This window comes from Aeromicrobium sp. MLTX1, assembly GCF_046452335.1.
In the GTDB taxonomy this organism is placed as follows: domain Bacteria; phylum Actinomycetota; class Actinomycetes; order Propionibacteriales; family Nocardioidaceae; genus Aeromicrobium.
The window spans coordinates 787,122-844,475 of record NZ_JBKFDN010000002.1 but is presented as its reverse complement, the minus strand read 5'-3'; the positions used below and the strand labels follow the sequence as shown (position 1 = coordinate 844,475).

The following is a 57,354-nucleotide window of genomic DNA, read 5'->3' as shown; positions in this document are numbered from 1 at the left end:
GCCCGGCCGGCTCCGGCGCACGAGGTGCTGGCGTCACTCGCACCCTGAAGGACGCCGGTCCACCGCTGCAGGGCGGGAAGGGTTGACAGCTCACCGCTCCCGAAGAGGATCAGTCGACGGGGGTCAGCAGGCCGCTGTCGACGTCGTAGAGGAAGCCGCCGACCTCGACGGAGTCGGGGACGAGCGGGTGGCTGCGGACCTTGTGCACGTCGGCGCGGATGGTGGCCTGCTGGTCCTCGATGACGCCGATCGACATCCACGAGGCGTCGGTGCCGGTGAACTCCGCGACGCGGTCCTTGACCTGCTCCTCGGTGGAGGAGGCCATGGCGCAGCGCGTGTGCTCGATGACCAGGACGCGCTTGACCTGCAGCAGGCTCACGCCCAGCACGATCGCGACGAGGACCTGGTCGGTGACGCGGCCGCCGGGGTTGCGCAGGATCTTCGCGTCGCCCTCGTGGAGGCCGATCATCGCGAGGGGATCGATGCGCGAGTCCATGCAGGTCACCATGAGGACGCCGGCACGGGCGATGCCGTCGAAGCCTCCCTCGTGGTCCTGGGCGTAGAGCCGGTTCGCTTCCAGCAGGTCGTCGAAAGAGGTGGTCATGAGGAGAAACTAGCGCGCCGGCGCAGGAGCAGCAGGGCGAGGGCCGCCGCGACGAACGCCGCCACCGCGGCGCCGGTGAAGACGGCCTGCAACTGCGCGATCCCGGCGTCGCGCATCGCCCCGTTGTAGGCGCGGCATGCGGTGGCCGAGCCGTTGCAGAGCTCCTCGATCGGCGGGATCCGCTCCACGGCGGAGTGGAACGCCCGCAGGCCCAGCGTGGTCAGGGCGGAGATGCCGATCAGCATGCCCACCATCCGCGCGACGACGAGCAGCGCGCTCGCCAGGCCGTGGACGTCGTCGGCCGTGTGCTCGAGCAGGGCGGCGTTCACCGGCGCGATCGCGAGCCCGAAGCCGAGGCCGCACGCCGCGAGCACGATCGTCGACGCGAACGACTCGAGCGACTTCTGGTCCCACGTCGCCATGACGAGGAAGCAGCCTCCCGAGAGGGCGAGGGCCGCGCCGGTCAGCGGGCCCGCCGGCAGGTGCCGCAACAGCCAGCCACCGAGGACGGCGCCCACGGGCAGGGCGACGAGGAATCGCAGCAGCACGAGGGCGGCCTCGAGCTGGTCGTCGGGGGCGATCGTGAGGCGCGCGAAGAACGGGATGTCGACGAGCGCGGCGATCAGCGCGGAGCCGACGAAGAACGAGACGGCGATCGAGCCCCACGCGGGCGTCGCGGTGAGCGAGCCGCGGGGGATGAGCGGGTGCGACGCGTGCCGCCCCCGCCAGACGAAGAGACCCAGGGCGATCGCGGCGACCGGAAGCAGCACGATGGCGTCCTCGGACACGACGGCCTGCTCGGGCTCCGCGCTGGCGAACGTCAGGATGACGGCGCCGAGGGCCACCGTGAGCGCCGTGGCGCCGCACAGGTCGGTCTGGCGCGCCACCTCGCCCCACTCGCGCCACGCGAGCAGCGGACGGGCTGCGGTGGCCTGGCGCACCGCGAACGCCACCAGCAGGCCGTAGCCGACGAGTGCGAGCGGGGTGAGCCACCGCGAGTCGCCGACGACCGGCAGGAACGCCAGCCCGCTCGTGACGCCCGTCGTGAGCCGCTCGGGCTCGAGCATCACCAGCAGCAGGCAGCCGCCGGCCAGCAGGGCCAGCACCAGTCCGGGCACGTCCCAGCCGCGATCGCGCTCGGCCGGGCGGTGACGCAGCAGCGCCGCGCCGATGATGAGGCCGACCGCGGCATTCAGCCAGAAGATGTCGTGCCACGTGCCGAAGGCGAGGATCGCCGCGCCCCAGAGCGGGCCGACGACGCTGCCGAGCTCCTGGACGGCGCCGACGATGCCCAGCGGCAGCCCGCGTCGCTCGGCGGGCCACGTGTCGGCGATGAGCGCGAGGGTCGGCGGGATGAGACCGCCGCCGCCGATGCCTTGGATGAGGCGACCGAGGACGATCGTGGTGAGGTCGTAGCCCGCCGCCGTGACGACCGAGCCGATCGCGAAGATCACGAGGCAGCCGATCAGCACGGGCACCCGCCCGCGGAGGTCCGAGACCCGCCCGATGAGCGGCAGGACCGCCACGTAGCCCAGCAGGAAGCCCGAGATGATCGGCGCGGCCCGCTGGAGCTCGGCCACCGTGAGGCCGGCGGCCGTCATCATGTCCGGCAGCGCCAGGACGACGACGTACGTGTCCGCGGCGGCGAAGCCGATGGCCACCGCCGCGAGCGCGAGCAGCCCGCGGGACGCGAGCTCCTTCATCGCCACCGGATCAGGGGGCCTCGATGCCGGCGGGCTCGTCGCGCGGTTCGAGCCGCAGCGTGTAGGTCACGTCCTCACCGCCGTAGAACGGGCCGGTGATCTTCGCGTCGTGCAGCTCGTCGTCGTCGGTGAGCCGGTAGGTGACGTCGAAGTCCTCGGTCTTGTCGGCCGTGGGGATGAGCTCGGCGATGCGCTCGCCGGGCAGGTCGCCCGTGATCTCGGTGAGGACGAGGTCGCCGTCGCGGGACTGGTCGCCGGCCTCGACGTCCTCGGTGGCCTTGAGCAGGCCGGCGAGTCCGGAGTCGGCGTCGGTGCCCACGAGGTCGGCCGGATCGGGCGCGCCGAGCGAGGCGGGGTCGAGCGGCGCCCAGACGGGCGAGAAGCCGGTCTTGGCGTACGTCTTGCCGTCGACCGAGATGACCTCGGCCGCGAGGGTGGCGCCACCGGCGACCACCTTCACGTCGCCCTGGAACGCGGGGGACTGGTCGCCGACGCCGTCCGCCGAGAGCAGTCCGCGCTGCCCGCTGGGCAGCTCCTTCGTGCTCAGGGAGATGTCGAACGACTCGGCCTCCGCGAGCGCCTGTGACGCGGCGTCGAGGCGCTCGGCAGGGTCGCCGGAGTCGGAGTCGTCGCCGGTGCAGGCGGTCAGCAGCAGGGCGCTGCTCAGGATCGTCGCGGTCAGCAGTCGAGGAAACACGTCGGTCAGTCTGACACGTCTCGCGCCCCCGGCAAGGAGGCCGCGGCCGATGAGACGCCCGTGATCGGCTGACCCACCGGAGTGCCCGAGGCGTCCCGCTTCTCCACCGGCTCGGGCAGGTCGACGGGTGAGCCGCTGGCGGCCGAGGCCACCGGGGTGCCGTCGCCGACCCACGCGAACACGAGGGCGTCCTCGCCGCTCAGCAGGCGCTGGCAGCGGACGCCGCCGGTGCCGCGGCCCTTGCCGGGGTAGATCGCGAACGGGCTCACCTTGGCCGAGCCGGCCTGGGTGCCGGGGAGGGCGTCGGAGCTGCCGGCCACCGTGACGACGTGGGCCGACTCGACGTCGGACACCGCGCCGAACGCGACCACGCGGGCGCCGGCACCGAGCTTGACGCCGGCCACGCCGCCGCCGCTGCGGCCCTGCGGGCGCACGAGGGAGGCGGGGAAGTGCAGCAGCTGGGCCTCGGAGGTGACGAACGCCAGCTCCTCCTCGCCCGTCGCCAGCGGCACCGCGCCGACGACCTGGTCGCCGTCCTCGAGCCGGATGAGCTCCCACGAGTCGCGGTTGGACAGGTGGTCGGGCTTGACCCGCTTGACGACGCCGTCGCGCGTGCCGAGCGCGAGCCCGGGCACGTCCTCGTCGAACGTCATCAGGGTGAGCGCCTCACCGTCGAGGCTCAGCAGCTCGCCCAGCGGGACGCCGCCCTGGAGGCGGGGGGAGTCGGCCGTGGGCGGCAGCGCCGGAAGGTCGACGACCTCGAGGCGGTGCACCGTGCCGGCCGACGTGACGACCCCGACCTGGCCGCGCGCGGTGGCGCGGACCGCGGCCACGACCGTGTCGTGCTTCGCGCGGCGGCCGTGGTCGCCCAGCGGCTCGGCGTCGGACGTGCGCGCCACGAGGCCGGTGGAGGACAGCAATACCCAGCACGGGTCGTCGGGAACCTCGAGCGACCCGCCCTTGGCGATCGGCGCGGGAACGCCCGCCGACTCCAGCAGCACGGTGCGTCGCGGCGTGCCGAACTGCTGGGCCATCTGGGCGAGCTCGTCGCCGACGACCGAGCGCAGCCTGCCCTCGTCGGCCAGGATCGCGTCGAGCTCCTCGATGAGGCGGCGCAGCTCGTCGGCCTCGCGCTCGAGCTCGAGCCGCGAGAACTTCGTCAGCCGGCCCAGCTGGAGGTCGAGGATGTAGTCGGCCTGGAGCTCGGACAGGTCGAAGACGGACATGAGGCGCTGGCGCGCCTCGCCGCGGTTCTCCGAGGACCGGATCAGCTGGATGACCTCGTCGATGTCGAGGATCGCGATCATCAGGCCGTCGACGAGGTGCAGCCGGTCGGCGGCCTTCGTGCGGCGGAACGTGGTGCGACGGCGGACGACGTCGATCCGGTGCTCGAGGTAGACCGTGAGCATCTCGCGCAGGCCGAGCGTGCGCGGCTGGCCGTCGACGAGCGCGACGGCGTTGATGCCGAAGGAGGTCTCCAAGGGCGTCTGGCGGTAGAGCTGCTCCAGGAGCGCCTCGGGGACGATGCCGTTCTTGATCTCGATCACCAGGCGCAGCCCATGGGTGCGGTCGGTGAGGTTCTTGAGGTCGGAGATGCCCTGGATCTTCTTGGCCTGGACGAGCTTCTTGATCGACTCGATGACCTTCTCGGGGCCGACGTTGTAGGGCAGCTCGGTGACGACGATGCCCATGCGGCGCGGCGTCACGTTCTCGATGCGGGTGGTGGCGCGCATCTTGAACGAGCCGTTGCCGGTGGCGTAGGCGTCGCGGATGCCGTCGAGGCCGACGATCTTGCCGCCCGTGGGCAGGTCGGGACCCGGCACGAACCGCATGAGGGCGTCGAGGTCGGCGTCGGGGTGGTCGATGAGGTGGCGCAGCGCCTGGACGACCTCGATGAGGTTGTGCGGGGCGATGTTCGTGGCCATGCCGACCGCGATGCCGGACGCGCCGTTGACCAGCAGCTGGGGGATCGCGGCCGGGAGCACGGTGGGCTCCTGCAGCCGACCGTCGTAGTTCGGCTTGAAGTCGACCGTGTCCTCGTCGAGCGACGCGGTCATCGCCTCGGCGGCGCGGTCCATCCGGATCTCGGTGTAGCGCATCGCGGCGGGCGGGTCGTCGGGCGAGCCGAAGTTGCCGTGGCCGTCCAGCAGCGGCAGCCGCAGCGCCCACGGCTGGACGAGGCGCACGAGCGCGTCGTAGATCGCGCTGTCGCCGTGCGGGTGCAGCTTGCCCATGACCTCGCCGACCGGGCGCGCGCTCTTCACGTGCGGACGGTCGTGGCGCAGGCCCATCTCGTCCATCGTGTAGAGGATGCGGCGCTGGACGGGCTTGAGGCCGTCGCGCGCGTCGGGCAGTGCCCGGGCGTAGATCACCGAGTAGGCGTACTCGAGGAAGCTGGAGCGCATCTCGTCGCCGACGTCGGTGTCGAGGATGTGCTCCTCGAAGTCCACGGTCTCGGTACTCGATCCAGTCACGCCGGCCATTCTCCCGCCCCGCCCCGCGCGGGGTGCGCCCGACCCGCCGCGTGCGGGGTAGGTTTGTGACCGTGAGTGGCAGCGAACCGGTCGAGACGAGCCTTTTGCCCCACCCGGTCCCCGCGTGGGAGGCCGACGTCCTGCTCAAGGACGGGCGCGTCGCTCAGATCCGCCCCATCGTCCCCGAGGACGCCCCGAAGTTCGTCGAGTTCTACGACCGCGTCTCGGCGGAGTCGAAGTACTTCCGCTTCTTCGCGCCGTACCCGCGCCTGTCCGACCGCGACGTGCAGCGGTTCACCACCGTCGACCACTACAAGCGCGTCGCGTTCGTGGTCACGCAGCAGGACGAGATCATCGCCGTCGGCCGCTACGACGCCGTCTCCGACGACGAGGCCGAGGTCGCGTTCCTCGTCGAGGACGCCCACCAGGGCCGCGGCATCGGCCAGCTGCTGCTGGAGCACCTCGCCCAGGCGGGCCGCGAGCGCGGGTTCACCGAGTTCACGGCCGAGGTCCTGCCCGAGAACGTGCGCATGCTCCAGGTCTTCCGGGAGATGGGCTACACCATCAGCGGCACGCTCGAGGACGGCGTGCAGCGCCTCACCTTCGAGATCAACCCCACCGACTCCGCGCTCGGCGTCATGCGCTCGCGCGAGCAGCGCGCCGAGGCCGCCTCGATCGCCCGCATCTTCGGCGCCCGCAGCGTCGCCGTCGTCGGCGCCAGCCGCCGCGCCGGATCGATCGGCCAGGCGATGGTCCGCAACCTCGTGCTGGGCGACTACGGGGGCACCGTCTACGCCGTGAACTCCCAGGCCGAGGCGGTCTCGGGCCTCACGGCCTACCCGACCGTGCGCGACATCCCCGGCGAGGTCGAGATCGCGATCGTCGCGGTGCCGGCCGAGCACGTCAACGACGTCGTCCTCGACTGCGCCGCCAAGGGCGTCCACGGCCTCGTGGTGATCTCGGCGGGCTTCGCCGAGGAGGGCCCCGAGGGCCGCGCCCGCCAGCAGGAGCTGCTGCACTCGTGCCGCATCCACGGCCTGCGCCTGATCGGCCCGAACTGCCTGGGCATCATCAACACCTCCGCCGACGTCCAGCTGAACGCCTCGCTGTCGGCCACGATGCCGCCGCCGGGTCGCGCGGGCTTCTTCTGCCAGTCCGGCGCGCTGGGCACGGCGATCCTCGAGACCGTCTCCGCGCGCGGACTGGGCCTGTCCACCTTCGTCTCGGCCGGCAACCGCGCCGACGTCTCGGGCAACGACCTCCTGCAGTACTGGCAGCAGGACGACAGCACCGACGTCGTGCTGCTGTACCTCGAGTCCATCGGCAACCCGCGCAAGTTCTCGCGCCTGGCCCGCCGCGTCTCGGAGGTCAAGCCGATCGTCGCGGTGAAGTCGGGCCGGTCCACCCAGGGCGTGCCCGTCGGCCACACGGTGCGCCGCAGCTCGGCGCCCCAGCAGGCCGTCGACGCGATGTTCCGCCAGGCCGGCGTGATCCAGGTCGACAACCTCGACGAGATGTTCGACGTCGCCCAGCTGCTGGCCCACCAGCCGCTGCCGCGTGGCAACCGCATCGCGGTGGTCGGCAACTCCGACGCCGTCGGCCTGATCGTCACCGACGCCGCGAAGTCGCAGGGCCTCCAGGTCGCCCCGCCCATCGCGCTGGGCGCCACCGCCGGGGCCGAGGAGTTCGAGGTCGCCATCGAGGCCGCGCTCGCGCGTCCCGACGTCGACGCGCTCGTCGTGGTCTACACGCCGCCCATCACCACCGACAGCGACGCCGTCGCCACGGTGCTGGCCGCGATCGGCGAGCAGTCCGACAAGCCGATCGTGTCCACCTTCCTGGCCAGCAAGGGCATTCCGGTGCTGCTGCGCGTCCCCGACCTCGAGGGCGGCTCCGCCGGCCGCGGCTCGGTGCCGTCGTACGCGGCGCCCGAGGCGGCCGTGAAGGCGCTGGCGCGCGCCACGAACTACGCCGAGTGGGCCTCGCGCGACCACGGCGAGTACCACGTCGCCGCCGAGCACCGCTCCGGCGACGCGAAGGCCCTCATCCGCGACGTGCTGACGATCGCCCCGCGCGGCGCCGTGCTGTCCACCGAGCAGGTCCACTACCTGCTGTCCTGCTACGGCATCGACCTGTGGACCTGGACCAACGTGCACAGCAAGGAGGAGGCGATCGCGGCCGGCGAGCAGCTCGGCTGGGACGTCGTCCTCAAGGCGGGCAGCGAGCACCTGCGCGCGCGTCCCGACCTCGCGCACGTGTGGCGCGGCATCCACGACGCCGAGGACATGGCCGAGGCCTGGGACGAGATGACCACGTGGAGCGGCATCCGCGCCGACACCACCTTCTTCGTCCAGCGCTCGGCGCCCGACGGCGTCCAGGTCGCGTTCCGCGCCACGGAGGATCGCCTCTTCGGCCCGCTCGTGTCGTTCGGCATCGCCGGCGCCCCCAGCGAGCTGCTGGAGGACCGCAGCTACGGCATCCCGCCGCTCACCGACGTGGACGCCCGCACGATGGTCAGCGGCATCCGCGCGGCGCCGCTGCTGTTCGGTCACCACGGCAGCGAGCCCGTCGACGTGGCGTCGCTCGAGGACATCGTGCTGCGCCTTGCAGCGCTCAAGGACGACCTGCCCGAGGTGGTGTCGCTCGACCTCGAGCCGGTGCTGGTCAATCCCGACGGCTACACGGCCCTCAGCGCCCGCGCGAAGGTCATCCCGTCGTCCGACAGCCGCGGCGACTGGTACGTCCGGCGGCTGAGCCAGCCCGATGCGGCGACGGATACGCTGGGTCGGTGACCCGAACCACGGACCGCACGAAGGACCTGTACGAGTCGATCTCCCGCAGTGGCTACTACCCGGAGATCGTGGCGGGCGCCCTCGAGGACGCCCTCGCCACCGAGCCCGTCGAGTCGTTCGTCGTGCACCACGAGCCCACGTTCGACCGTGAGGAGATCCGCCGGCACATGTCGGTGCTGGTCCTCACGCCCACGCGCCTGCTGCTGACGCACACCGACGAGCACCCCGGCGACACGCTGCTGCCGAAGCCCTACACGTCCACCTCGGTCGAGGCGGTGCCGCTGTCGCGCGTCTCCGGTGTCGTCGTCACCCGCATGGTCTCGGCCCAGACGCAGCAGCTGGAGGAGGCGCTCCTCACGATCGGCTGGGGCGCGGTGTCCCGCGTCGAGCTGGAGCCCGCCCGCTGTGACGACCCCGAGTGCGAGGCCGACCACGGCTACACCGGCTCGATCTCGGGCGACGACTTCTCGCTGCGGCTGAGCGCCGCGGCCGAGGGCGGCGCCGCCGTCGTCGGCCTGCTCGAGTTCGCCCGCGCGCTCACGGCCGCCACCACGGTCACCGAGGCTCGATGACCACGCCCCACGCCGGCATCCACGAGATCATGACCTCGGTGGGCGGCGCCCTCGGCGCGAGCGGCTTCACCGACGTCCTGGGACTCCCGCAGGCCAAGCGCTTCGTCGTCATGGTCGTCGACGGTCTCGGCCTCGACCTCCTGCGCGAGCACGCCGAGCTGGCCCCCTTCCTGTCGTCGTGCCTGAACATCGACGGCGTCCTCGCGGGCATCCCGTCGACCACGTCGGTCAGCCTCACGTCGCTCGGCACGGGCCTGCGCCCCGGCCAGCACGGCATGGCGGGCTACACGTGCCGCATCCCGGGCACCTCGCGCTTCCTCAACACGCTGCAGTGGGACGACCGGATCGATCCGGCCGAGTGGCAGCCGCACCCCACGGTCCTCAAGCAGCTGGCCGACGAGCGCATCGCCGTCACCGTGGTCAACGACGCGCGCTTCGAGCTGAGCGGCCTCACGCAGGTGAGCCAGCGTGGCGTGCCGTTCGTGGGCGTGCGCCACGCCTGGGACCGCCTCGCCGCCGTCGTCGAGGCCGTCGAGCGCGACGACCGCGCCCTCGTCTACGCCTACGAGTCGAGCGTCGACCACACGGGCCACGGGTCTGGCGTCGACTCCGAGGAGTGGCGCAAGGCGCTCGTCCAGGTGGACCGCGACGTCGCCGACCTGCGTGCGGCGCTGCCGCCCGACGTCGTGCTGCTCGTCACCGCCGACCACGGCATGGTCGACGTTCCCAAGGCCGACCGCTTCGACCTCGTCGACCACCACGAGCTGCGCGACGACGTCGTCCTGGTGGCGGGGGAGGCGCGGTTCCGCCACGTCCACACTCGCTCCGGGGCCGAGGCCACCGTCGCCGCCCGCTGGCGCGAGACGCTCGGCGACCGCGTCGAGGTGCGCCTGCGCGACGACGCGGAGGAGTGGTTCGGCCCGATCGACCCCGCCGTCCGCGGACGCTTCGGCGACGTCGTCGTGGCCGCACTCGACGACTTCGCGGTGTTCGCCTCGGACGCCTTCGCCGTCGAGCTGCTGCTGGGTGGCTTCCATGGCTCGATCACCGACCGCGAGCGTCGCATCCCGGTCCTCGTGGCGGGCTGACGCCGTGGCGGAACTGGTCTTCTACTCGGGCACGATGGACTCGGGCAAGAGCACCCTGGCGCTCCAGCTCGACCACAACCACCGGGCCCGCGGCCGCGTGGGCCGCATCTACTCGTCGCACGACCGCGCCGGCGAGGCCACGCTGTCGAGCCGACTGGGCCTGTCGACGTCCGCCGTCGAGGTCACCGAGGACCTGGACTTCTGGGACGACGTCGTGGGCCAGCTCACCGGCGGCGCCCGCATCGACTACCTCGTGTGCGACGAGGCGCAGTTCTACACGGCGCGCCAGGTGGAGCAGCTGGCCAAGGTGGCCGACGAGCTCGACCTCGACGTGTTCTGCTTCGGCATCCTCACCGACTTCCGCACGCGCCTGTTCAGCGGCTCGCAGCGGCTGATCGAGCTCGCCGATCGCGTCCTCACGCTCCAGGTCGAGGCGCTGTGCTGGTGTGGTCGCCGGGCCACCCACAACGCTCGCACGGAGGACGGCGAGATGGTCACCGAGGGCGAGGTCATCGTCGTGGGCGACGTCGAGGATCCCGACCGCCCGACCCCGCAGGTGGGGTACGAGGTGCTGTGCCGGCGCCACCACCGCAAGCGGATGACCGCGGCGCGCGCCAAGGCCGGGGCTCTCTCGCCCGACGTCCTGCCCTTCGACTGACTGGGCGGTGAGCCCTCAACCCTTCCTCAGACCTGGCGGTGGGTCGTCAACCCCATGAGGGTCGGATGGGGTTCGCCAGTCACCGGCGAGCGGGGGGAGGGGTTGACCACTCACCGCTCACCCGACGTGCGCGGTCCTCAGTCCGAGGAGCCGCCGAACATGATCTCGTCCCAGCTGGGGACGGAGCGGCGCGAGTGCTTCTTGCGCGGCTTGGGGGTGTCGGGCACGGCGATGCGCTCCTCGAGGGCCTGGTCCTCGAGGTCCTCGACGACCTCCTCGACCGGCTCCTCGAAGACGGCCTGCTCGAGCGCCCGGCGGTCGCGCGCCTCCTTGATGGAGCGCACGAGCGGGGCGTGGTCGGGCTCCTCTGCGACGGCGCCGCCGAAGCCCTCGGGTGCGTCGGTGACGAGGTCGGCCAGCGCCATGTCGTGCTGGTCCTGCGTGGCGAGGTCGCCGACCAGGCCGCGGGCGGCGTCGTCGTCGGCGATCACGTAGCGGCTCTTGGGGTCGTAGAGGAACGACGCGGCGCCGTCCTCGAGGTCGACCTGGACGGTCCAGCGGCCGTCCTCGCGGCGCCAGGCGTCCCACTGGACGTTCTCGGGCGTGATGCCGCGCTCGGCCAGGGCGGTGTCCGCCAGCTCGGCCAGGGCGACGGCGGGTCCGCCGACGTGCTTGCGGCGCACCGACGTGGCGCGCGCCGACTGGGCCATCCACTCGCGTTCGGCGATGACGGGCACGGCGAAGCCCTGCACCCGCTCGACCGTGATGCCGGCGGCCTCGGCGACCTCTTCGACCGACTCGCCACGGCGGATGCGGGTCTGGATGTCTCGGGGGGTGAGCGAACTCTCCATCGGAATCTCCATCTGTCCGGAACGACTCGACCCTACGGGAGTGCGGTCGACCAGCGTGGTGAGCCGTCGATCGATGCTGAGTCGGAAGCGTTCTCCGGTGGTCGCGTCACGGGCCACGAGGAATCGTCCGTCGTCGCTGAGTCCCACGGTCGCGAGTTCCCGCATGTTCGAGCCTCCCCGTGTCGCTTCTGCCACCGACTTCAAGGCTAGTGAACGGCCGCGACGATCCCGGGAGACGCGCCGTGTCCGGATGTCTTTTCCCGGACGTCGCCGATCACTCGGCGACGGCGTGGCGCTGGGGGAGCGGGCCCCGGAACGCGAACGCGACCGAGGTGGTCATCAGCGCCGCCACGATGGGCAGCGTGAAGCCCACGGAGGCCGACCACCGGTCGACCATGAGTCCCGCGATGGCGGCCCCCGCGGCGGTGCCCGCGGACATGCCGGTGGTGGTCCAGGTGAGCGCCTCGGTGAGGCGCGACGGCGGCACGCACAGCTCGACCAGGTGCACCGCCGTGATGAGCGTCGGCGAGAGCATGAGGCCGGCCAGCAGGAAGCCGATCGCGAGCAGCGCGATGTTGGGTGCGAAGGGCAGCGGAGCGAGGAAGACGAGCAGGCCGAGGGTCGACAGGCGCAGTCGTCGGACGGGGTCGGCCGGGGGCGCCAGCGCGCCGATCACGAGGCCCGCCGCGAGGCTGCCCGCGGACCAGATCGCCAGGACGAGTCCGGCTGCGCCGGGACGGCCCTGCTCCTCGGTGAACGCGACCACGAGGACCTCGGCGGCGCCGAAGAGCAGGCCGAGCCCGCACGCCGCCACGACGAGCGGACCGAGCAGGAACCACGGCAGCGGCTCGCGGGGACCCTCCGCCTGACGCCGGTGCGGCGGCTGGGTGGAGCGCTGGAGCGCCAGTCCCCAGGCGCCGACGAGGGCGGCGGCGCCGGCGACGGCGAGTCCGGACCAGTCGAGGACGCTCAGTGTGAGGACGGTGACGAGGACGGGACCGACGATGAAGACGACCTCGTCGAGCACCGCCTCCAGGGCGAACGCGGTCTGCAGGCGACTGCGGTCGGAGAGGTTGTGCGTCCACCGGGCGCGGACCATGTTGCCGGCCTGGGGCGCGCCGAGGCCGGCGATCACGGCGCCGATCGCGGCCACCCACAGCGACAGGTCGACCGTCGTGAGCAGGATCGCGATGCCCGAAGCGAACAGCGCACCGGCGGTGAGGAGCACGGGCGCCTGTCCCACGCGGTCGGCGAGCCGGCCCTGGACGGGCGCGCAGATCGCCGACGTGACGACGTAGACCGCCATCAGCAGTCCGGCGGGTCCGTAGTCGCCGGTGCGTCCCGAGACCAGCAGCACGATGCCGAGCCCCGTCATGGACAGGGGAAGGCGTCCGAGGGCGCCGGCCGAGGTGAAGGCGGGCGCGCCGGGCGTCGACAGGATCGAGCGGTACGCGGAGAGCATGACGGGACTCATCTTGGACCCAGGGGCCGACGAACCGGGGACCGGCTCGCCCGAAGCGAGCGCGGACGGCCCCCGTGGAAGACTGGCGGCATGGACGCACGCCCCTACGACGCCCTCCTGCTCGTCTCCTTCGGAGGCCCCGAGAAGCCCGAGGACGTGGTCCCGTTCCTGGAGAACGTGACCCGTGGCCGGGGCATCCCGAAGGAGCGCCTCGTCGAGGTCGGCGAGCACTACTTCGGCTTCGGCGGCAAGTCGCCCATCAACGACATCAACCGCGACCTGCTGGCCGCGCTGCGGGCCGACTTCGCCGAGCAGGGACTCGACCTGCCGGTCTACTGGGGCAACCGCAACTGGGACCCGTACCTGGCCGACGCGTTCGACCAGATGGAGGCCGACGGCGTCGAGCGCGTCGCGTGCTTCATGACGAGCGCCTACTCCTCGTACTCGAGCTGCCGCCAGTACCGCGAGAACCTCTTCGAGGTCTCCCACGACCGCCCGATCCGGGTCGACCGGCTGCGCCACCACTTCAACCACCCGGTGTTCGTCGAGCTGTTCACCGAGTACACGCGCCAGGCGCTGGCCGAGGTCGGTCCCGACGCGCGCGTCGTGTTCGTCACGCACTCGGTGCCCGACCAGATGAACGAGGCGAGCGGCGGTCCCGGCTGCGGCCTGTACGAGCGCCAGCACCTCTCGGTGGCCGGACTCGTCGCCGAGGCGCTCGACCTGCCGACCTGGTCGCTGGCCTACTGCTCGCGCTCGGGCCCGCCGAGCCAGCCCTGGCTCGAGCCGGACGTCAACGACCACCTGGAGGAGCTGGCCGGACAGGGGGTCACCTCTGTCGTGCTGGTGCCGATCGGCTTCGTCGCCGATCACATGGAGGTCGTGTACGACCTCGACACCGAGGCCAAGGCCACCGCCGAGAAGCTCGGCCTGCGCTTCGCCCGCGCCGCCAGCCCCAACGCCGATCCGCGCTACGCGGCGATGGTGCGCGAGCTGCTGCTCGAGCGGGCCGCGGCCGAGCGCGGCGAGTCGCCCGAGCGCCCGGCGCTCGGCGAGTTCGGGCCCAAGGCCGACACCTGCCCGGGCGACTGCTGCGTCAACCCGCGGTCGATGCGCCCGGTTCTGGCGTGACCGAGCTCCTCGACCTCGCTCGCCGGGTCGCGGCGGAGGCGGCCGAGCACGTCGCCGCCCAGCGTCCCGCCGGCCGGGTGGGCGTGGCGGGGACGAAGTCCAGTCCCACCGACCTCGTCACCCTGATCGACCGCTCGTGCGAGGAGCTCATCCGCGAGCGCATCCTCGCGGCGCGTCCCGACGACGCCTTCGTCGGGGAGGAGGGCCAGGACGTGCCCGGGACCTCGGACGTGGAGTGGGTCGTCGACCCGATCGACGGCACGGTCAACTTCGTCTACGGCATCCCGCGGTACGCGGTGGGGATCGGCGCGCGGGTCGGTGGCATCGACCACGTCGGCGTCGTCGTCAACATCGCCACGAACGAGGCCTACGAGGCGGTCGCGGGCGAGGGCGCCTGGCGGGTCGACGAGGCCGCGCCGCGCCGGCTGACCGGACCGCCCGTCCTGCCGCCGGCCGAGATGCTCGTGGCCACCGGCTTCAACTACGTGCCCGAGGTGCGCGAGCACCAGGCGAGGGCCGTCGGCGCGATGCTGCCCCACGTGCGCGACGTCCGCCGGATCGGCGCGGCCGCGCTCGACCTCACCGACCTCGCCGAGGGCCGCCTGGACGCCTTCGTCGAGCAGGGCCTCCAGCCGTGGGACCACGCCGCGGCGGGCCTGATCGCGCGCGAGGCAGGACTCGTCGTGACGGGCCTCGACGGGCCGCCGTCGGACCGCCTCGTGGTCGCGGCTCCCGCGGGCGGGATCGAGGAGTTCCTCGCGCTCGTCCGGCGCTGCGGCTTCTGAGCGGATCGGCGCTCTCCACGACTGGCGGAACGGCCGCTGCGGTGGGAATATCGGCGCCACCGGGCGGCTTGTGTCTTCCGGGTGCGCGCGGGTTGGAGCCATGTGGTTGAATCTGCGCGTTCCACAAGAACACGACAAGAGTTCCACGAGAACCAGCATGGAGAGTTGATGGCAACCGATTACGACGCGCCCCGCAAGACCGACGAGGAGCAGTCCGAGGACAGCATCGAGGAGCTGAAGGCGCGTCGCCACGAGAAGAACTCGGGCAAGGTCGACGAGGACGAGGTCGAGGCGGCAGAGTCGTTCGAGCTCCCCGGCGCCGACCTGTCGCACGAGGAGCTCGCGGTCAAGGTCGTCCCCAAGCAGTCCGACGAGTTCACCTGCATGTCCTGCTTCCTGGTGCACCACCGCAGTCAGCTGGCCACCGAGAAGAACGGCATGGCGATCTGCAAGGACTGCGCCGACTGAGGTCCGCGCCCCGACGAACGCACGACGTCCGGCGTCGCCGCTCACGCGGCGGGCCGGACGTCTTCGTGTGTCAGGGGCGGGGCGTCAGCGCTTCGCGTCCTTCGTGGACTTCATGCCCGGCGGCAGCCCGCCGGTGGACTTGAGCCAGTAGCTGGCCGCGCCGCGCCGGGCCACGGTGCGCACGATCTGCACGGTGGCGCCGCCGATCGCGGCCCACGCCACGGCCTCCTTCGTGCTGAGTTCGGGGCTGCGCGTGTTGCGCGGGGGCTGACGACCGGTGACCGCACGCCAGGCGAGGTTGGAGACGTACGGGGCGAGCGTGGCCGCGAGCAGACCGGAGCCGGTGTCGAGCGCCCGCCAGGCGCCCCGGCCGCGTCCCTTCGAGACCTTGGCCTCGGCGCTCGAGGTGGTCCCGGCGTCAGGCGTCGCCTTCGTCGCGCGCTTCCTGGCCATCGATGGTCCTTTCGTCCGTGGGGTCACCGGTGTCGGTGGGAGCACCAGTCTGGCCCACGGCGCGACTCAGCGCGTCGGGACGGCGCGTCGACACGAGCCAGTAGGGGGTGGGGTCGGCCGGATCGGCCACCTCCACGCGCACGCCGCGGTCGATCCACGGGCGGGTCAGCAGGAACGCGCGGTCGGTGCCGGCGCGGTCCAGGGCGGCCCGCCAGGACGCCGGGTCGAGGGCCTCGACGGTGCCGAGGTCGGGCGTCTCGAGGTGGGCGTCGCCCGCGCGCAGCCGGCCCGGCTCGGCCGTCACCAGCAGCGATCCGTAGCGCCACAGCCCTGCGCCGGCGACCAAGAGGGTGAGCAGGCCCACGCCGGCGGCGACGACGGGGCTGGTGGCGACGAGGAGCAGCCAGCCGACGCTCACGGAGGCGGCGACGACACCGCCCCACCACAGGCCGGGGGCGACGAGGCGCTCGCGGTGGCGCTCGGGGGTGTTCTGCACGTGTCCACTGTGCCCGACGCGGACCAGCGGCCCCGACGCGGTCCAGCGCGCCCGAGGCGGGCCCGCGGCAGTATCGTCGCCACCGTGACCGAGGTGCAGATCCGGCGACTCGACGCCGACGTCCCCCTTCCCGCGTACGCCCATCCCGCCGACGCCGGCGCCGACCTGGTCTCCACGGTCGACGTCGTCCTCGAGCCGGGGGAGCGGGCCCTGGTCCCCACCGGCATCGCGATCGCGCTGCCCGAGGGCTTCGCCGGCTTCATCCACCCGAGGTCGGGCCTCGCGCTGCGCCACGGTCTCTCGGTCGTGAACACGCCGGGAACGATCGACGCGGGTTACCGTGGGGAGGTCAAGGTGCTGCTGGTCAACCACGACCTGCGCGAGCCCGTCCACATCGCGCGGGGCGACCGGATCGCCCAGCTGGTGGTCCAGCGCGTCGAGCACGTGCGCTTCGTCGAGGTCGACGGGCTGGAGGACTCCGTACGTGGCGAGGGCGGGTACGGTTCCTCGGGTGGTCACGCCTCGATCGGGGCACCGACGGAAGGAAGTCACTGATGTTTGGTCGCAAGAACACCGGCGCGACCGAGTCCCCGGCCGCTGCCGCCGAGCCGGTCGAAGTCGCCGGCCCGCGGGCCGACGGACCCTTCGACGTCACCGAGCGCCCGATCGAGTCGCCCGACGAGTACGTCGACCTCGGCTCGCTGCTGATCCGGATGCGTCCGGACATCGAGGTCCAGCTGCCCACCGAGGACGACGTCGTCACGGCCGTCCTTGTCACCTCCGGCGGCTCCGCCGTCGAGCTGCGTCCGTTCGCCGGTGCCCGCAGCGGTGGCACGTGGGACGGCGTCCGCGCCGACCTGCGCGAGGAGGTCGACAAGCGTGGCGGCACGATCACCGAGATCGACGGCCCGTTCGGCCCCGAGATCCTGGCGCAGTTCCCCGCCACCACCGCCGACGGCACCGCGGGCGTGCAGCCCGCCCGGTTCATCGGCATCGAGGGCCCCCGCTGGGTCGTGCGCGCCACGATCCTGGGCGCCGCGGGCCTGGAGTCCACCGACGAGGGCGTGTTCGTCGAGGTGCTGCGCGACCTGCGCGTGCGCCGCGGCGAGGAGCCGCGGATGCTGCGCGAGTCCCTGCCGCTGGTGATCCCCGCCGACGCCCAGCGCGTCGAGGAGTAGTCCCGTGCCCGGTGTCGTGTCGAAGTGGCTCGACCGCTTCTCGGTCGAGAGCCAGGAGGACTCCGAGCTGCGCGGCCGCGCCACGGCCGCGGGCTGCGCCGCGATCAAGGACGCCCCGGAACGCGAGCGCGTGGACGTCCACGGCGTCCTGCACGACGTCACGCTGCGCCCGGTCGGCGACGTGACGGCGCTCGAGGCCTCGCTGTACGACGGCACCGGCACGATCACGCTGATCTGGCTGGGACGCCGTCGCATCGAGGGCATCGCCGCCGGCCGCTCGCTGACCGCCACGGGCCGCATCGGTCACCGCGGCTCCGAGCGCGTCATGTACAACCCCGCCTACCGATTGGACGCCTGAGATGTCCGAGCCCCGCGAGGCGAACGTCGCCACCGTGGAGCAGGTGGTCCGCCAGCGCCTCGCGGAGGCGTTCGGCGGTGCCCGCGGGATCGTCGAGGCCGCCGTGCCGACGATCACCTTCACGCTCTGCTATCTCGCGACCCGCGAGCTGAGGATGAGTCTCATCATCGCGTCGGCGCTGACCGCGGTGCTGCTGATCGTGCGCGTGGTGCAGCGCTCCAACCCGCAGTTCGTCATCAACGCCCTCGTCGGCATCGGCATCGCGGCGCTGTTCGCGTCGCGGTCGGGCGAGGCGCGCGACGTCTTCCTGCCGGGCATCATCTACAACGCCGGCTACGCCGTCGTGCTCGTCGCCACGGTCGTGATCGGCTGGCCGGCGATCGGCGTCATGATCGGCGCCCTCGTGGGCGACCTCACCGGCTGGCGCCGCGATCCCGGCATGCGCAGGCTCTGCAACCGCCTCACCCTGCTGTTCGCGCTGCCCTGCGTGCTGCGCGTGCTGGTGCAGTACCCGCTCTACCTGTCCGACCAGATCGGCTGGCTGGGCACCTCGAAGGTGATCATGGGCTGGCCACTGCAGATCGCCACGCTCGCCGCGATGGTGTGGCTGCTCAGTCGCAACAGCACGCCCGTCACCGAGCTCGAGGACGAGACCCCGACCCCGTAGGGCGCTCAGCCCCGGTGGTTGGCCAGCAGGGCCGACAGCTCGCCCTCGGCGGCGGACGGCGTGACGAACAGCAGCTCGTCGCCGGCCTCCACGGTGCGGTCGGGCTCGGGCAGCAGCGACTGCTGCTGGCGCAGGATCACCACGGGGTGCACGCCGTCGGGCCACGTGATGTCGCCGAGCCGGCGACCCACGTAGGCCGAGTCGGAGGGGACGGTCAGCTCGACGAGGTTCGTGTCGCTCTGGCGGAACGTGAACAGGCGGACGAGGTCGCCGACGGCCACGGCCTCCTCCACGAGCGCGGCCATGATGCGCGGCGTCGACACCGCGACGTCGACGCCCCAGGACTCGCCGTACAGCCACTCGTTGCTCGGGTTGTTCACGCGCGCGACGGTGCGCGGCACCGTGAACTCGGTCTTGGCCAGCAGCGACATCACGAGGTTCGCCTTGTCGTCACCGGTGGCGGCGATCGCGACGTCGCAGGTCTGCAGCTGCGCCTCCTCGAGCGTGGACATCTCGCAGGCGTCGGCCAGCAGCCACTGCGCGTCGGGCACGAGGTCGCTGCGGATGGAGGTGGGGGACTTGTCGATCAGCAGGACGCTGTGCCCGTGGTCGAGGAGCTCCTGGGCCACCGAGCGGCCGACGGCCCCGGCTCCGGCGATCGCGACGCGCATCAGTCCGACTCCTTCGGTCCGGCCTCGAGGGCGGCGAGCGCGGTGTCCGCCTCGTCCGACACGAGGAACATGCTGAGGTAGTCGCCCTCCTGGATCACGGTGTCGCCCGTGATCTGCTGCCCGGTGCCCAGCCGCGTGACGTACGCGACGCGCACGCCCGTGTGGGCCTCGAGGGAGGCGACGGTGTGACCCACCCACGCGAACGGCGCGTAGGCGTTGTCGAGCCGCAGCCGGCCCGACGGGTCGCGCCACGCGGGCTCGGACCCGGCCGGGAGCAGGCGCCGGAGCATCTGGTCGGCGGCCCAGGGCACCGTGGCCACGGTGGGGACGCCCAGCCGCTCGTAGACCTCGGCGCGGCGCGGGTCGTAGATGCGGGCCACCACGTTGCCGACGCGGAACACCTCGCGAGCCACGCGCGCCGCGATGATGTTGGAGTTGTCGCCGCTGGAGACCGCCGCGAAGGCGTCGGCGCGCTCGATGCCGGCGGCCACCAGGACCCCGCGGTCGAAGCCCATGCCGGTGACGGTGTCGCCGGCGAACGAGGGGCCGAGGCGCCGGAACGCGTCGGGATTGGAGTCGATGACGGAGGTCGAGTGCCCCCGCGACTCCAGGCTCCGGGCCAGGGACGCACCCACGCGTCCGCACCCCATGATCACGATGTGCACACCGGCGACGGTACACCGGCCCGAACGGGTCTAGCATCGACCGCGTGGGAATGACCGGTGCGCTGAAGCGCGCCCTCATCGGACGGAAGCTGCGCACCTCGCAAATGGGGGAGACCCTGTTGCCGAAGCGCGTCGCGCTGCCCGTCTTCGCGAGTGACGCGCTCTCGTCCGTGGCCTATGCGCCGGACGAGATCTTCCTGACCCTGTCGATGGGCGGGCTCACGGCCTACGCCTTCAACTGGCAGATCGGCCTGGCCGTGGTCGTGGTGATGCTCACGGTCGTGGCGTCGTACCGCCAGAACGTGCGCGCCTACCCCAGCGGAGGCGGCGACTACGAGGTCGCCACCGTGAACCTGGGCCGCAACGCGGGCCTCACGGTCGCGAGCGCCCTGATGGTCGACTACGTCCTGACCGTCGCGGTGTCGATCTCCTCGGGCGTGCAGAACGCCGCCGCCGCGCTGCCGTTCCTCAAGGGGCACGAGGCCACCGCCGCCGTCGGGCTCGTCGCCCTGCTGACGGCCATGAACCTGCGCGGCACGAAGGAGTCGGGCCGGGCGTTCGCCGTGCCGACCTACCTGTTCATGATCGCGATCGCGCTGATGGCGGGCTGGGGCTACGTCGAGTTCGCGATGGGCACCCTGCCCGAGGTGGAGAGCGCGCAGTACGACATCGCCGCCGAGGAGCCGTTCACCGGCGCGGTCAGCGGCATCGCGATGGCCTACCTGCTGGCGCGGGCCTTCTCGTCGGGCTGTGCCGCGCTGACCGGCGTCGAGGCGATCAGCAACGGCGTGCCGGCCTTCCGCAAGCCCAAGAGCCGCAATGCCGCCACCACCCTGCTGCTGCTCGGCACGATCTCGATCGCGATGCTGATGAGCATCATCGTGCTGGCCGACCTGATGAACCTGCGGTACGTCGAGGACCCGGCGCACCAGCTGCTGCTGAACGGCGAGCCCGTGGGGGAGGGCTACACCCAGGAGACCGTGATCGGCCAGCTGGCCGGGGCGCTCTTCCACGACGTGCCGCCGCTGTTCTACTTCGTCATCGCCTGCACCGGCGTCATCCTCGTGCTGGCCGCGAACACCGCGTTCAACGGGTTCCCGGTGCTCGGCTCGATCCTGGCCCGCGACGGCTTCCTGCCGCGCCAGCTGCACACCCGCGGCGACCGCCTCGCGTTCAGCAACGGCATCCTGCTGCTCGCCGCCGCGGCCGCCGTGCTGATCGTCGCGTTCGACGCCGAGGTCACGAAGCTCATCCAGCTCTACATCGTCGGCGTCTTCGTCTCTTTCACGCTGAGCCAGCTGGGCATGATCCGGCACTGGACCCGCCACCTGGCCACCGAGACCGACCCCGCCGAGCGGCGGCGGATGCAGCGCTCGCGCGGCGTCAATGCCTTCGGCCTGGCGATGACCGCGACGGTGCTCGTGATCGTCCTGCTGACGAAGTTCCTCGCCGGCGCGTGGATCGCCATCCTCGCGATGATCGCGGTGTTCGTCGTGATGCGGTCGATCGCGGCCCACTACGACCGGGTCGCCGTCGAGCTCGCCGTCGACGACGCCGACGTCGCACTGCCGGCTCGGGTCCACGGCATGGTCCTGATCAGCAAGCTGCACAAGCCCGCGATGCGCGCGATCGCGTATGCCCGCCTGGCCGGCGCCAGCTCGCTCGAGGCCGTCGTCGTCGACCTCGACCCCGACGAGACCGCCGAGCTCGCTCGCCGCTGGGACGAGCTGCGCGTCCCGATCCCGCTGCGCGTGCTCGACTCGCCCTACCGCGAGGTCGTGCGGCCGGTCATGCGGTACGTCAAGAACCGCCGGTCGCAGAACCCGCGCGACCTCATCACCGTCTACATCCCCGAGTACGTCGTCGGCCGCTGGTGGGAGCAGGCGCTCCACAACCAGACCGCCCTGCGCCTCAAGGCCCGCCTGCTGTTCGTGCCCGGCGTCCTCGTCGTCAGCGTGCCGTTCCAGCTGGCCTCGGCCAAGCGCGTGGCCACCGGCGACTCGCGTCCCACCGCCGGCGACGTGCGACGGGGCATCCGCAGGGAGGAGCGTCGATGACCGACGCCACGGTCACCGTCGGACCGGTCGCGCACGGCGGACACTGCGTCGCGCGCCTCGACGGCCAGGTAGTGTTCGTCCGCCACGCGCTGCCCGGCGAGGTCGTCGAGATCCGCGTCACCGAGCGCTCGAAGCGATTCCTGCGCGCCGACGCGGTGCGGGTGATCGAGCCCTCGCCGGACCGCGTCACCCCGCCGTGCCCCCTCGCGGGACCGGGCCTGTGCGGTGGTTGCGACTTCCAGCACGTCTCCGAGGAGGGTCAGCTGACCCTGCTCACCGATGTCGTCCGCGAGCAGCTGCAGCGGCTCGCCGGGCTCGACTGGGACGGCCGCGTCGAGGCGGTCGGCCCGCTGCTCGACTGGCGCACGCGCGTGGTGTGGTCGGTGGCCGAGAACGGCATGGCCGGCCTGCGTCGCCACCGCAGCCACGACGTGATCCCCGTGGAGTCGTGCCCCATCGCGCACCCCGACATCCCCGACGTCAGCCGCCAGCTGTGGGACGAGCCGCGCGTCGAGACCATCGCGTCCTCCACCGGACAGCGGCTGCTGGTCACCGACGCGTCGATCGAGGACGACCTCGAGGCGCAGGTCGACGGCGTGGTCGCCTCCGACGGCACCGTGCGCGCCGGCACGGGCACGCTCGTCGAGGAGGTGCGGGGCCGGCGCTTCTCGGTGAGCGGCTCCGGCTTCTGGCAGGTGCACCCCGCGGCGGCCACCACTCTCGTCGAGGCCGTCCTCGAGGGCGCCGGTGTCCGTCCGGACGACCGGGTGCTCGACCTCTACGCGGGCGCCGGACTGTTCTCCGCGTTCCTGGCCGAGGCGTGCGCGCCGGGCGAGCTGGTGAGCGTCGAGGGCAACCGTCGCGCCTCGTCCGACGCCCACGGGAACCTCGCCGACCTCCCGAACGCGTCGATCGTGCACGCGCCCGTCGAGCGCGCGCTGCGCCGTGGACTCCTTGGCGCGCGCGCTGACGTCGTCGTGCTGGACCCGCCGCGCACCGGCGCCAAGGAGGCCGTCCCGGCCATCGCCGCGCTGGAGCCCCGCCGCATCGTCTACGTGGCCTGCGACCCGGCGGCCCTCGCGCGCGACCTCGCCACGTTCGCGTCGCTCGGCTACGAGCTGGAGTCGCTGCGCGGCTTCGCACTGTTCCCGATGACGCACCACGTCGAGTGCGTCGCGGTGCTGACGCGAGTCGGGCGCAGGCGGCCGTCGCTCTGATACGTTCCTCACGGTAGAGCGAACTGCGACGAGGCGTCACGTCTCACGAGCGACTCGGGGGATGACGGCCATGTCACAGGATGCGCGACGGGTGCCGGTGGAGGATCGCTGGCTCGGGCTGGATCGAAGGTCACTTCCCTACGGCCTGGTCGGCTTCGCGGTGATCGCGTTGTGGGCCTGGGTGATGCCCTGGGTCAACGCTCAAGTGCCGTGGGACGACACGACAGAGGTCGGGGAGGCGTTCCAGGTCACCACCGAGGTCGCCATGACCGTCCCCGCTGGGTGGGGCGTCGAGTCCGGACTCAGGACCGTCGACGAGCCGCGCGGCGGCGATGAGGCGCGAGATGCCGAGCAGACGGTGCTCGTGAAGGATGGCGTGGTCTTCGCGATCCTTCAGGGTCCGTTCGACGAGAGTCCCGCCCGTCTGCTCGAGCAGGCGAACCGGATCACCGGCGCGCAGTCCTCCGGCTACCACGTCTCCGGCGAGGTGCACAATCTGACCACTTCCGGAGGGCTGCGCGGGGTCGCACAGGACTTCACCGCGGCCACCGGCGCCGGGACCGTGTCCGCATTCGTGGTCGACGGGCAGGGCATCGAGATCCAGGTCGCCGGGCCTCAGGAGCAGGTCACTGCTCTCAAGGGGGAGACGCGCGCGATGATCCACTCCCTGACGAAGGACGGAGGCGAGTCCTGATGAGCACCACGACCGAGTCCGCCACCCCCGAGTCGCGCGAGCTGCTCGAGCGCCGCGAGGCAGCGATCGAGGAGTCCGGGTGGGGTAGCCGATTCCGCCTGTTCCAGCCTCGCAATCTCTGCCTCTGGGTCCTCGTCCTGCTGCTGCTCATGGGTGCTCGCCAGCTCTACGGGATCGCCGCGCCGTTGGCCGGCGTGTTCGCCGACGCCGACCTCGCGGCCGTCGCGTCGTCCGGGTTCTTCCTGCTGGTGTTCGTCCTGTTCCTCCACCACGCCGACCGCTACGAGCGCACCCCGGCGCTGCTCGCCGTGACCGCCTTCGTCGGCGGTGGCATCGGAGCCACGTGGGCGATGGCGCTGCCGGGCAACGCCGCGCTGATGGACCTGTATGCCAAGCTCTTCGGGCAGGCGTGGGCCTCGGACTGGAAGGCAGGCCTGACCGCTCCGTTCGTGGAGGAGAGCGCCAAGGGCGCGGTGTTCCTCCTGCTGCTGGGCCTCGCTCCGTTCGTCATCCGCACCGTCTACGACGGTCTGATCGTCGGCGCCTACGTGGGGCTGGGATTCCAGGTCCTGGAGGACATGCTGTACGGGCAGAACGCCGCCTACGCGAACTTCGGCGTCGACCAGGTCGGGGCGGTGCTGCAGACCTTCTTCATCCGCTCGCTCTCGGGCATCGCGTCGCACGCCATGTACACCGCCATCTTCGCCGCCGGCATCATCTACCTCGTCGGCACGCGAGCCCAGCCGCGGCGAGTGGGGCGGGGTCTGCTGCTGATGGTCTCGGCGATGCTCGTCCACGGCCTGTGGGACTCGATGCTCGCGCTCGCGAACGACAACGGCACCGTGGTCTCGCTGCTCATGGTGGGCATCACCGCGGCCAGCTTCGTCGTGCTCTTCCTGGCACTGCGCTGGGGCGCGCACCGGGAGCGCGCCTGGCTGCACGACGTGCTCGCTCCGGAGGTCGCCAACGGCACCATCACCGAGCTCGAGCTCGCCGCGCTCGCAGGCGCACGCTCACGGCGTCGCAAGGATCGGAAGGCCGCCATCAAGAAACGTGCCGACGAGGTCAGCCGGCGACGCGAGAAGCACATTCTCGCCGCCGGCCTGGACCTGGCTCACGACCTGTCCGAGAGCCACGGCGCCGAGAGTCCCGAGGTCGCTCACTCGCGCGCCGAGATCCAACGGCTCCGGGCCCGCTGAACCCGCCGTGCCACACTCCGACTCGGCGCAGGACCCCAGCGCGCCCGTCGGCCGTGCGCACCACGGCGAAGGTGTGGCGGTGCTTGCGCGGGCCTGACCCGTCCGGTTGAGTCACCCCCGTGACGTATGCCGATCCCCACGCCTGTCCCGCCTGTCGAGGCCCGATCGGCGGCGTCGACACCTGCCCGCGGTGCGGCTTCGACCTCGGCTCGCCCGAGGCGCAGCGGCTGTGGGGCCTGTTCCTCGAGGCCGACCGGCTCGTCGCGCAGGGACGCGCGCGCCGGGGAGTCGCGGCACCCGAGGTCACCAGGCCCGCCGCAGCGGGGTCCGCGATGCCCGCCGCGCCTGCGATGCCCGCGGCGCCGGTGCCGCCGGTCCGCACGTGGTCGACCGGATCGATCCTGCTCGGCCTGGGCGCGGTGTGCCTCATCGTCGCGGCGATCATCTTCGCCACCGTGGCGTGGGGCTCGCTCGGCATCCTCGGCCGGGCGCTGATCCTGCTCGCCGTCACCGCCCTCGTCGGAACGGCGGCCGCGTGGGCGACGCGCCGAGGGCTCGTGGGCACGGCCGAGGCGCTGTGGACCGTGTTCCTCGGCCTCGTCACGGTCGACCTCCTGGCCGCCGTGGCCGAGGGACTCTTCGGTCTGTCGTGGTCGGACTTCGCCCTCGTCTCGGTGATCTGGACCGTGGTGCTCGTGGGCGCCGGCGTCTGGATCGTGCGGTGGGCCCGGCCCCGGCTGGACCGCGAGCTGATCACCCCGCAGCTTGCAGGCGGCTTCGCCCCCTTCATCAGCGCGCCCGCCGTGATGATTCGTCTCGGCGACCTGGGGGAGGGCGACCACTGGTTCTGGGCCGCGGCAGCCGGTCTCGTGCTGCCGCTCGCCGTGATCGCGGTCGCCCACCGCACGCGCCTGCGCTGGATGCTGTGGCCCAGCGCGCTGCTCGCTCTCCTGTTCGGGGTCGTGCTCGTCCTGCTCGCGGTCGACTCCGCCCTCGGCGACTCCCGCGGCCTGACTCCGGGTGAGGCGCTGCCCACCCTCGTGCTCGCGGCACTGGCCGTCGCCGGAGCGCGCCTCGTCCGGCCGCTGCGTGCGTGGCTGATCGCCTTCGCCGTCGTCGCCGTCCTGTTCCTGGTAGGTGTCGCGGTCGACGGCTGGGCCTGGAGCGCCGCGCTCGACACGACCGCGGCGGGGCTCGTCGCGGTCGCCGTGGTGGTCGCGGTGCTCGCCACGCTCGTCACGCGACCCGACGCCTGGTCGCTCGGCGTGCGGTGGGGCGCGGTCGTCGCCGGCGCCGCCCTCCTGCTCTGGTGCGGTGCGGCGAGCACGGCCACCCTCGAGCGCACCGACCGGGCCGGCTGGTTCTCCTCGCCGCGTGACGTGTGGATCCGCCCTGCCGACATGAGCATCACCGAGGGCTGGTGGGTTCTCGCGGTCGCGCTGCCGCTGATCGTCGCGTGGCTCGCCACGGCCCGCTGGCCGGCACCGCGGCTCGTGCCGGACGACTGGCGCGTCCCGATCGCGGAGATCGCGGCGGGCGCGGCGGTCGTCACGGCCGTCGGCGCCTCGACCCTTCCGTTCCTGGTCCACGCGGCCACGCTCGTCGTGGTGGGCGTCGTGCTCGCCGTGGTCCTGCGGAGCGCCCGCTGGGAGCTCTCGATCATCCCCGTCGCGGTCGTCGCGCTCGCGATGGTGGTGGTGCCGCTCGGGGGTCCGTCCACCGCGTGGGCCTGGGGCCTGGCCGCCGTGGGTGCCCTGGCGTGCGCCGCGGTCGGCCTCGACGAGGACACGCCGGGGCCCCGCCGCGCGGTGTCCGCCGGCGCCGCGGGACTGGCGACCTTCGCGATCGTGGCGACCGTGGCCCAGGTGGCCGATCTCGCCGACGTCGCGCCCGAGGCCTGGGGCGTCGTGGTCTTCGGCGTCGCCGCGGGCCTGCTGCTGCTCACGCTGGCGCTCGACGAGCTGCCGTCGCACCGCACCGCGGTGGAGGTCGTCGTCGCGGCGACCCTGCTCGTGTGCGTCGTCCGTGACGGCGACGACCTCGCCCGGGTGGCGCTGCTGCTGACGATCGGTGCGGTCGTGACCGCGATCGTGGGGCTGCTCGACGACGACCGCACGTACCTGCGCTGGGTCGCGCTCGGGCTCACGGGCGGGGCGTGGGTGGCCCGGCTCGCGGCCAGCGAGGTCGTCACGATCGAGGCCTACACGGCGCCGTTCGCCGTCGCGGTCCTCACGGCCGGCTGGTGGCGCCTGCGCACGGACCCCGACAGTCGCACGTGGACCGCGCTGACGCCGGGGCTCGTGCTCGCGCTGCTGCCCTCGCTGCCGCAGGCGCTCGACGAGCCGACGAGCCTGCGGGCCGCCCTGCTGGCCCTCGTCGCCGCCGCGGTCCTGAGCACCGGCGTCGTGCTGCGCTGGGGCGCTCCGCTGATCGCGGGCGCGGTGGTGCTGCTGCTGCTCGTGCTGGCGAACGTCGGTCCGACCGCTCTCGGACTGCCGCGCTGGATCCTGATCGCCGCCGCGGGACTGGTGCTGCTCCTCGTGGGTACGACCTGGGAGAAGCGCGTCGCGGAGGGTCGCGCCCTCGTCGCGCGGCTCGGGGCGCTGAGGTGAGGGTCACCTGAGCACGGCGCCAGGCCACATCGTTTGATATCGTTTATCTTGACATCAAGATATCTGGGACTTAGGTCATCCTGACCGCCCGCAGGCGCTGTCGCGGGGGCAGGATGGGAACACCAGCGAAGGAGAAGCCCATGAGCGTCGACACATTCAAGGCCAAGGACTCCCTGTCGGTCGGGGACGCGTCTTTCGACTACTACCGGCTCGATGCGGTCCAGGGCGAGGGACTCGACGTCGCCTCCCTGCCGTTCAGCCTCAAGATCCTGCTCGAGGCGCTCCTGCGCACCGAGGACGGCGCGGACATCACCGCCGACGACATCAAGGCGCTGGCCTCCTGGGACCCGAAGGCGGACCCGAGCAAGGAGATCCAGTTCACGCCCGCCCGCGTGATCATGCAGGACTTCACCGGCGTCCCGTGCGTCGTCGACCTCGCCACGATGCGCGAGGCCATGGCCGACCTCGGCGGCGACCCGGCCAAGATCAACCCGCTCGCCCCCGCCGAGATGGTCATCGACCACTCCGTGATCGCCGACGTCTTCGGCACCCCCGAGGCGTTCGAGCGCAACGTCGAGATCGAGTACGAGCGCAACGGCGAGCGCTACAAGTTCCTCCGCTGGGGCCAGGGCGCCTTCAGCGACTTCCGCGTGGTCCCCCCGGGCACCGGCATCGTCCACCAGGTCAACATCGAGAAGCTCGCCCGCGTCGTGTTCACCCGCGACGCCGACGGCGGCGTCGTGGCCTACCCCGACTCCTGCGTCGGCACCGACTCGCACACCACGATGGTCAACGGCCTGGGCGTCGTCGGCTGGGGCGTCGGCGGCATCGAGGCCGAGGCCGCGATGCTCGGCCAGCCGATCAGCATGCTGATCCCGCGCGTCGTTGGCTTCAAGCTCTCGGGCGAGCTGCCCCAGGGCGCCACCGCGACCGACCTCGTGCTGACGATCACCGAGATGCTGCGCGACCACGGCGTCGTCGGCAAGTTCGTCGAGTTCTACGGCTCGGGCGTCAGCGCCGTGCCGCTGGCCAACCGCGCCACCATCGGCAACATGAGCCCCGAGTACGGCTCCACGATCGCGGTCTTCCCGATCGACGAGGAGACCACGAAGTACCTCGAGCTCACCGGCCGCACGGCCGAGGAGATCGCCCTCGTCGAGGCCTACGCCAAGGCCCAGGGCCTGTGGCACGAGGCCGACCACGAGCCGCGCTACTCGGAGTACCTCGAGCTCGACCTGGCCGACGTCGTCCCGTCGATCGCCGGCCCGAAGCGTCCGCAGGACCGCATCGAGCTGACCGACAGCAAGACCGCGTTCCGCGCGTCGCTGCGCGACTACGTCGACCACAGCGAGCAGCAGCTCAACGGCTACGACGAGGCCGTCGAGGACTCCTTCCCGGCGTCCGACACCCCGAAGACGTCGACCTACGCCAACGGCGGCGAGGGCCCGCACGAGCACGCCACCGGCGCGCCTGGCGAGCGCGTCCGCAACCCGCAGACGGTCACGCTCGAGGACGGCACCACGTTCGAGGTCGACCACGGCGCCGTCACCATCGCGGCCATCACGTCGTGCACCAACACGTCGAACCCGTCGGTCATGATCGGCGCGGGCCTGCTGGCCAAGAAGGCCGTCGAGAAGGGCCTGCAGCGCAAGCCGTGGGTCAAGACCACGCTGGCTCCCGGCTCGAAGGTCGTCACCGACTACTACGAGAAGTCGGGCCTGAACGTCTACCTCGACAAGCTCGGCTTCAACCTCGTCGGCTACGGCTGCACCACCTGCATCGGCAACTCCGGTCCGCTGATCCCCGAGGTGAGCGCCGCCGTCAACGAGGGCGACCTGGCCGTCACCGCGGTGCTCTCGGGCAACCGCAACTTCGAGGGCCGCATCAACCCCGACATCAAGATGAACTACCTCGCGTCCCCGCCGCTGGTCATCGCGTACGCGCTCGCCGGCTCGATGGACGTCGACCTGTTCAACGACCCGCTGGGCCAGGACGAGGACGGCAACGACGTCTTCATGAAGGACATCTGGCCTTCGCCGTCCGAGGTCGAGGACGTCATCGCCAGCGCGATCGACGCCGACACCTTCAGCCGTGAGTACGCCGACGTCTTCGCCGGTGACGAGCGCTGGCAGAACCTGCCGACGCCCGAGGGCGACACGTTCGCGTGGGACGAGGACTCCACCTACGTCCGCAAGGCCCCGTACTTCGACGGGATGGGCCTCGAGCCCGACCCGGTCACCGACGTCGACGGCGCGCGCGTGCTGCTCAAGCTGGGCGACTCGGTCACCACCGACCACATCAGCCCGGCCGGTGCGATCAAGAAGGACAGCCCCGCGGGCAAGTACCTGATGGACAAGGGCGTGCAGCCCCGTGACTTCAACTCGCTCGGCTCGCGCCGCGGCAACCACGAGGTCATGATCCGCGGCACCTTCGCGAACATCCGCCTGCGCAACCAGATCGCGCCCGGCACCGAGGGCGGCTTCACCCGCGACTTCACCGCCGACGGCGAGGTCACCTCGGTGTTCGACGCCTCGCAGAACTACCAGGCCGCCGGCGTCCCGCTGGTCGTCCTGGCGGGCAAGGAGTACGGCTCGGGCTCGTCGCGCGACTGGGCCGCCAAGGGCACCGCGCTGCTGGGCGTCAAGGTCGTCATCGCCGAGTCGTACGAGCGGATCCACCGCTCGAACCTCATCGGCATGGGCGTCCTGCCGCTGCAGTTCCCCGAGGGCGAGAACGCCGACTCGCTGGGCCTGACCGGCGAGGAGACCTTCACGGTCACCGGCATCACCGAGCTCAACGACGGCACCACGCCGCGCACGGTGAAGGTCAAGGCCGACGACATCGAGTTCGACGCCGTCGTCCGCATCGACACTCCCGGTGAGGCGAACTACTACCGCAACGGGGGCATCATGCCCTACGTTCTCCGGTCGCTGCTCGACTGAGCGAACGTCCCGGAACCGCCCGTCACCGTCCCGGTGGCGGGCGGTTCTGCGTCCTCCCGTGATGGGATGGGGGAGTGACGATCCATTCCGAGCACCCGTTCGTGCCCGCCGACCGCGACAAGGACGCGTTCCGGCGCCTGCGCGGCCGGCTGCCGTCCCCCGTGACGGTGGTGGCGACGGGCACGGGCCGCGGTCGTGTCGGGCTCACGGTGTCGTCGCTGCTGCTCGTCGACGGCGAGCCGCCGCGCCTCGAGGCGTTCGTCGATCCGGACTCCGAGCTGGGGGAGACGCTCGAGGTCGGGGCCCGGGCCGCGGCGAGCGTCCTGCAGGCGGGGGACGCCTTCCTCGCCGAGGTCTTCGCCGGTCTGGCGCCGGCTCCGGGCGGCATGTTCACGGTGGGCACGTGGGTCGACTCGGACTGGGGTCCGCGCCTCGAGGACCGCTCGTGGTGCGGGTTCACGGTTGACGAGATCGCCGAGCTCGGCTGGTCGCTGCGGGTCACCGGCACGGTGCAGACGGTGGCCGTCGAGCCCGTCACCGGGGCCGCTCACGCCCGGGGCCGCTTCCACGACCTCGGCTGAGCGACGCGGCACGGCTGGTCGCGGGGCCGCGCTGGCCGGTCGTCGTTACGATGGAGCAATGGCTTCAGTGCTCAGCTCCGTGTCCGGTCCCGCCGATCTGCGGCGCCTGGACGACGAGTCGCTGACGCGACTCGCCGCGGAGGTCCGCGAGCTGCTGATCGAGTCGGTCGCGGCGAACGGCGGACACCTCGGTCCCAACCTCGGCGTCGTCGAGCTGACGATCGCGCTGCACCGCGTCTTCGACTCGCCGAACGACAAGATCGTGTGGGACACGGGCCACCAGGCGTACGTGCACAAGATGCTCACGGGCCGGGCCGACCAGTTCGGCGACCTGCGCAAGGAGGGCGGCCTCTCGGGCTACCCCAGCCACGCCGAGTCGCCCCACGACTGGGTCGAGAACTCGCACGCCTCCACGTCGCTGTCCTACGCCGACGGCCTGGCGCGCGCCAACGCCGTACAGGGCAAGGACGACCACGTCGTCGCGGTGATCGGCGACGGCGCCCTCACGGGCGGCATGGCGTGGGAGGCCATCAACAACATCTGCGCCGACAACTGTCGCCGCGTGGTCATCGTCGTCAACGACAACGGCCGCTCCTACACGCCCACGGTCGGCGGCCTGGCCAACCGGCTCACCCAGATCCGTACCAACCCGCGCTACGAGCCCGCGCTGAGCGCGATCCGCGAGCGCATGACCACGGGCCCGAAGGTCGCCGAGGTCGCCTACGAGGCGCTGCACGCGATCAAGAAGGGCTTCAAGGACGCGCTCGCGCCCCAGGGCATGTTCGAGGACCTCGGCATCAAGTACCTCGGTCCCGTCGACGGCCACGACCGTCGCGCGATGGAGCAGGCGCTCACCGCGGCCCGCAACTTCGGCGGCCCCGTGCTGGTCCACGCGATCACCACGAAGGGCCAGGGCTACGACATCGCCGTGGCCAACGAGAACGACCAGATGCACCAGGCGCACCCGTTCGACCGCTCCACGGGCGAGGCCATCAGCATCGCCCCGGCGGGCTGGACCTCGGTCTTCCGCGACGAGATCGTGCGCATCGCCGACGACCGTTCCGACATCGTGGGCATCACGGCCGCCATGCTGTACCCCACAGGCCTGGACGCCTTCGCCGACAAGTTCCCCGACCGCGTGCTCGACGTCGGCATCGCCGAGCAGCACGCCGTCACCAGCGCGGCTGGCATGGCGATGGGCGGTCTGCACCCCGTCGTCGCGGTCTACGCCACCTTCCTCAACCGCGCCTTCGACCAGGTCCTCATGGACGTCGCCCTGCACCGCCTGGGCGTCACGTTCGTGCTCGACCGCGCCGGCGTCACGGGCGACGACGGCGCCAGCCACAACGGCATGTGGGACCTCTCGCTGCTCCAGCTGGTCCCCGGCCTCCACCTGGCCGCGCCGCGCGACGGGAGCCGCCTGCGCGAGCTGTTGCGCGAGGCCGTCACGATCGACGACGCCCCCAGCGTGGTCCGCTTCGCGAAGGGTCCGGTCGCGCCGGACCTCGAGGCGATCGACCGCGTGGGCACGGTCGACGTCCTGCACCGCAGCGAGGGCTCCGAGGTCCTCGTCGTCGGCGTGGGCACGATGGCCGCCACGGCCGTCGACGTCGCCCAGCGGCTCGAGGCCGAGGGCGTGCCCGCCACGGCCGTCGACCCCCGCTGGATCAAGCCGCTCGACCCGGCCGTCCTCGATCTCGCGGCTGAGCACCGCCTCGTCGTCACGATCGAGGACAACGGCCGCCAGGGCGGCGTGGGCTCCACGATCCTGCACGCTGTGAGCGATCGCGGACTCGACGTCCCGGTGCGCATCCACGCCGTGGAGCAGGAGTTCCTCGACCACGCGAAGCGCGACGTCATCCTGAAGCGCCTGGGCCTGACGGCCGAGTCGATCGCCGAGGACGCGCTCGGCCGGCTCCGGGAATTCTCCGAGGGTGAGCGACGTTGACGCGGAAGTGGTTTTCACGACGACGTTCCGATGAGTACGAGCGCGACCCGATCCCGCTGATCGTCGCCCTCGACGGCTTCCTGAGCGCGGGATCCTCCTCCGTCCTGGCGGCGGAGCAGCTGCGCACCTCCGACGCCGAGGTGATCCACGAGTTCGACCTCGACTCGATGCTGGACTACCGCGCGCGGCGACCCCCGATCACGTTCCGGCGCGACCACTACGTGGACTACGTCGAGCCGGTCCTGCAGATCACGCGCCACCACGACCGCGCCGGCACGCCCTACCTGCTGCTGGCGGGCCCCGAGCCCGACTTCGGCTGGGAGGCCTTCGCGGCCGAGACGATCGACGTGGTGTCCGAGCTGGGCGTCCCGCTGACCGTGGGCCTCGGGGGAGTGCCGATGGGCGTGCCCCACACCCGTCCGCCGCTGCTGACGATGCACGGCACGCGTCCCGAGCTCGTCGACCGGAAGAACTTCTGGAACGCCGAGGTCTCGGTGCCGTCCTCCGCGCAGTCGCTGCTGGAGTTCCGCATGCGCGAGCACGGTCTCGACGCGATCGGCTACGTGGTGCACGTGCCGCACTACCTCGCCCAGGTCGAGTACCCCACGGCGGCGCTCGCGCTGCTCGAGGCGGTCGGCCTGCGCCTGGGGCTGGACCTCGACCTCGAGGAGCTGCGTGCGCGCCAGCCCGAGTCGATCACCGAGATCGAGCAGCAGATCGCCGACCAGGACGGCGAGCAGGTGCTGCACGGCCTCGAGGAGCAGTACGACATCTTCAGCCGCGGCGCGGCCGAGTCGCTGCTCGCCGACGACGCCAGCCTCCCCACGGGCGACGAGCTCGCCAGCCAGCTGGAGCAGTTCCTGGCGCGTCAGCGCAAGGACGACCAGGGCTGACGCCAGGAGATCCCCTGTGAGCACGGTTACCGCTCCCGGGAGCCCACGGTGCCCCGGAGACAGGGCCGATCTTCGATAGGATCGCGATCGTGCCTGCCTCCGTGAACGAACTCGTCGAACTGCTCCAGATCGAACAGCTCGAGGTGAACCTCTTCCGCGGAGGACAGCCCCGGAAGTCGCGCCTGCAGCGCGTCTTCGGCGGCCAGGTGGCCGGGCAGGCCGTGAGCGCCGCCCAGCACACCGTCACCGACGGCAAGCACCTGCACTCGCTGCACGCCTACTTCATCCTCGGCGGCGACCCGAGCATCCCGATCATCTACGACGTCGAGAGCGTGCGCGACGGTCGCTCCTTCGCCACGCGCCGGGTGTCGGCGCGCCAGCACGGCGAGGTCATCTTCTACATGACCGCGTCGTTCCAGCGCGACGAGGAGGGCTGGGACCACCAGGACGTCCTGCCGCCCACGCCGGGTCCGGAGGAGGCCACGTCGATGCTCGACCTGGTGAAGTACATCAGCCCCGACGGCGCCGAGCAGTGGAAGCAGGAGTGGGGCGGCTTCGACATGCGCTACGTGGGCGACCCGCGCCCCGAGGACGACCCCAGCCGCCCGTACGTGCCGGTCGTGCAGCGGATGTGGTTCAAGGCCAGCGACCGGCTGCCCGACGACCCCGAGCTGCACCGCGCGGCGTTCACGTACTACAGCGACTTCAGCCTGCTGGGCGCGTCGCTCGTGCCTCACGGCCTCGTGATCAGCTCGCCGAAGGTCCAGCCGGCCTCGCTCGACCACGTGGTGTGGTTCCACCGGCCGTTCCGGGCCGACGAGTGGCTGCTGTACGACCAGACGTCGCCGTCGGCGTCGGGTGCCCGCGGCCTGAGCACCGCCCGCGTGTTCACGCAGGACGGCACGCTCGTGGCCACGGTGGCGCAGGAGGGCCTGATCCGGCCGGCGAAGCCGCGCGAGCAGCGCTGACCCCGCCGGCCGGGAGGCGATCAGGCCGGGGTGATCCGGCCTACGAGGTGGGGGACCGACTTCCGGGCGTCGCGCACGCCGAAGGTCGTGACCTCGCCCCCGGACTCGGTGCCGAACACCACGGTGGACGGCAGCAGGACGGGCTTCTTGAACTCGACGTCCACCGTGTAGGCGTCGGGCAGCCGGTTCTGGAGCGTGGCGAGGCTGTGCGCCTTCGTCCACATGCCGTGCGCGATCTGGCGCGGGAACCCGAACGCCTTGGCCGTCCACGGGTAGAGGTGGATCGGGTTCCGGTCGCCGGAGACCGCGCCGTAGCGACGGCCCAGGTCGCTGCCGAGCTTCCAGTGCACGACGCCCTCCGGGGCGTCGACGCCGGCCAGCGGGGGCACGGTGGGCTCGTCGCCGCCGTGGCGGCTCCGGAACAGGACGGTCATCGTCTCGTCCCACATCAGCTCGCCGCCGACGTGCGCCTCGCTGACCAGCGAGATGAGCCGGCCCTTCGGGTGCGGGTCGTCGGAGGTGGCTCGCAGCGACAGCTCGTAGATCTCCTCACGGCCGATCGGGCGGTGCTGGGTGATGCGGTTGCGCAGGTGCACCGCGCCCATCGGCGGGAACGGGAACGCCGTGTCCGTCATGAGGCTCAGGTGCAGCGTGTGCGCCGCGATGTGCGGGTAGGTCGCGGGCAGCGTGTCGGCGCGCGAGAAGCCGCAGACCTCGTTGTAGCGGTCGAGGTGCGCGAGGTCGGTGGCGACCCGCGTGCGCCGCAGCGTGACGTCGGGCAGGCCGCCCTTCTCGTGCTTGATGCCCGGCAGCGTGCCGACGACCGGGATCGCCGGCAGCGCCGCCTTGAGCATGAGGGGCAGGCCCGCGGGGGCCTTGTCGTAGGTACGGGTGCTCATGTCAGGCCCCGAGGAAGCCCTGGCCGCACACGCGCACGACGTTGCCCGAGATCGCGGACGAGCCCGGGTGGCAGTACCAGGCGATCGCCTCGGCGACGTCGACCGGCTGGCCGCCCTGCGACAGCGAGCTGAGGCGGCGGCCGGCCTCGCGGATGCCCAGCGGCATCGTCTTGACCATGTCGGTCTCGATGAAGCCCGGGGCGATCGCGTTGACCGTGATGCCGTCGCCGGCCACCTGCGGGGCGAGCGCCTGGACGAAGCCGATGACGCCGGCCTTGGCCGTGCCGTAGTTGGTCTGGCCGTTGTTGCCCGCGATGCCGGCGATCGAGGAGATGCCGATGACGCGGCCGCCGGGGCGGATGAGCTTCTGCTCGAGCAGGTGGGCCGTGATCCGCTCGGGAGCGCCGACGCTGATGTCGACGACCTTCGCCCAGTTCTCGGCCTTCATGTTCTTGAGGCGCTTGTCGCGGGTGATGCCCGCGTTGTGGACGACGAGGTCGACGCCGTCGCCGAGGCCGGCGGCGATGGTCTCGGGCGCGTCGTCGGCGGTGATGTCGCAGACGATCGACGAGCCACCGAGCTCCTCCATCAGCGCGTCGAGGTCGGCCTGCAGCGGCGGGACGTCGAGGCCGATGATCGTGGCGCCGTCGCGGTGCAGCGTGCGGGCCATGGCAGCGCCGAGGCCGCGCGAGGCGCCGGTGACGAGCGCGACCTTGCCGGCCAGCGGGAGGGCCGGGTCGGCGGGGGAGTCGGCCTCGACGAGGTCGGTGGTGCCCAGGCGGACGACCTGGCCGTCGACGAACGCGGACTTCGGCGAGAGCAGGAACTGCAGGGTGGAGCCGATCGCGTCCTTCGACTCGGGCGTGACGTAGACGAGGTTGGCCGTGCTGCCGTTGGCGCCGATCTCCTTGCCGAGCGAGCGGACGAAGCCCTCGAGGCCGCGCTGCGCGATGGCGGCGCCGACCGAGCCGGCGCGCTCGGGCAGCACGCCGACGACGACGATCTTGGCGCTGGGCGCGAGGCTGCGCAGGACGGGCGTGAAGAACTCCTGGAGCGCGACGGTGCCGGCCGCGGAGTCGATGATCGAGGCGTCGAAGACCAGGCCCTTGTAGCGGCGACCCTCGGCGCGCACGGTGGTGGTGTCGATGCCGGCGCCCTTGAGCAGGCCCGGGAGGGACTCGGCGACCAGGCCCGCGCCGCCGATCAGGACGGGACCGTCGACCAGCGCGCCGCCGCGGTAGCGCTCGAGCTCCGGCGGGTTCGGCAGGCCCAGGTTCTTCACCAGGAACTGGCCGATCGGGTTCTGGATCATCGACTTGTAACGGTCGCTCATCGCGGGATGTGTCCTATCTCTCGGATCTCTCAGATACCATCGGTATCTGAACGCGTTAAGGTGACTCTAGCCTGCACGACAGCGCCACGGCAAAGGAAAGCGACGAAGGTCGCAGACGAAAGGTTCCTCATGGCTGACAAGCCCTCCACGAAGGCCGCGAAGGCCGCCTCCCAGGACGCCGCCACCATCCGCCGCGTCGCCGTCATCGGTGGCAACCGGATCCCGTTCGCGCGGTCCAACACCGTCTACACGGGCGTCTCCAACCAGGACATGCTGACCGCCGCCCTCGACGGGCTCGTCGAGCGCTTCGGCCTCGAGGGCGAGCGCGCCGGTGAGGTCGTCGCCGGAGCCGTCCTGAAGCACGCGCGCGACTTCAACCTCACCCGCGAGGTCGTCCTGGGCTCCAAGCTGTCGCCCGCGACGCCCGCCACCGACATCCAGCAGGCGTGCGGCACGGGCCTGCAGGCCGCGTTCCAGGTCGCGAACAAGATCGCCCTGGGCAAGATCGAGTTCGGCATCGCCGGTGGCACCGACACCACGTCCGACGCGCCGCTGGCCGTCAACGACAAGCTGCGCAAGATCCTGCTGCAGGCCAACCAAGCCAACGCCAAGGGCGACAAGAAGGCCCTGCTGAAGCTGTTCGGCAAGATCCGCCCGAGCCACCTCGCGCCCGACCAGCCGCGCAACGCCGAGCCCCGCACGGGCCTGTCGATGGGCGACCACCAGGCCCTCACCACGCACGAGTGGGGGATCACCCGCGAGGCGCAGGACGAGCTCGCCGCGCGCTCGCACCAGAACCTCGCCGCCGCGTGGGAGTCGGGCTGGCAGGACGACCTCGTCACGCCGTACAACGGCGTCGAGCGCGACAACCACCTGCGTCCCGACTCCACGGTCGAGAAGCTCGCGAAGCTCAAGCCCGTCTTCGGCAAGCAGCTGGGCGAGGCCGCCACGATGACGGCCGGCAACTCCACGCCGCTGTCCGACGGCGCGTCGGTCGCGCTGCTGGCCTCGGAGGAGGAGGCCGCGCGTCGCGGCTGGGACGTGAAGGCGTTCCTCGTCGACTACGAGACGGCGGCCGTCGACTACGTCAACGGCGGCGAGGGCCTGCTCATGGCGCCCGCGTACGCGGTGCCGCGCATGCTCGAGCGCAACGGCCTGACCCTCCAGGACTTCGACTTCTACGAGATCCACGAGGCGTTCGCCGGTCAGGTGCTGTCGACCCTCGCGGCCTGGGAGGACGCGGACTTCTGCAAGCAGCGTCTCGGCCTCGACAGCCCGCTCGGCTCGATCGACCGCGACAAGCTCAACGTCAAGGGCTCGTCGCTCGCCGCCGCGCACCCGTTCGCGGCCACGGGCGGGCGCATCATCGCCAACCTCGCGAAGCTGCTGGAGGAGAAGGGCTCGGGTCGTGGCCTGATCTCGATCTGCGCCGCCGGCGGCCAGGGCGTCGTGGCGATCCTCGAGCGCTGACCGACGAACGACAGCGGGGCCGGTGGCATCAGCCACCGGCCCCGCTTTCGTGTCTGGGGGAGGGTCAGTCCGGGCGCTCGACGATGGCACGCACCGACCGCTTCGCGAGGTCGAGCACCTCGGTCGTGGGCAGGTGCTCCATGGTGGGCAGGCCCGAGTTGAGCTCGCGGATCGAGCGCTGGAACGTCACGAGGTTCAGGATGCCCAGGCCCTGCGTGTACATGATGTTCGCGATGAGCTCGGGGTCCTTGACGTCGAACTCGCCGCTGGCGTTGCCCGCCTCGATCGCCGAGGTGATGTGGTCGAAGCAGCGGTTGATCGCCGCGCCGAGCTCGGTGAGCCGCTCGAGGCTGATCTGCTCCAGCAGCTCGGAGCCGCGGTGGCGCAGCAGCGACTGCGCGCAGTCGACGAAGGCGGGGTACTCGGTGCCGTAGGAGAGGAACTCCACCGTGATGGTGTCGATCCGCTGGCCGGGCGTGAGCTCGGGGTCGTCGGACTTGGCCAGCCGCGTCTCGAGCTGGTTGAGGTAGTCCACCAGCGTCATCGCGAAGAGCTCTTCCTTCGTGGTGAAGTGGCGGTAGATGATCGCGCGGTTGATGCCGACGGCCCGGGCGATGTCCTCGATCTGCGCGTCCCGCATGCGTCGCTCGTCGAAGAGCGTGCGGGTCGCATCGAGGATCTCGCGCGTGCGTTGCGCCCTGCGCTCGACGATGGCCATGACACCGACCCTATCGGTCCGGTCCGCGTTTGCAGCGGTCGCGTCGGCCCGTCGGAGCAGAAAATGTGAGGCAGGACACCGCTAGGGTGGCGGCATGGGGAAGTTGGACATTCGTACGAAGCGGTGCCTCGTCACGGGCGCCGCCGGGGGCATCGGCGCCGCCACTGCTGTCGCGCTCGGCCGGGCGGGAGCCCACGTGGTGCTGACCGACCTCGACCGCGAGGGGCTCGACCGCACGGCCGAGCAGGTGCGTGCCGAGGGCGGCCGCGTGCTCCTGGCGCGCTCGGTCGACCTGACCGACGCGGACGCCGTGCGCACCTTTGCGGCGGAGGTCGAGTCGGAGATGGGGCCGCTCGACGTGCTGCTCAACATCGCGGGCATCTCGATCTGGGGCACGATCGACCGGCTCCGGGAGGAGCACTGGCGCCGGCTCCTCGACGTCAACCTGATGGGACCGGTGCACGTGATGTCGGCGTTCCTGCCCGCCATGATCGAGGCCGGCCGCGGAGGGCACGTGGTCAACGTCTCGAGCGCGGCGGGGATCTTCGGCCTGCCGTGGCACGCCGCCTACAGCGCGAGCAAGTTCGGCCTCCGTGGCGTCTCCGAGGTGCTGCGGTTCGACCTGCGCCGCCACGGCATCGGCGTCAGCCTCGTGTGCCCGGGCGCGGTCGCCACGCCGCTCGTCGAGGGGCTCGAGGTCGTCGGGGTCGACCGGTCGGCGCCCTCGATCCGGGCGGTGGAGCGACGCTTCCTCCGGCACGCGATCAGTCCGGACGAGGCCGCGGCCGCAATCGTCAAGGGGTTGGAGCGCCGTCGCTACTGGGTCTACACCTCGCGCGACATCCGCCTCGGTCACTACGCGCAGCGCTGGTTCCCGTGGGGGTACGAGGCGGTGATGCGGCTGCTGAACCGCAGCCTCACGCGGGCCGAGGCGAGGGCCGCCGCCGGAGCGGGCCGATGAGGGCGCCCCGCGTCGCCCCCGGACGCCGCCGCCAGCTCGGACTCGTGAACTTCCTGCTCGGCAAGGCGCTGTCCCGCGGCGCCGGCGTGCGCGAGGCGCACCTGTTCACCACCCTCGGTCGCAACCGCTCGCTGTTCCGGGCGTGGCTCGTCTACTCGGGCGCCCTCATGCTGCGCGGCCGCCTGCCGCGACGCGAGACCGAGCTCGTGATCCTGCGCGTCGCGCACCACTGCGACAGCGACTACGAGCGCCGTCACCACGTGCGGCTCGGCCGCCGCGCCGGGCTGACGACCGAGGAGATCGAGCGCACGCGTGCCGACGACCGCGAAGGGTGGAAGCCCTCGGACGCCGTGCTGCTCGCCGCCACCGACCAGCTGATCGCCCACGAGGGCGTCGACGACGCCACGTGGGCGCGGCTGCGCTCCTACTGGGACGAGGCGCAGACGATCGAGCTCACCCTCCTCGTCGGTCAGTACCGCGGCCTGGCCACCACGATTCGCACGCTCGGGATCGCGCCCGACCCCTCGACGGACCGAGACCGGCGTCGTACGTTCGGACGACCGACGGCAGGGGAGACGCGATGCACGACGTGACGTACTCGATGGGACTGACGCTCGACGGCTACATCGTCGGGCCCGACGGCTCCTTCGACTGGGGCGCGACGGACGAGACGATCACCGAGATCATGGAGATCTCGCTCGACGAGATCGCGGGCGTCTCCACGCACCTGATGGGCCGGCGGATCTACGAGACGATGCTCTACTGGGAGACGGCCGCCGAGGACCCCGACCTGAGCGACCTGGAGCGCCGCTGGACCGAGCGGTGGAACCCGCTGCCGAAGGTCGTCCTCTCGCGCTCGCTCACCGAGGTGCAGGGCGCTGCGCGGCTGGCCACCGGCACGCTGCAGGAGGAGATCGAGCGGCTCAAGGCCGAGCCGGGGGACGGCGACATCGCGATCGGGGGCGCCACGCTGGCGGCGCAGGCCGCCGACCTCGGTCTCATCGACGAGTACCGCCTGCGGGTGAGTCCGGTCCTCGTCGGCGGAGGCATCCCCTTCTTCACACACGGTCGCCGCCGCGTCGACCTCGACCTCGTCGAGAGCCGCGAGTGCGCCGCCGGCCTGATGTACCTGCGGTACCGCGTCAGGCGCTGATCGGCCGGCTCTCGCCGACGCGCGAAATGTCGGACCTCGCCCGTAGGCTCGACGCATGAGACCTGTCTCCGAGCTCACGCGGCAGGTGGCGCCGTTCGAGGTCGTCTCCGAGTACCAGCCCGCCGGCGACCAGCCCGCCGCGATCGCCGAGATCACGCAGCGCATCCAGGGCGGGACGAACGACGTCGTCCTCATGGGCGCCACCGGCACTGGCAAGACCGCCACCACGGCGTGGCTGGCCGAGCAGCTGCAGCGCCCGATGCTCGTCATGCTGCCGAACAAGACCCTGGCCGCGCAGTTCGCCAACGAGCTGCGCGAGCTGCTGCCGAACAACGCCGTCGAGTACTTCGTCTCGTACTACGACTACTACCAGCCCGAGGCGTACATCGCGCAGAGCGACACCTACATCGAGAAGGACTCCTCGATCAACGAGGAGGTCGAGCGGCTGCGTCACTCGGCCACGTGGTCGCTGCTCACGCGGCGCGACGTCATCGTGGTCGCCACCGTGTCGTGCATCTACGGCCTCGGCTCGGCGCAGGAGTACCTCAACCGCATGATCGGGTTCAAGGTCGGCGACGAGATGGGCCGCGACCACCTGCTGCGCACGCTCGTCCAGGCGCAGTACGTGCGCAACGACGTCAGCTCCACGCGCGGCACGTTCCGCGTGAAGGGCGACACCGTCGAGATCTTCCCCGTCTACCAGGAGATGGCGGTGCGGGTGGAGTTCTTCGGCGACGAGATCGAGCGCCTCATGACCCTGCACCCGCTCACCGGCGAGGTGCTCAGCGACGACCAGGAGCTCTACGTCGGCGCCGCGACGCACTACGCCGCCGGCCCCGAGGTGATGGCCCGGGCGATCGAGCGCATCAAGGTCGAGCTCGAGGAGCGCCTCCAGGTGCTCGAGCGCGAGAACAAGCTGCTCGAGGCCCAGCGCCTGCGCATGCGCACCACGTACGACCTCGAGATGATGGAGCAGGTCGGCACCTGCTCCGGCATCGAGAACTACTCGCTGCACATGGACGGCCGGCCGCCGGGCTCGGCGCCGAACTGCCTGCTCGACTACTTCCCGCAGGACTTCGTCCTCGTCGTCGACGAGTCGCACGTGACGATCCCGCAGATCGGCGCGATGTACGAGGGCGACATGAGCCGCAAGCGCTCGCTCGTCGAGCACGGCTTCCGCCTGCCCAGCGCGATGGACAACCGGCCGCTCAAGTGGCCCGAGTTCCTCCAGCGCATCGGCCAGACCGTCTACCTCTCGGCCACGCCGGGCGACTACGAGATGGGCAAGGTCGAGGGCGACGTCGTCGAGCAGGTCATCCGCCCCACGGGTCTGATCGACCCCGAGGTCATCGTGAAGCCCACGAAGGGCCAGATCGACGACCTCATCGGCGAGATCAACGACCGCGTCGAGCGCAACGAGCGCGTCCTGGTCACCACGCTGACCAAGAAGATGTCCGAGGACCTCACCGACTACCTGCTCGAGGCCGGCATCCGCACGCGCTACCTGCACAGCGAGGTCGACACGCTGCGCCGCGTCGAGCTGCTGCGCGAGCTCCGGATGGGGGAGTACGACGTCCTCGTCGGCATCAACCTCCTGCGCGAGGGCCTCGACCTGCCCGAGGTCAGCCTCGTGGCGATCCTCGACGCCGACAAGGAGGGCTTCCTGCGGTCGGGCCGCTCGCTCATCCAGACGATCGGCCGTGCGGCGCGCAACGTGTCGGGCCAGGTCATCATGTACGCCGACCGGATCACCGACTCGATGGCCGCGGCGATCGACGAGACCAACCGCCGTCGCGAGAAGCAGGTCGCCTACAACACCGAGCGCGGCATCGACCCGCAGCCGCTGCGCAAGAAGATCGGCGACATCACCGACATGCTCGCCCGCGAGGACGAGGACACCCGCGCGCTGCTCGCCGCCACCGGCGACCACAAGCGCAAGGGCGCGGCCGTGCCGCTGGGCCAGCACACGAAGAACCTCGCCGACCTGCCGTCCGAGGAGCTGGCAGCGCTCATCGACCAGCTGTCCGACCAGATGCACCAGGCCGCGGCCGACCTGCAGTTCGAGGTCGCGGCTCGCCTGCGCGACGAGATCGGCGAGCTCAAGCGCGAGCTGCGCGGGATGCTCGGCGCCGGCACCTGAATTGGCGCTGTCACCACCGTGCTGCGAGACTGTTCCGGCGGAGGGGAGTATTCCCATCACCGGCGTCTCGTCAGCACGGGGGTCATCGTCGACCACCCCGGGACGCCGGACCGGCTCGCTGCACGGCCCGGTGGAAGAGACCTCCGAGTCGTAGCCGACCCGGAGAGAACAGAGGACCGCCTGTGAACGTCAGCACGCTCGAGTGGGGTGTCACCATCGGGGTGACCATCGCCATCTTGCTGTTCGACATCATCGTCATCGCCCGCAAGCCGCACGAGCCCACCACCAAGGAGTGCGCGCTCTACCTGTCGTTCTACATCGGCCTGGCCGTGGCGTTCGGCGCCTGGGTCTGGTCGTTCCACGGCCACCAGTACGGCATCGAGTTCTACGCCGGCTGGCTCACCGAGTACAGCCTGTCGATCGACAACCTGTTCATCTTCATCATCATCATGAGCAGCTTCGCCGTCCCGCGGAAGTACCAGCAGGAGGCGCTGCTCGTCGGCATCATCCTGGCGCTGGTGTTCCGCGGCATCTTCATCGCGCTCGGCGCCGTGGCGATCAACGAGTTCTCGTGGGTCTTCTACATCTTCGGCGCGTTCCTGCTCTACACGGCGGTGAAGCTGGCGAAGAACGACGACGAGGACGAGGACGTCGAGAACGCCGTCGTCCGCTTCGCGCGCAAGCGCTTCAACATGAGCGACACGTGGGACGGCCTCAAGCTGGTCGTCCGCGAGAACGGCCGTCGCGCGATCACGCCGATGGCGCTGGTCATCATCGCGCTGGGCACCACCGACATCCTGTTCGCGCTCGACTCGATCCCCGCGATCTTCGGCCTGACGCAGGAGCCGTACATCGTCTTCACCGCCAACGTGTTCGCGCTGATGGGCCTGCGCCAGCTGTACTTCCTGCTGGGCGACCTGCTGCAGCGCCTCGTGTTCCTGTCGTACGGCCTGGCGTTCCTGCTGTTCTACATTGGCATCAAGCTGGTGCTGCACGCGCTGCACGAGAACGAGCTGCCGTTCATCAACGGTGGCGAGCCGGTGCACCACATCGGCCCGATCCCGGTGCCGGAGATCCCCACGCTGCTCAGCCTCGGCGTGATCATCGTGACGCTGACGGTCACCGCGGTGGCCAGCCTCTGGTACTCCAAGAAGTACCCCGAGCGCGTCGGCGGCGGCCACTAGGAGCCGCGCCCGCCGCCGAGTGGCTGGGGGTCAGGGGATGTCGTGGGGCGGCAGGTCGTCCGGCGAGCCCACCTCCAGCCGCTCGCCCCGGCGGCGGCTCAGCAGGTACATCGGCACCGACAGCACCAGGCCGATGACCAGCAGCACGCCCGCGATCTCGTACTGCTCGGCCGGGCGCCCCGACAGCGGCGTCACCAGGTACACGCACGTGACGACGCCCAGGATGGCCACGGGCGCCGCGGTGGAGAAGTGCGAGTGGTCGACGCGGTCCTTGCGCAGCACCAGCACGGCGGTGTTCACCACCGCGAACACGGCCAGCAGCAGCAGGCTCGTGGTGCCGCCGAGGATCGCGACGGCCTCGGTGCTGGCGTTCGACACGTAGGCGATCAGGCCCAGCGCAAGGGCCGTCGTGAGCACGATCGCGGCCCACGGGGTCTGGCGGCTGCTCACCTTGGAGATGCTGCGCGGGATGATGCCCTGCTTCGACATGCCGTACAGCAGTCGGCTGGCCATCAGCATGTTGATGAGCGCCGAGTTCGCGACGGCGAACATCGAGATGAACGGCAGGATCTGGTCGATCGGGATGTCGGGCGCGCCGCGCTCGACCACCGTGACCAGCGGGGTGTCGTTGCCGGCGAGCTCGCCCACGGGCACGATGGCGACCGCGCAGATCGACACCAGGATGTAGATGACGCCGGTGACGCCCAGGCCCGTCAGCATGATCTTCGGGAAGATCCGGTTCGGCTCGTGGCACTCCTCGGCCATGTTCACCGCGTCCTCGAAGCCGACCATCGCGAAGAAGGCCAGCGAGGTCGCCGTGGTCACGGCGAGGAAGACGTTCTTGTCGTCGGGCGTCTCGAACGCGACGACCCGGCCCCAGTCGGCCTCGCCCCCGGCGATCGCCCAGAAGCCGACGAAGATGACCAGCAGCAGGCCCGAGAGCTCGATCAGCGTCAGCACGACGTTGGTCTTGACGCCCTCGCTGACACCGCGCAGGTTGATCGCGGCGACGAGCAGCATGAAGCCCAGCGCGATCAGCATGATCTCGAAGTTGGAGGCCTTCCAGTCGATGCCGACGGCCAGGTTCGACGCGAACGCCCGAGCGGCCGTCGACGCCGACGTGATTCCCGAGCACATGACCGTGAACGCCACCATGAACGTGAACAGGTGGATGCCGAACGCCTTGTGCACGTAGAGCGCGGCGCCGGCGGCCTGCGGGTACTTGGTGACCAGCTCGAGGTACGACAGCGCCGTCAGCAGCGCGACCCCGAAGGCGACCAGGAACGGCAGCCACGCGGCGCCGCCGACCTCGGCCGCGACCTGCCCCGTGAGGGCGTACACGCCCGTGCCGAGGATGTCTCCGATGATGAAGAGCAGCAGCAGCTTGGGTCCGAGAACCCTCCTGAGCTCGGTGGGCTGGTCGTCGGTGCTGGTCGCCATGTCTCCCCCTCTAGGTTCCCTACAGAGTCGACCCGCGGGGCCGATCCGGCAACCCGTCACGGAATCGGACCCGCGACCGACTATCGTGTCCGGGTGAAGTTGCTGCGGGGAATCCGCTCCAAGGTGTTGTCGTCGGTGGCCCGACGACACGTCGCCAAGCGTGGAATCGACCTGGCCAGCTTCTCCTTCATCCCCGAGCCCACGAAGGCGCCCCTGCAGCGCGTCGGACTCGATCCCGTTCCCGAGATGGCCCGTATCCGTCGCGAGGAGCCGCTGCACCGACTCGACCTGCCGTTCGACTTCACGGCCTACCTCGTCACGGGTCACGAGCAGGCGCGCCAGGTGCTCACCGCGCGCGACACCTACTCCACCGACATCCGGCACCTGTTCTCCGGCGACGGCCCGGCCACGTCGGACGACATCGGGGGACTGGGCTTCACAGACCCGCCCGTGCACACGCGGCTGCGCAAGATCATCACGCCCGAGTTCACGATGCGCCGCCTCGCGCGGCTCGAGCCGGTGATCGAGCAGATCGTCGACCGCGCCCTCGACGACCTCGAGGCGGCCGGACCCGACGTCGATCTCGCGAAGGTCTTCGCGTTCCCGATCCCGTTCAACACGATCTGCGCCCTGCTGGGTCTGGACTACGAGGACACGCAGGCGTTCTCCAAGCTCGGCAGCGCCCGCTTCGACGCCACGAACGGGGGAGCGGCGGCGTTCGGCGCCGTCTCGGAGCAGCGCGAGTTCCTGTTCGACGCGGTCGCCCGTCAGCGCAAGGAACCCGGGCCCGGCCTGATCGGCCAGATCATCCGCGACGAGGGCGAGCTCATCAGCGACCGCGACCTCGCGGGCCTCGCCGACGGCGTCTTCACCGGCGGCTACGAGACCACCGCCGGCATGATCGCGCTCAGCACGATCATGCTGTCGCGCGACCCGGCCTACGCCGACCTCGTCCGCTCGGGCAACCGCGAGACGCTCGACCGCGTCATCGAGGAGCTGCTGCGCTACTTCTCGGTCGTCCAGGTCGCGTTCCCGCGCTTCGCCAAGCAGGACATGGAGCTGTTCGGGACGCAGGTCAAGGCCGGCGACGTGCTCCTGGTGTCGCTCAGCGCCGCCAACCGCGACGAGGCCAACGCCGGCGCGGCCCCCGACACGTTCGACCCGCTGCGCATTCCGTCGAGCGGACACCTGGCCTTCGGCCACGGCATCCACCGCTGCATCGGCGCCGAGCTGGCCCGCATGGAGCTGCGGATCGCCCTGCCGAAGCTACTGCGGCGGTTCCCCGACCTGCGCCTCGCGGTGCCGGAGTCCGAGCTCGAGTTCCGTCAGCTCAGCTTCGTGTTCGGGATCGAGTCCCTGCCCGTCACCCTCTGACGGTCACCAGCCGCGGGCGCGCCAGTCCGGCAGGCTCGGGCGCTCGGCGCCCAGCGTGGAGTCGTCGCCGTGGCCCGGGTAGAACCACGTCTCGTCGTCGAAGCGGGCGAAGATCTTGGACTCGACGTCGCCGCACAGCTGCAGGAAGTCGTCGGGGGACCACGTGCGCCCGACGCCGCCGGGGAACAGCGAGTCGCCGGTGAACAGGTGGGTGACGCCGTCGGGATCGTCGTAGGCCAGCACGATCGAGCCGGGGGTGTGGCCGACGACCTCGATGACCTCGAGCTCGCACGAGCCGACGCGGACGCGGGCGCCGGTGCGGACGCGGACGTCGACATCGACCGGCAGCTCGTCGGCGTCGTCCTCGCCGGCGACCGTCTCGGCGCCGGTGGCGCGGATGACGTCCTCGAGGGCGCCCCAGTGGTCGGCGTGACGGTGGGTCGTGATGACGCGGGCGAGGCCCCCGTCGCCGATGAGCTCCAGCAGCCGTGGAGCCTCGTCGGCGGCATCGATCAGCACCTGCTCGCCGGTGAGCGCGCAGCGCAGCAGGTAGGCGTTGTTGGCCATCGGTCCCACGGCGATCTTGGTGATCACCAGGTCTCCGGCCTCGCGGGTGTCGGGCGCGCCGCCGACCGTGACCTCTCCCGTGTACGTCATGCCCATGACCCTACTCGTCGAGAGGTTTCTGTCAGGGCTCCTCAGTAGGCTTGTCGGGTGACCGATCGTCTCGTTGTGAGGGGTGCGCGCGAGCACAACCTCAAGGATGTCTCCGTCGATCTGCCCCGTGACTCCCTCATCGTGTTCACGGGTCTGTCCGGCTCCGGCAAGTCGTCCCTGGCCTTCGACACCATCTTCGCGGAGGGCCAGCGCCGCTACGTCGAGTCGCTCTCGGCGTACGCGCGCCAGTTCCTCGGACAGATGGACAAGCCCGACGTCGACTTCATCGAGGGCCTGTCCCCGGCGGTGTCGATCGACCAGAAGTCCACGTCGCGCAACCCGCGGTCCACGGTCGGCACGATCACCGAGGTCTACGACTACCTGCGCCTGCTCTACGCGCGCGCCGGCCGTCCCCACTGCCCCACGTGCGGCGAGCCGATCGCGCGCCAGACGCCCCAGCAGATCGTCGACCGCATCCAGGCCGGCGAGGAGGGCACCCGCTTCCAGGTGCTGGCCCCGGTCATCCGCGGCCGCAAGGGCGAGTACCTCGACCTGTTCCGCCAGCTCCAGCAGTCCGGCTTCAGCCGCGCGATCGTCGACGGCGAGATGATCATGCTCGCCGACGAGCCGCCCAAGCTCGCGAAGCAGAAGAAGCACACGATCGAGGTCGTCGTCGACCGCCTCACCGTGAAGCCCTCCTCGAAGCAGCGCCTCACCGAGTCGGTCGAGACCGCGCTCGGCCTGGCCGACGGCATCGTCATCATCGACTACGTCGGCCTCGAGGAGGACGACCCCGCACGGCGACGCCGCTTCTCCGAGCGCCTCGCGTGCCCCAACGACCACCCGCTGCAGGTCGACGAGCTCGAGCCGCGCTCGTTCTCGTTCAACGCGCCCTACGGCGCCTGCCCCGAGTGCCACGGCCTCGGCTCGCGCAAGGAGGTCGACGCCGAGCTGCTCGTGCCCGACCCCGACAAGACCCTGGCCGAGGGCGCGATCACGGCGTGGACCTACACCCAGGTCTCCGACTACTTCCTGCGCCTCATGCGCTCGCTCGGCGACGAGCTCGGCTTCGACGTCGACACGAAGTGGAGCGACCTCAAGCCGGAGTTCCAGGACGCCCTGCTGAACGGGCACTCCACGAAGGTGCACGTCCAGTACAAGAACCGCTACGGCCGCCAGCGCTCGTACTGGGCCGAGTTCGAGGGCGCCAAGGCGTTCGTCGAGCGCCGCCACTCCGAGACCGACTCCGACACCAGCCGCGACCGCCTCGAGGGCTTCATGCGCGAGGTCCCGTGCCCCACCTGCAAGGGCACCCGCCTCAAGCCGGTCATCCTGGCCGTCACGCTCGAGTCCGAGCGGTTCGGCGCCATGAACATCGCCGAGCTCTGCCACCTGTCGATCGCCGAGGCGGCCGACTTCCTGCAGGACCTCCAGATGAGCGACCGCGAGCGCCAGATCGGCGAGCGCGTCCTCAAGGAGATCCACGAGCGCCTGCGGTTCCTGCTCGACGTCGGCCTGGACTACCTGGCCCTCGACCGCGCCGCCGGCTCGCTGTCCGGTGGTGAGGCCCAGCGCATCCGTCTGGCCACGCAGATCGGCGCCGGCCTCGTCGGCGTGCTCTACGTGCTCGACGAGCCCTCGATCGGCCTGCACCAGCGCGACAACCACCGCCTCATCGAGACCCTCGTGCGGCTCAAGAACCTCGGCAACACGCTCATCGTCGTCGAGCACGACGAGGACACCGTGCGCGCCTCGGACTGGGTCGTCGACATCGGCCCCGGTGCCGGCGAGCACGGCGGCCAGGTCATCGTGTCCGGTCCGGTCGAGGAGCTGCTGGCCAGCCCCGACTCGCTCACCGGCGCCTACCTGTCGGGTCGTCAGTCGATTCCCGTGCCCGAGGTCCGCCGTCCGCGCGACAAGGGCCGCCAGCTCGTCGTGAAGGGCGCCCGCGAGAACAACCTGAAGAACGTCGACGTCGCGTTCCCGCTGGGCCAGCTGGTCTCGGTCACCGGCGTCTCCGGCTCGGGCAAGTCCACGCTCGTCAACGACATCCTCTACACGTCGCTCGCGCGCCAGATCTACAAGGCACGCACGATCCCGGGTCGTCACCGCACGATCGAGGGCACCGAGCACGTGGACAAGGTCATCCACGTCGACCAGTCGCCGATCGGCCGCACCCCGCGGTCCAACCCGGCCACCTACACCGGGGTGTTCGACCACGTCCGCAAGCTGTTCGCGCAGACGCCCGAGGCGAAGATGCGCGGCTACCAGCAGGGCCGCTTCTCGTTCAACATCAAGGGCGGCCGCTGCGAGGCGTGCCACGGCGACGGCACGATCAAGATCGAGATGAACTTCCTGCCCGACGTGTACGTGCCGTGCGAGGTCTGCCACGGTGCGCGCTACAACCGCGAGACCCTCGAGGTCCGCTACAAGGGCAAGACGATCGCCGAGGTCCTCGACATGCCGATCGAGGAGGGCGTCGAGTTCTTCGAGGCCATCCCCGCGATCGCGCGGCACCTGCGCACCCTCGTCGACGTCGGCCTGGGCTACGTCCGGCTCGGCCAGCCCGCGCCCACCCTGTCCGGTGGCGAGGCCCAGCGCGTCAAGCTGGCCTCCGAACTGCAGAAGCGGTCCACCGGCCGCACGGTCTACGTCCTCGACGAGCCCACCACGGGCCTGCACTTCGAGGACATCCGCAAGCTGCTGATCGTGCTGCAGCGCCTCGTCGACGCGGGGAACTCGGTCATCGTGATCGAGCACAACCTCGACGTCATCAAGGCCTCGGACTGGATCGTCGACATGGGCCCCGAGGGCGGCAGCGGCGGCGGCACGGTCGTCGCGCAGGGCACCCCCGAGCAGATCGCGGCGCACCCCGACTCGCACACCGGCCGGTTCCTCGCGCCGCTGCTGTCGTGACGGCGGCGGAGGGCCCGAGCCATGGCTGACCCGTCCACCTACCGTCCGCGGCCCGGTGAGATCCCCACCGACCCGGGGGTCTACCGGTTCCGCGACGAGCAGGGCCGCGTCATCTACGTCGGCAAGGCCAAGAGCCTGCGGCCGCGGCTGAGCTCGTACTTCCAGGACCTCGGGAACCTCCACCCGCGCACGCACCAGATGGTCACCACGGCCGCCTCGGTCGACTGGACGGTCGTCAGCACCGAGGTCGAGGCGCTCGCGCTCGAGTACTCGTGGATCAAGGAGTTCGACCCCCGGTTCAACGTCAAGTACCGCGACGACAAGTCCTACCCGTGGCTCGCCGTCACCGTCGGCGAGGAGATCCCGCGCGTCCTGGTGATGCGCGGCGCCCAGAAGAAGGGCGTGCGCTACTTCGGTCCCTACGGCCACGCCTGGGCGATCCGCGACACCGTCGACACACTGCTGCGCGTGTTCCCAATGCGATCGTGCAGTGCCGGCGTCTTCAAGCGCGCCAAGGCCGCCGGGCGTCCGTGTCTGCTCGGTGACATCGGCAAGTGCTCGGCCCCATGCGTCGGTCGGGTGTCCCCGGACGAGCACCGCGACATCGTCAACGACTTCCTGTCGTTCATGGGCGGCCAGACCGCCGGCTTCGAGCGCGGCATCGAGCAGCGGATGCGCGATGCCGCGGCGGCGCAGGAGTACGAGCTCGCCGCCAAGTACCGCGACGACCTCATGGCGATGCGGCGCGTCCTGGAGAAGCAGTCGGTCGTGCTGCGCGACGGCACCGATGCCGACGTCCTCGGCTTCGTCGACGACCCGCTCGAGGTCGCCGTCCAGATCTTCAACGTCCGCGGGGGCCGCATCCGCGGCCAGCGCGGCTGGGTGGCCGACAAGGGTGACGACGCCGGCCTGCCCGAGCTCGTGCAGAACGCGCTCATGACGCTCTACGCCGACGTCGCGCCGTCGGCCATCCCGCGCGAGGTGCTCGTTCCCGAGCTGCCGGCCGACCACGACGCCGTCGCCGAGCTGCTCACCGAGCGACGGGGTGCCAAGGTCACGCTGCGGGTCCCGCGCCGCGGCGACAAGCGCGCGCTGCTCGAGACGGTCGAGCAGAACGCCAAGCAGGCCATCGCCCGCCACAAGCTCAAGCGCTCCGGCGACCTCACCACCCGCAGCCGCGCCCTGGAGGAGATCCAGCTGGCGCTCGACCTGCCCACGCCGCCGCTGCGGATCGAGTGCTTCGACGTCTCGAACCTCCAGGGCACCGAGATCGTCGCGTCGATGGTCGTCTTCGAGGACGGCCTGCCGCGCAAGTCCGAGTACCGGCGGTTCACCGTGCGCCACGAGGGCCAGAGCGACGTCGCCGCGATGCACGAGGTCATCACCCGGCGGTTCGCCCACCACCTGCGCGCGGTCGAGCGCCAGGGCGAGGAAGCCGAGCCGGGCATCGACCCCGAGACCGGCAAGCCGCGCCGGTTCGCCTACGCCCCGTCGCTCGTCGTCGTCGACGGCGGTCCGCCGCAGGTCGCGGCGGCCAAGCAGGCCATGGACGCCCTCGGCATCACGGGCGTCGCGCTGTGCGGTCTGGCCAAGCGCCTCGAGGAGGTCTGGCTCCCCGACGACGAGGACCCCGTGATCCTGCCGCGCACCAGCGAGGGCCTCTACCTGCTCCAGCGGGTGCGTGACGAGGCGCACCGGTTCGCGATCACGCACCACCGCCAGCGCCGCAGCAAGTCGATGGTCGAGAGCCTGCTCGACCCCGTCCCGGGACTCGGCGAGACCCGGCGCCGCGCGCTCATGAAGCACTTCGGCTCGGTGAAGAAGCTGCGCGCCGCGACTGCGGAGGAGATCACCATCGTCCCCGGGATCGGCCCGGCTACGGCAGAATCCATCGTGGCGGCACTCCACGAGGGGGAGCCGCCGGCCCCGGCCATCAACATGGCCACCGGCGAGATCCTGGAGGACGAGACCCGACCATGACCAAGCTCACCGAGTTCGTCCTCGTCACCGGGATGACCGGTGCCGGCCGCAGCACGGCTGCCAAGGCGCTGGAGAAGCTCGGCTACTACGTGGTCGACAACCTGCCCCCGGGCATGCTCAACGACCTCGTCAGCTCGGTCGACGCAGCCGAGGACATCGACCGGCTGGCCGTCGTCGTCGACTCGCGCTCGCGCACGTTCTTCTTCGGCCTCGTCGACGCGATCGAGTCCGTCCACGACCTCGGTGTCCGCGTGCGCACGCTCTACCTCGAGGCCGCCGACGAGGTGCTCGTCCGCCGCCAGGAGGCCGCGCGCCGGCCGCACCCGCTGAGCCGCCAGGGCCGCCTCATGGACGGTCTCGTCCGCGAGCGCGAGCTGCTGCGCACCATCCGCGGCCGCGCCGACCTCGTGATCGACACCAGCCGGCTCAACGTGCACCAGCTGGCGCACCGGGTCCGCCAGGCCTTCGAGGTCGACGACGAGCGCGGCCTGCACGTCACGATCGTGTCGTTCGGCTTCAAGTACGGCATCCCGATCGACGCCGACATGGTCGCCGACATGCGCTTCCTGCCCAACCCGTTCTGGGTCGACGACCTGCGTCCCCTCAGCGGCCAGGACGAGCCCGTGCGCGACTACGTCTACAAGCAGGAGCGGTCCCAGGAGTTCCTCGACCGCTACGTCGAGCTGCTCTCGATGATCACCAACGGCTTCCTGCAGGAGGACAAGCTCTTCCTCACGGTCGGCATCGGCTGCACCGGCGGCCGCCACCGCAGCGTCGCGATGGCCGAGGCCCTCTCGGAGCGGCTCCGCACGCGCGACGTCCGGACGCTCGTCGTCCACCGCGACCTGGGACGCGAGTGACCACCGAGCGGGCCGGGGGGCCCGCCGTGGTCGCGCTCGGGGGTGGGCACGGCCTGGCGGCCACGCTGTCGGCGCTGCGGCACGTCACCAGCCGGCTCACCGGCATCGTCACGGTCGCCGACAACGGCGGCTCGTCGGGACGCCTGCGCACCGAGTTCGGCATCCTGCCGCCCGGTGACCTGCGGATGGCTCTCGCGGCGCTGTGCGGCGACGACGACTGGGGCCGGGCGTGGGCCGAGATCCTCCAGCACCGGTTCGGGGGAGCGGGCCCGCTCGCCGGCCATCCCGTCGGCAACCTGCTGCTCGCGGCGCTGTGGGACATGGAGCGCGACCAGGTGGCGGGCCTCGACCTCGTGGCCGAGCTGCTGGGTGCCCGCGGTCGCGTGCTGCCGATGGCCAACGTCCCGCTCGACATCGAGGCCGACGTCGACTTCGGGCCGCCCGAGCGCATCGAGGTCGTGCGCGGCCAGGCCGAGGTCGCCACGACGCCCGGACGCATCCAGGCGGTCCGGCTCGAGCCCGGCGACCCGCCGGCGTGCCCGCAGGCCGTCGCGGCGCTCGAGGCCGCCGACTGGGTCACGATCGGTCCCGGCTCGTGGTTCACCAGCGTCATGCCCACCCTGCTCGTGCCGCAGCTGCGCCAGGCGCTGCTGCGCACCCCCGCGAAGCGCGCCCTCGTGCTCAACCTCGTCGCACAGCCGGGGGAGACCGAGCACCTCACGCCCGAGGAGCACCTCGACGTGCTCGCCGCCCACGCTCCCGACCTGCGCCTCGACGTCGTCGTCGCCGACACCCGGGCAGCGCGCGACGTGGACGCTCTCACGCGCGCCGCCGCCCAGCTGGGCGCGCGTCTCGTCACGGCCGACGTCCGCTCCACCGAGCAGGCCGATCAGCACGATCCGGCGGCGCTGGCCGACGTCTTTGCCACCACGTTCGCCACGGCGTCACCAGCCCGGGCATAGAGTGGCCCGAGCGGGCTACTCGGGACCGTTGGACTGGAGGCTGATGACGTAATGGCGATGACGGCTCAGGTGAAGGCGGAAGTGGCCCGGATCCCCGTGACGAAGGCGTGCTGCCGCAAGGCCGAGGTCTCGACGACGCTGCGCTTCTCCGGGGGCCTGCACATCGTCTCGGGCCGGATCGTGATCGAGGCCGAGCTCGACACCGCCGCCGCCGCGCGTCGCCTGCGCCAGGAGATCGCCGAGGTCTACGGCCACGAGAGCGAGATCATCGTCCAGCAGGGCGCCGGCGTCCGGAAGACCACACTCTACGTCGTGCGGATCGCGCGCGGCGGCGAGCTGCTCGCCCGTCAGACCGGCCTCGTCGACGGGGGCGGTCGCCCCGTCCGCGGCCTCCCGCCCCAGGTGGTCTCCGGTCCCTCGTGCGATGCCGTCGCCGCGTGGCGCGGCGCGTTCCTGGCCCGCGGCTCGCTCACCGAGCCGGGCCGCTCGTCCGCGCTCGAGATCGGCTGCCCCGGCCCCGAGGCCGCCCTCGCGATGGTGGGCGCCGCCCGCCGGGTCGGCGTCTCGGCCAAGGCCCGCGAGGTCCGCGGCGGCGACCGCGTCGTCATCCGCGACGGCGAGGCCATCGGCGCCCTCCTGACCCGCCTGGGCGCCCACGAGACCCTGCTGGCGTGGGAGGAGCGACGGATGCGCCGTGAGGTCCGCGCCACCGCCAACCGCCTGGCCAACTTCGACGACGCCAACCAGCGCCGCTCGGCCCGTGCGGCCGTCGCCGCCGGCGCCCGCGCCCAGCGCGCGCTCGACATCCTCGCCGAGGAGGTCCCCGACCACCTCCGCCTCGCCGGCGAGCTGCGCGTGCAGCACCGCGAGGCCAGCCTGGAGGAGCTCGGCCAGCTCCACGAGCCGCCGCTGACCAAGGACGCGATCGCCGGCCGGATCCGCCGCCTGCTGGCGATGGCGGACAAGCGGGCCCACGACCTCGGGATCGAGGACACCGAGGCGGGGCTCAACCCCGATCAGTACGCCGACGGCTGAGATCTCGCGAGGGGCGACACCCGGTGTGATGCGACGGGCGCTCTCGGTAGGGTGAGGACGTAACGAGTCTTCCACCCGGCAACCCAGGAGCAACCCGTGACTGTTCGCGTAGGCATCAACGGATTCGGCCGCATCGGCCGTAACTTCTTCCGCGCGGTTCGTGCCGCCGGCACCGACGTCGAGATCGTCGCCGTCAACGACCTCACCGACAACAAGACGCTGGCCACCCTGCTCAAGTACGACTCGATCCTGGGTCGCCTGGACGCCGACGTGAACTTCGACGACACCGCGATCTACGTGGGCGACCAGAAGATCGTCGCCTTCGAGGACCGCGATCCCGCGAACCTCGACTGGGCCTCGGTCGGCGCCGACATCGTCGTGGAGTCCACCGGCTTCTTCACCGACGCCACGGCCGCCAAGGCGCACATCGACGGCGGTGCGAAGAAGGTCATCATCTCGGCCCCGGCCAAGAACGAGGACATCACGATCGTCATGGGCGTCAACGACGACCTGTACGACCCGAGCGCGCACACGATCATCTCGAACGCCTCGTGCACCACGAACTGCCTCGCGCCCATGGCGAAGGCCCTCAACGACGGCATCGGCATCGAGCGTGGCCTCATGACCACGATCCACGCCTACACGCAGGACCAGAACCTGCAGGACGCCCCGCACAAGGACCTGCGTCGCGCCCGCGCCGCCGCCCTCAACATCGTCCCGACCTCCACGGGCGCCGCGAAGGCCGTGAGCCTCGTCCTGCCCGAGCTGAAGGGCAAGCTCGACGGCTACGCGCTGCGCGTCCCGACGCCCACGGGCTCGGCCACCGACCTGACGTTCACGGCCAGCCGTGAGACCTCGGTCGAGGAGATCAACGAGATCGTCCGCAAGGCCGCCGAGGGCTCGAGCTACCTCAAGTACAACGAGGACCCGATCGTCTCGACCGACATCGTGACCGACCCGCACTCGTGCATCTTCGACGCGCCGCTGACCAAGGTCATCGGCGACCAGGTCAAGGTCGTCGGCTGGTACGACAACGAGTGGGGCTACTCGAACCGCCTCGTCGACCTGACGTCGCTCGTCGGCTCCTCGCTCTGAGGTCCTCCGTGAAGACGATCGACGACCTGGGCGATCTGAAGGGCAAGCGCGTCCTGGTCCGCAGTGACCTGAACGTGCCGCTCGACGGTGCCACCATCACCGACGACGGCCGCGTGCGCGCGAGCGTCCCGACGATCCAGCGGCTGCTCGACCAGGGAGCGCGCGTCCTCGTGGCGGCGCACCTGGGCCGGCCGAAGGGCGAGCCGGATCCGCAGTACTCGCTCGCGCCGGTCGCGGCGCGCCTGAGCGAGCTGCTCGGCCAGACCGTGCGCTTCGCGTCCGACACCGTCGGC

Annotated in this window: 51 protein-coding genes (2 of these 51 running past the window's edge); 36 read left to right on the top strand and 15 right to left on the bottom strand. The window is 71.3% G+C overall.

The genetic code is table 11. The features are described 5' to 3' along the window. Window positions 1-48, top strand: the 3' end of a protein-coding gene (locus tag ACK99Q_RS14565; RefSeq protein WP_410186828.1) for a nitronate monooxygenase. The gene continues 960 nt to the left of window position 1, outside the view; the window shows 48 of its 1,008 coding nt (coding positions 961-1,008); its start codon lies off the left edge, out of view; its stop codon occupies window positions 46-48. A 61-nt stretch (window positions 49-109) separates the two neighbouring features. Here the strand turns inward: ACK99Q_RS14565 and ACK99Q_RS14560 are convergent, their stop codons facing one another. The 4 genes from ACK99Q_RS14560 to ACK99Q_RS14545 are packed head-to-tail and all read right to left on the bottom strand — an operon-like array spanning window position 110 to window position 5,487. Further along, entirely contained in the window at window positions 110-604 is a 495-nt protein-coding gene (locus ACK99Q_RS14560; protein ID WP_410186827.1) for a beta-class carbonic anhydrase, read from the bottom strand. Then, window positions 601-2,307, bottom strand: coding sequence for an MFS transporter (locus tag ACK99Q_RS14555; protein ID WP_410186999.1), 1,707 nt, complete (start codon window positions 2,305-2,307; stop codon window positions 601-603). Before ACK99Q_RS14555 ends, ACK99Q_RS14560 begins: the two co-directional genes overlap by 4 nt. Before the next feature lie 10 nt (window positions 2,308-2,317). Further along, a complete protein-coding gene (locus ACK99Q_RS14550) occupies window positions 2,318-3,004 on the bottom strand; it encodes an LppX_LprAFG lipoprotein (RefSeq protein WP_410186826.1) in 687 nt (228 codons plus the stop codon). 5 nt (window positions 3,005-3,009) lie between these two features. Beyond that, window positions 3,010-5,487, bottom strand: a complete 2,478-nt coding sequence (locus ACK99Q_RS14545; RefSeq protein ID WP_410186825.1) for a DNA topoisomerase (ATP-hydrolyzing) subunit A — start codon at window positions 5,485-5,487, stop codon at window positions 3,010-3,012. 62 nt (window positions 5,488-5,549) lie between these two features. Here ACK99Q_RS14545 and ACK99Q_RS14540 point away from each other — a divergent pair, with 62 nt between their 5' ends. Genes ACK99Q_RS14540 through ACK99Q_RS14525 form a run of 4 tightly spaced genes read left to right on the top strand, consistent with a single transcriptional unit; the run spans window position 5,550 to window position 10,588 of the window. After that, complete coding sequence (locus tag ACK99Q_RS14540) at window positions 5,550-8,270, top strand: GNAT family N-acetyltransferase (RefSeq protein ID WP_410186824.1); 2,721 nt, start codon at window positions 5,550-5,552, stop codon at window positions 8,268-8,270. Beyond that, window positions 8,267-8,842 (top strand): DUF5998 family protein, encoded by a 576-nt coding sequence (locus tag ACK99Q_RS14535; RefSeq protein ID WP_179424870.1) that lies wholly within the window; start codon window positions 8,267-8,269, stop codon window positions 8,840-8,842. The genes ACK99Q_RS14540 and ACK99Q_RS14535 overlap by 4 nt, the downstream gene beginning before the upstream one ends. Then, complete coding sequence (locus ACK99Q_RS14530) at window positions 8,839-9,930, top strand: alkaline phosphatase family protein (RefSeq protein ID WP_410186823.1); 1,092 nt, start codon at window positions 8,839-8,841, stop codon at window positions 9,928-9,930. Before ACK99Q_RS14535 ends, ACK99Q_RS14530 begins: the two co-directional genes overlap by 4 nt. A 4-nt stretch (window positions 9,931-9,934) precedes the next feature. Then, entirely contained in the window at window positions 9,935-10,588 is a 654-nt protein-coding gene (locus ACK99Q_RS14525) for a thymidine kinase (protein WP_410186822.1), read from the top strand. Window positions 10,589-10,725: 137 nt separating this feature from the next. Here ACK99Q_RS14525 and sepH read toward each other — a convergent pair whose 3' ends face one another. Both sepH and ACK99Q_RS14515 read right to left on the bottom strand, forming a co-directional pair. Further along, complete coding sequence (gene sepH, locus ACK99Q_RS14520; RefSeq protein ID WP_410186821.1) at window positions 10,726-11,604, bottom strand: septation protein SepH; 879 nt, start codon at window positions 11,602-11,604, stop codon at window positions 10,726-10,728. Window positions 11,605-11,713: 109 nt separating this feature from the next. Continuing rightward, on the bottom strand, window positions 11,714-12,901 hold the full coding sequence (locus tag ACK99Q_RS14515; protein ID WP_410186820.1) for an MFS transporter: 1,188 nt from the start codon (window positions 12,899-12,901) through the stop codon (window positions 11,714-11,716). A 90-nt stretch (window positions 12,902-12,991) separates the two neighbouring features. Between ACK99Q_RS14515 and ACK99Q_RS14510 the strand changes: the two genes are divergently transcribed. The 3 genes from ACK99Q_RS14510 (at window position 12,992) to ACK99Q_RS14500 (ending at window position 15,285) form a co-directional block, all read left to right on the top strand. Continuing rightward, window positions 12,992-14,032 (top strand): ferrochelatase, encoded by a 1,041-nt coding sequence (locus ACK99Q_RS14510; RefSeq protein WP_410186819.1) that lies wholly within the window; start codon window positions 12,992-12,994, stop codon window positions 14,030-14,032. Next, a complete protein-coding gene (locus tag ACK99Q_RS14505) occupies window positions 14,029-14,817 on the top strand; it encodes an inositol monophosphatase family protein (RefSeq protein ID WP_410186818.1) in 789 nt (262 codons plus the stop codon). The genes ACK99Q_RS14510 and ACK99Q_RS14505 overlap by 4 nt, the downstream gene beginning before the upstream one ends. A 168-nt stretch (window positions 14,818-14,985) precedes the next feature. Next, a complete protein-coding gene (locus tag ACK99Q_RS14500; protein ID WP_078698323.1) occupies window positions 14,986-15,285 on the top strand; it encodes a DUF4193 domain-containing protein in 300 nt (99 codons plus the stop codon). Between the two features lie 84 nt (window positions 15,286-15,369). On the opposite strand, the gene ACK99Q_RS14495 is transcribed toward ACK99Q_RS14500, so the two are convergent. Both ACK99Q_RS14495 and ACK99Q_RS14490 read right to left on the bottom strand, forming a co-directional pair. Next, a complete protein-coding gene (locus ACK99Q_RS14495; protein WP_410186817.1) occupies window positions 15,370-15,738 on the bottom strand; it encodes a DUF4235 domain-containing protein in 369 nt (122 codons plus the stop codon). Beyond that, entirely contained in the window at window positions 15,704-16,234 is a 531-nt protein-coding gene (locus ACK99Q_RS14490) for a DUF3093 domain-containing protein (RefSeq protein ID WP_410186816.1), read from the bottom strand. The genes ACK99Q_RS14495 and ACK99Q_RS14490 overlap by 35 nt, the downstream gene beginning before the upstream one ends. Window positions 16,235-16,318: 84 nt before the next feature. Between ACK99Q_RS14490 and dut the strand changes: the two genes are divergently transcribed. The 4 genes from dut to ACK99Q_RS14470 are packed head-to-tail and all read left to right on the top strand — an operon-like array spanning window position 16,319 to window position 18,437. Next, complete coding sequence (dut, locus tag ACK99Q_RS14485; RefSeq protein WP_410186815.1) at window positions 16,319-16,789, top strand: dUTP diphosphatase; 471 nt, start codon at window positions 16,319-16,321, stop codon at window positions 16,787-16,789. After that, window positions 16,789-17,412, top strand: coding sequence for a DUF3710 domain-containing protein (locus tag ACK99Q_RS14480; RefSeq protein ID WP_410186814.1), 624 nt, complete (start codon window positions 16,789-16,791; stop codon window positions 17,410-17,412). Before dut ends, ACK99Q_RS14480 begins: the two co-directional genes overlap by 1 nt. A 4-nt stretch (window positions 17,413-17,416) precedes the next feature. Next, the gene (locus ACK99Q_RS14475) at window positions 17,417-17,770 is read left to right on the top strand and encodes an OB-fold nucleic acid binding domain-containing protein (protein WP_410186813.1); all 354 of its coding nucleotides are present in this window, start codon (window positions 17,417-17,419) and stop codon (window positions 17,768-17,770) included. Between the two features lies 1 nt (window position 17,771). Beyond that, complete coding sequence (locus ACK99Q_RS14470; protein WP_410186812.1) at window positions 17,772-18,437, top strand: DUF3159 domain-containing protein; 666 nt, start codon at window positions 17,772-17,774, stop codon at window positions 18,435-18,437. Window positions 18,438-18,442: 5 nt separating this feature from the next. Here ACK99Q_RS14470 and ACK99Q_RS14465 read toward each other — a convergent pair whose 3' ends face one another. Continuing rightward, the gene (locus tag ACK99Q_RS14465) at window positions 18,443-19,108 is read right to left on the bottom strand and encodes a potassium channel family protein (RefSeq protein ID WP_410186811.1); all 666 of its coding nucleotides are present in this window, start codon (window positions 19,106-19,108) and stop codon (window positions 18,443-18,445) included. Further along, window positions 19,108-19,758, bottom strand: a complete 651-nt coding sequence (locus tag ACK99Q_RS14460) for a potassium channel family protein (RefSeq protein ID WP_410186998.1) — start codon at window positions 19,756-19,758, stop codon at window positions 19,108-19,110. Before ACK99Q_RS14460 ends, ACK99Q_RS14465 begins: the two co-directional genes overlap by 1 nt. Window positions 19,759-19,817: 59 nt before the next feature. Between ACK99Q_RS14460 and ACK99Q_RS14455 the strand changes: the two genes are divergently transcribed. The 10 genes from ACK99Q_RS14455 to ACK99Q_RS14410 all read left to right on the top strand — a co-directional run bounded on the left by ACK99Q_RS14455 (window position 19,818) and on the right by ACK99Q_RS14410 (window position 34,884). Further along, window positions 19,818-21,830 (top strand): APC family permease, encoded by a 2,013-nt coding sequence (locus ACK99Q_RS14455; protein WP_410186810.1) that lies wholly within the window; start codon window positions 19,818-19,820, stop codon window positions 21,828-21,830. Next, window positions 21,827-23,047 (top strand): class I SAM-dependent RNA methyltransferase, encoded by a 1,221-nt coding sequence (locus ACK99Q_RS14450; protein ID WP_410186809.1) that lies wholly within the window; start codon window positions 21,827-21,829, stop codon window positions 23,045-23,047. Before ACK99Q_RS14455 ends, ACK99Q_RS14450 begins: the two co-directional genes overlap by 4 nt. Window positions 23,048-23,117: 70 nt before the next feature. Next, window positions 23,118-23,741, top strand: coding sequence for a hypothetical protein (locus ACK99Q_RS14445; protein WP_395487341.1), 624 nt, complete (start codon window positions 23,118-23,120; stop codon window positions 23,739-23,741). Then, window positions 23,741-24,940, top strand: coding sequence for a PrsW family intramembrane metalloprotease (locus ACK99Q_RS14440; protein ID WP_410186808.1), 1,200 nt, complete (start codon window positions 23,741-23,743; stop codon window positions 24,938-24,940). The genes ACK99Q_RS14445 and ACK99Q_RS14440 overlap by 1 nt, the downstream gene beginning before the upstream one ends. Before the next feature lie 119 nt (window positions 24,941-25,059). After that, window positions 25,060-27,552: an SCO7613 C-terminal domain-containing membrane protein gene (locus ACK99Q_RS14435; protein WP_410186807.1), complete on the top strand. Its 2,493-nt coding sequence runs from the start codon at window positions 25,060-25,062 to the stop codon at window positions 27,550-27,552. A 140-nt stretch (window positions 27,553-27,692) separates the two neighbouring features. Beyond that, window positions 27,693-30,494, top strand: coding sequence for an aconitate hydratase AcnA (gene acnA / locus ACK99Q_RS14430; RefSeq protein ID WP_410186806.1), 2,802 nt, complete (start codon window positions 27,693-27,695; stop codon window positions 30,492-30,494). Window positions 30,495-30,568: 74 nt separating this feature from the next. After that, complete coding sequence (locus ACK99Q_RS14425; RefSeq protein ID WP_410186805.1) at window positions 30,569-31,075, top strand: flavin reductase; 507 nt, start codon at window positions 30,569-30,571, stop codon at window positions 31,073-31,075. Between the two features lie 58 nt (window positions 31,076-31,133). Further along, a complete protein-coding gene (gene dxs / locus ACK99Q_RS14420; protein ID WP_410186804.1) occupies window positions 31,134-33,023 on the top strand; it encodes a 1-deoxy-D-xylulose-5-phosphate synthase in 1,890 nt (629 codons plus the stop codon). Further along, the gene (locus tag ACK99Q_RS14415; protein ID WP_410186803.1) at window positions 33,020-33,916 is read left to right on the top strand and encodes a proteasome assembly chaperone family protein; all 897 of its coding nucleotides are present in this window, start codon (window positions 33,020-33,022) and stop codon (window positions 33,914-33,916) included. The genes dxs and ACK99Q_RS14415 overlap by 4 nt, the downstream gene beginning before the upstream one ends. An 89-nt stretch (window positions 33,917-34,005) precedes the next feature. Continuing rightward, window positions 34,006-34,884 carry an acyl-CoA thioesterase gene (locus ACK99Q_RS14410; protein WP_410186802.1) on the top strand — a complete coding sequence of 293 codons (879 nt, stop codon included), beginning with the start codon at window positions 34,006-34,008 and terminating at the stop codon, window positions 34,882-34,884. A gap of 20 nt (window positions 34,885-34,904) precedes the next feature. Here ACK99Q_RS14410 and ACK99Q_RS14405 read toward each other — a convergent pair whose 3' ends face one another. Beyond that, on the bottom strand, window positions 34,905-35,783 hold the full coding sequence (locus ACK99Q_RS14405) for a MaoC family dehydratase (protein ID WP_410186801.1): 879 nt from the start codon (window positions 35,781-35,783) through the stop codon (window positions 34,905-34,907). Window position 35,784: 1 nt separating this feature from the next. Next, on the bottom strand, window positions 35,785-37,116 hold the full coding sequence (locus ACK99Q_RS14400; RefSeq protein ID WP_410186800.1) for a 3-oxoacyl-ACP reductase: 1,332 nt from the start codon (window positions 37,114-37,116) through the stop codon (window positions 35,785-35,787). 129 nt (window positions 37,117-37,245) lie between these two features. Between ACK99Q_RS14400 and ACK99Q_RS14395 the strand changes: the two genes are divergently transcribed. Continuing rightward, window positions 37,246-38,586, top strand: coding sequence for an acetyl-CoA C-acetyltransferase (locus ACK99Q_RS14395; RefSeq protein ID WP_410186799.1), 1,341 nt, complete (start codon window positions 37,246-37,248; stop codon window positions 38,584-38,586). Window positions 38,587-38,650: 64 nt separating this feature from the next. Here ACK99Q_RS14395 and ACK99Q_RS14390 read toward each other — a convergent pair whose 3' ends face one another. Next, a complete protein-coding gene (locus ACK99Q_RS14390; RefSeq protein WP_410186798.1) occupies window positions 38,651-39,304 on the bottom strand; it encodes a TetR/AcrR family transcriptional regulator in 654 nt (217 codons plus the stop codon). Window positions 39,305-39,398: 94 nt separating this feature from the next. On the opposite strand from ACK99Q_RS14390, the gene ACK99Q_RS14385 reads away from it, so the two are divergent. The 5 genes from ACK99Q_RS14385 (at window position 39,399) to ACK99Q_RS14365 (ending at window position 44,742) form a co-directional block, all read left to right on the top strand. Next, complete coding sequence (locus ACK99Q_RS14385; protein ID WP_410186797.1) at window positions 39,399-40,265, top strand: SDR family oxidoreductase; 867 nt, start codon at window positions 39,399-39,401, stop codon at window positions 40,263-40,265. After that, window positions 40,262-40,858 (top strand): carboxymuconolactone decarboxylase family protein, encoded by a 597-nt coding sequence (locus tag ACK99Q_RS14380; RefSeq protein ID WP_410186796.1) that lies wholly within the window; start codon window positions 40,262-40,264, stop codon window positions 40,856-40,858. The genes ACK99Q_RS14385 and ACK99Q_RS14380 overlap by 4 nt, the downstream gene beginning before the upstream one ends. Next, entirely contained in the window at window positions 40,846-41,418 is a 573-nt protein-coding gene (locus tag ACK99Q_RS14375; RefSeq protein ID WP_410186795.1) for a dihydrofolate reductase family protein, read from the top strand. The genes ACK99Q_RS14380 and ACK99Q_RS14375 overlap by 13 nt, the downstream gene beginning before the upstream one ends. A gap of 55 nt (window positions 41,419-41,473) precedes the next feature. Continuing rightward, complete coding sequence (uvrB, locus tag ACK99Q_RS14370) at window positions 41,474-43,558, top strand: excinuclease ABC subunit UvrB (protein ID WP_410186794.1); 2,085 nt, start codon at window positions 41,474-41,476, stop codon at window positions 43,556-43,558. 221 nt (window positions 43,559-43,779) lie between these two features. Continuing rightward, window positions 43,780-44,742 carry a TerC family protein gene (locus ACK99Q_RS14365; RefSeq protein WP_410186793.1) on the top strand — a complete coding sequence of 321 codons (963 nt, stop codon included), beginning with the start codon at window positions 43,780-43,782 and terminating at the stop codon, window positions 44,740-44,742. Between the two features lie 30 nt (window positions 44,743-44,772). Here ACK99Q_RS14365 and ACK99Q_RS14360 read toward each other — a convergent pair whose 3' ends face one another. Further along, window positions 44,773-46,182: an APC family permease gene (locus tag ACK99Q_RS14360; RefSeq protein ID WP_410186792.1), complete on the bottom strand. Its 1,410-nt coding sequence runs from the start codon at window positions 46,180-46,182 to the stop codon at window positions 44,773-44,775. Window positions 46,183-46,275: 93 nt separating this feature from the next. Here ACK99Q_RS14360 and ACK99Q_RS14355 point away from each other — a divergent pair, with 93 nt between their 5' ends. After that, window positions 46,276-47,556, top strand: coding sequence for a cytochrome P450 (locus ACK99Q_RS14355; RefSeq protein ID WP_410186791.1), 1,281 nt, complete (start codon window positions 46,276-46,278; stop codon window positions 47,554-47,556). 3 nt (window positions 47,557-47,559) lie between these two features. Here the strand turns inward: ACK99Q_RS14355 and ACK99Q_RS14350 are convergent, their stop codons facing one another. Beyond that, window positions 47,560-48,213, bottom strand: coding sequence for an MBL fold metallo-hydrolase (locus ACK99Q_RS14350; RefSeq protein ID WP_410186790.1), 654 nt, complete (start codon window positions 48,211-48,213; stop codon window positions 47,560-47,562). A gap of 57 nt (window positions 48,214-48,270) precedes the next feature. Between ACK99Q_RS14350 and uvrA the strand changes: the two genes are divergently transcribed. The 7 genes from uvrA to ACK99Q_RS14315 form a co-directional block, all read left to right on the top strand. After that, complete coding sequence (gene uvrA, locus ACK99Q_RS14345) at window positions 48,271-51,129, top strand: excinuclease ABC subunit UvrA (protein ID WP_410186789.1); 2,859 nt, start codon at window positions 48,271-48,273, stop codon at window positions 51,127-51,129. A gap of 21 nt (window positions 51,130-51,150) precedes the next feature. Beyond that, the gene (uvrC, locus tag ACK99Q_RS14340) at window positions 51,151-53,109 is read left to right on the top strand and encodes an excinuclease ABC subunit UvrC (RefSeq protein ID WP_410186788.1); all 1,959 of its coding nucleotides are present in this window, start codon (window positions 51,151-51,153) and stop codon (window positions 53,107-53,109) included. Then, the gene (gene rapZ / locus ACK99Q_RS14335) at window positions 53,106-53,969 is read left to right on the top strand and encodes an RNase adapter RapZ (RefSeq protein ID WP_410186787.1); all 864 of its coding nucleotides are present in this window, start codon (window positions 53,106-53,108) and stop codon (window positions 53,967-53,969) included. Before uvrC ends, rapZ begins: the two co-directional genes overlap by 4 nt. Continuing rightward, window positions 53,966-54,931, top strand: a complete 966-nt coding sequence (locus tag ACK99Q_RS14330; RefSeq protein WP_410186786.1) for a uridine diphosphate-N-acetylglucosamine-binding protein YvcK — start codon at window positions 53,966-53,968, stop codon at window positions 54,929-54,931. Before rapZ ends, ACK99Q_RS14330 begins: the two co-directional genes overlap by 4 nt. Before the next feature lie 51 nt (window positions 54,932-54,982). Next, window positions 54,983-55,966, top strand: coding sequence for a DNA-binding protein WhiA (gene whiA / locus ACK99Q_RS14325; RefSeq protein ID WP_410186785.1), 984 nt, complete (start codon window positions 54,983-54,985; stop codon window positions 55,964-55,966). Between the two features lie 96 nt (window positions 55,967-56,062). Continuing rightward, window positions 56,063-57,061 (top strand): type I glyceraldehyde-3-phosphate dehydrogenase, encoded by a 999-nt coding sequence (gap, locus tag ACK99Q_RS14320; protein ID WP_410186784.1) that lies wholly within the window; start codon window positions 56,063-56,065, stop codon window positions 57,059-57,061. Between the two features lie 8 nt (window positions 57,062-57,069). Further along, window positions 57,070-57,354, top strand: partial view of a phosphoglycerate kinase gene (locus ACK99Q_RS14315; RefSeq protein ID WP_410186783.1) — the beginning only. 912 nt of this gene lie beyond the right edge of the window; 285 of the gene's 1,197 nt are visible here — the first part of the coding sequence; its start codon is at window positions 57,070-57,072; its stop codon lies off the right edge, out of view.

Bases quoted from the DNA above. Each gene is read 5' to 3' on its own strand.
- ACK99Q_RS14560 (WP_410186827.1), bottom strand. From the start codon at position 604: ATGACCACCTCTTTCGACGACCTGCTGGAAGCGAACCGGCTCTACGCC.
- ACK99Q_RS14555 (WP_410186999.1), bottom strand. From the start codon at position 2,307: ATGAAGGAGCTCGCGTCCCGCGGGCTGCTCGCGCTCGCGGCGGTGGCC.
- ACK99Q_RS14545 (WP_410186825.1), bottom strand. From the start codon at position 5,487: ATGGCCGGCGTGACTGGATCGAGTACCGAGACCGTGGACTTCGAGGAG.
- ACK99Q_RS14530 (WP_410186823.1), top strand. From the start codon at position 8,839: ATGACCACGCCCCACGCCGGCATCCACGAGATCATGACCTCGGTGGGC.
- sepH (WP_410186821.1), bottom strand. From the start codon at position 11,604: ATGCGGGAACTCGCGACCGTGGGACTCAGCGACGACGGACGATTCCTC.
- ACK99Q_RS14515 (WP_410186820.1), bottom strand. From the start codon at position 12,901: ATGCTCTCCGCGTACCGCTCGATCCTGTCGACGCCCGGCGCGCCCGCC.
- ACK99Q_RS14510 (WP_410186819.1), top strand. From the start codon at position 12,992: ATGGACGCACGCCCCTACGACGCCCTCCTGCTCGTCTCCTTCGGAGGC.
- ACK99Q_RS14500 (WP_078698323.1), top strand. From the start codon at position 14,986: ATGGCAACCGATTACGACGCGCCCCGCAAGACCGACGAGGAGCAGTCC.
- ACK99Q_RS14495 (WP_410186817.1), bottom strand. From the start codon at position 15,738: ATGGCCAGGAAGCGCGCGACGAAGGCGACGCCTGACGCCGGGACCACC.
- ACK99Q_RS14480 (WP_410186814.1), top strand. From the start codon at position 16,789: ATGTTTGGTCGCAAGAACACCGGCGCGACCGAGTCCCCGGCCGCTGCC.
- ACK99Q_RS14470 (WP_410186812.1), top strand. From the start codon at position 17,772: ATGTCCGAGCCCCGCGAGGCGAACGTCGCCACCGTGGAGCAGGTGGTC.
- ACK99Q_RS14465 (WP_410186811.1), bottom strand. From the start codon at position 19,108: ATGCGCGTCGCGATCGCCGGAGCCGGGGCCGTCGGCCGCTCGGTGGCC.
- ACK99Q_RS14460 (WP_410186998.1), bottom strand. From the start codon at position 19,758: ATGGGGTGCGGACGCGTGGGTGCGTCCCTGGCCCGGAGCCTGGAGTCG.
- ACK99Q_RS14450 (WP_410186809.1), top strand. From the start codon at position 21,827: ATGACCGACGCCACGGTCACCGTCGGACCGGTCGCGCACGGCGGACAC.
- ACK99Q_RS14445 (WP_395487341.1), top strand. From the start codon at position 23,118: ATGTCACAGGATGCGCGACGGGTGCCGGTGGAGGATCGCTGGCTCGGG.
- ACK99Q_RS14440 (WP_410186808.1), top strand. From the start codon at position 23,741: ATGAGCACCACGACCGAGTCCGCCACCCCCGAGTCGCGCGAGCTGCTC.
- acnA (WP_410186806.1), top strand. From the start codon at position 27,693: ATGAGCGTCGACACATTCAAGGCCAAGGACTCCCTGTCGGTCGGGGAC.
- dxs (WP_410186804.1), top strand. From the start codon at position 31,134: ATGGCTTCAGTGCTCAGCTCCGTGTCCGGTCCCGCCGATCTGCGGCGC.
- ACK99Q_RS14405 (WP_410186801.1), bottom strand. From the start codon at position 35,783: ATGAGCACCCGTACCTACGACAAGGCCCCCGCGGGCCTGCCCCTCATG.
- ACK99Q_RS14400 (WP_410186800.1), bottom strand. From the start codon at position 37,116: ATGAGCGACCGTTACAAGTCGATGATCCAGAACCCGATCGGCCAGTTC.
- ACK99Q_RS14395 (WP_410186799.1), top strand. From the start codon at position 37,246: ATGGCTGACAAGCCCTCCACGAAGGCCGCGAAGGCCGCCTCCCAGGAC.
- ACK99Q_RS14390 (WP_410186798.1), bottom strand. From the start codon at position 39,304: ATGGCCATCGTCGAGCGCAGGGCGCAACGCACGCGCGAGATCCTCGAT.
- ACK99Q_RS14385 (WP_410186797.1), top strand. From the start codon at position 39,399: ATGGGGAAGTTGGACATTCGTACGAAGCGGTGCCTCGTCACGGGCGCC.
- ACK99Q_RS14380 (WP_410186796.1), top strand. From the start codon at position 40,262: ATGAGGGCGCCCCGCGTCGCCCCCGGACGCCGCCGCCAGCTCGGACTC.
- ACK99Q_RS14375 (WP_410186795.1), top strand. From the start codon at position 40,846: ATGCACGACGTGACGTACTCGATGGGACTGACGCTCGACGGCTACATC.
- uvrB (WP_410186794.1), top strand. From the start codon at position 41,474: ATGAGACCTGTCTCCGAGCTCACGCGGCAGGTGGCGCCGTTCGAGGTC.
- ACK99Q_RS14360 (WP_410186792.1), bottom strand. From the start codon at position 46,182: ATGGCGACCAGCACCGACGACCAGCCCACCGAGCTCAGGAGGGTTCTC.
- ACK99Q_RS14350 (WP_410186790.1), bottom strand. From the start codon at position 48,213: ATGACGTACACGGGAGAGGTCACGGTCGGCGGCGCGCCCGACACCCGC.
- uvrC (WP_410186788.1), top strand. From the start codon at position 51,151: ATGGCTGACCCGTCCACCTACCGTCCGCGGCCCGGTGAGATCCCCACC.
- rapZ (WP_410186787.1), top strand. From the start codon at position 53,106: ATGACCAAGCTCACCGAGTTCGTCCTCGTCACCGGGATGACCGGTGCC.
- whiA (WP_410186785.1), top strand. From the start codon at position 54,983: ATGGCGATGACGGCTCAGGTGAAGGCGGAAGTGGCCCGGATCCCCGTG.